Source organism: Nonomuraea sp. NPDC050663, assembly GCF_044456985.1.
Taxonomy (GTDB): domain Bacteria; phylum Actinomycetota; class Actinomycetes; order Streptosporangiales; family Streptosporangiaceae; genus Nonomuraea.
Map to the genome: position 1 here is coordinate 111,232 of NZ_JBITGL010000022.1, position 45,811 is coordinate 157,042.

At 70.8% G+C, this 45,811-nt stretch carries 43 protein-coding genes, 3 pseudogenes and 3 riboswitches (1 of these 49 cut by a window edge); of the genes and pseudogenes, 19 read left to right on the forward strand and 27 right to left on the reverse strand.

Annotated elements, in window-relative coordinates:
• A pseudogene (locus tag ACIBH1_RS42930) lies at positions 1-713 on the forward strand (IS3 family transposase); it begins 480 nt to the left of the window's first position.
• 809 nt (positions 714-1,522) lie between these two features.
• Here the strand turns inward: ACIBH1_RS42930 and ACIBH1_RS42935 are convergent.
• The 4 genes from ACIBH1_RS42935 to ACIBH1_RS42950 all read right to left on the reverse strand — a co-directional run bounded on the left by ACIBH1_RS42935 (position 1,523) and on the right by ACIBH1_RS42950 (position 3,035).
• A complete protein-coding gene (locus ACIBH1_RS42935) occupies positions 1,523-1,825 on the reverse strand; it encodes a Scr1 family TA system antitoxin-like transcriptional regulator (RefSeq protein WP_397319857.1) in 303 nt (100 codons plus the stop codon).
• Between the two features lie 172 nt (positions 1,826-1,997).
• Positions 1,998-2,180, reverse strand: a complete 183-nt coding sequence (locus ACIBH1_RS42940) for a hypothetical protein (RefSeq protein WP_397319858.1) — start codon at positions 2,178-2,180, stop codon at positions 1,998-2,000.
• A gap of 63 nt (positions 2,181-2,243) precedes the next feature.
• Complete coding sequence (locus ACIBH1_RS42945; protein ID WP_397319859.1) at positions 2,244-2,807, reverse strand: hypothetical protein; 564 nt, start codon at positions 2,805-2,807, stop codon at positions 2,244-2,246.
• A 93-nt stretch (positions 2,808-2,900) separates the two neighbouring features.
• The gene (locus ACIBH1_RS42950; protein WP_397319860.1) at positions 2,901-3,035 is read right to left on the reverse strand and encodes a hypothetical protein; all 135 of its coding nucleotides are present in this window, start codon (positions 3,033-3,035) and stop codon (positions 2,901-2,903) included.
• Between the two features lie 415 nt (positions 3,036-3,450).
• Positions 3,451-3,580, forward strand: a riboswitch (cobalamin riboswitch).
• A 33-nt stretch (positions 3,581-3,613) separates the two neighbouring features.
• Between ACIBH1_RS42950 and ACIBH1_RS42955 the strand changes: the two genes are divergently transcribed.
• Genes ACIBH1_RS42955 through ACIBH1_RS42980 form a run of 6 tightly spaced genes read left to right on the forward strand, consistent with a single transcriptional unit; the run spans position 3,614 to position 9,145 of the window.
• Positions 3,614-3,802 (forward strand): CbtB-domain containing protein, encoded by a 189-nt coding sequence (locus ACIBH1_RS42955; protein WP_397319861.1) that lies wholly within the window; start codon positions 3,614-3,616, stop codon positions 3,800-3,802.
• A gap of 8 nt (positions 3,803-3,810) precedes the next feature.
• Positions 3,811-4,548, forward strand: a complete 738-nt coding sequence (locus ACIBH1_RS42960; protein ID WP_397319862.1) for a CbtA family protein — start codon at positions 3,811-3,813, stop codon at positions 4,546-4,548.
• A gap of 5 nt (positions 4,549-4,553) precedes the next feature.
• Complete coding sequence (locus tag ACIBH1_RS42965; RefSeq protein ID WP_397319863.1) at positions 4,554-5,141, forward strand: histidine phosphatase family protein; 588 nt, start codon at positions 4,554-4,556, stop codon at positions 5,139-5,141.
• Positions 5,138-7,234 (forward strand): putative cobaltochelatase, encoded by a 2,097-nt coding sequence (locus tag ACIBH1_RS42970; RefSeq protein WP_397319864.1) that lies wholly within the window; start codon positions 5,138-5,140, stop codon positions 7,232-7,234. Before ACIBH1_RS42965 ends, ACIBH1_RS42970 begins: the two co-directional genes overlap by 4 nt.
• 1 nt (position 7,235) lies before the next feature.
• Positions 7,236-7,838 carry a cob(I)yrinic acid a,c-diamide adenosyltransferase gene (gene cobO, locus ACIBH1_RS42975; RefSeq protein WP_397319865.1) on the forward strand — a complete coding sequence of 201 codons (603 nt, stop codon included), beginning with the start codon at positions 7,236-7,238 and terminating at the stop codon, positions 7,836-7,838.
• Positions 7,839-7,846: 8 nt separating this feature from the next.
• Entirely contained in the window at positions 7,847-9,145 is a 1,299-nt protein-coding gene (locus tag ACIBH1_RS42980; protein WP_397319899.1) for a cobyrinate a,c-diamide synthase, read from the forward strand.
• Here the strand turns inward: ACIBH1_RS42980 and ACIBH1_RS42985 are convergent.
• Together ACIBH1_RS42985 and ACIBH1_RS42990 are read right to left on the reverse strand one after the other, a co-directional pair.
• On the reverse strand, positions 9,117-9,737 hold the full coding sequence (locus ACIBH1_RS42985; RefSeq protein ID WP_397319866.1) for a precorrin-8X methylmutase: 621 nt from the start codon (positions 9,735-9,737) through the stop codon (positions 9,117-9,119). The two genes, ACIBH1_RS42980 and ACIBH1_RS42985, sit on opposite strands and share 29 nt — an antisense overlap.
• Entirely contained in the window at positions 9,734-10,708 is a 975-nt protein-coding gene (locus ACIBH1_RS42990; RefSeq protein ID WP_397319867.1) for a precorrin-3B synthase, read from the reverse strand. The genes ACIBH1_RS42985 and ACIBH1_RS42990 overlap by 4 nt, the downstream gene beginning before the upstream one ends.
• Before the next feature lie 58 nt (positions 10,709-10,766).
• Positions 10,767-10,884, forward strand: a riboswitch (cobalamin riboswitch).
• Between the two features lie 54 nt (positions 10,885-10,938).
• Between ACIBH1_RS42990 and cobN the strand changes: the two genes are divergently transcribed.
• Both cobN and cobJ read left to right on the forward strand, forming a co-directional pair.
• Positions 10,939-14,475 carry a cobaltochelatase subunit CobN gene (cobN, locus tag ACIBH1_RS42995; protein WP_397319868.1) on the forward strand — a complete coding sequence of 1,179 codons (3,537 nt, stop codon included), beginning with the start codon at positions 10,939-10,941 and terminating at the stop codon, positions 14,473-14,475.
• Entirely contained in the window at positions 14,472-15,944 is a 1,473-nt protein-coding gene (cobJ, locus tag ACIBH1_RS43000; RefSeq protein WP_397319869.1) for a precorrin-3B C(17)-methyltransferase, read from the forward strand. The genes cobN and cobJ overlap by 4 nt, the downstream gene beginning before the upstream one ends.
• Here the strand turns inward: cobJ and ACIBH1_RS43005 are convergent.
• From ACIBH1_RS43005 to cbiE, 3 genes are read right to left on the reverse strand one after another with little or no spacing between them, the layout of a single operon-like run.
• Positions 15,922-16,644 (reverse strand): cobalt-precorrin-6A reductase, encoded by a 723-nt coding sequence (locus ACIBH1_RS43005; RefSeq protein ID WP_397319870.1) that lies wholly within the window; start codon positions 16,642-16,644, stop codon positions 15,922-15,924. The two genes, cobJ and ACIBH1_RS43005, sit on opposite strands and share 23 nt — an antisense overlap.
• The gene (cobM, locus tag ACIBH1_RS43010) at positions 16,632-17,384 is read right to left on the reverse strand and encodes a precorrin-4 C(11)-methyltransferase (RefSeq protein WP_397319871.1); all 753 of its coding nucleotides are present in this window, start codon (positions 17,382-17,384) and stop codon (positions 16,632-16,634) included. Before cobM ends, ACIBH1_RS43005 begins: the two co-directional genes overlap by 13 nt.
• A complete protein-coding gene (cbiE, locus tag ACIBH1_RS43015) occupies positions 17,381-18,556 on the reverse strand; it encodes a precorrin-6y C5,15-methyltransferase (decarboxylating) subunit CbiE (RefSeq protein ID WP_397319872.1) in 1,176 nt (391 codons plus the stop codon). The genes cobM and cbiE overlap by 4 nt, the downstream gene beginning before the upstream one ends.
• A 19-nt stretch (positions 18,557-18,575) precedes the next feature.
• Between cbiE and cobF the strand changes: the two genes are divergently transcribed.
• Positions 18,576-19,310, forward strand: coding sequence for a precorrin-6A synthase (deacetylating) (gene cobF, locus ACIBH1_RS43020; RefSeq protein ID WP_397319873.1), 735 nt, complete (start codon positions 18,576-18,578; stop codon positions 19,308-19,310).
• Positions 19,311-19,316: 6 nt separating this feature from the next.
• Here cobF and ACIBH1_RS43025 read toward each other — a convergent pair whose 3' ends face one another.
• From ACIBH1_RS43025 to ACIBH1_RS43045, 5 genes are read right to left on the reverse strand one after another with little or no spacing between them, the layout of a single operon-like run.
• A complete protein-coding gene (locus ACIBH1_RS43025; RefSeq protein ID WP_397319874.1) occupies positions 19,317-21,056 on the reverse strand; it encodes an ABC transporter ATP-binding protein in 1,740 nt (579 codons plus the stop codon).
• Positions 21,053-22,759, reverse strand: a complete 1,707-nt coding sequence (locus ACIBH1_RS43030) for an ABC transporter ATP-binding protein/permease (RefSeq protein ID WP_397319875.1) — start codon at positions 22,757-22,759, stop codon at positions 21,053-21,055. Before ACIBH1_RS43030 ends, ACIBH1_RS43025 begins: the two co-directional genes overlap by 4 nt.
• Positions 22,756-23,508 carry an ABC transporter ATP-binding protein gene (locus ACIBH1_RS43035; RefSeq protein ID WP_397319876.1) on the reverse strand — a complete coding sequence of 251 codons (753 nt, stop codon included), beginning with the start codon at positions 23,506-23,508 and terminating at the stop codon, positions 22,756-22,758. Before ACIBH1_RS43035 ends, ACIBH1_RS43030 begins: the two co-directional genes overlap by 4 nt.
• Positions 23,505-24,488: a FecCD family ABC transporter permease gene (locus ACIBH1_RS43040; protein ID WP_397319877.1), complete on the reverse strand. Its 984-nt coding sequence runs from the start codon at positions 24,486-24,488 to the stop codon at positions 23,505-23,507. The genes ACIBH1_RS43035 and ACIBH1_RS43040 overlap by 4 nt, the downstream gene beginning before the upstream one ends.
• Positions 24,488-25,489 (reverse strand): ABC transporter substrate-binding protein, encoded by a 1,002-nt coding sequence (locus ACIBH1_RS43045; RefSeq protein WP_397319878.1) that lies wholly within the window; start codon positions 25,487-25,489, stop codon positions 24,488-24,490. Before ACIBH1_RS43045 ends, ACIBH1_RS43040 begins: the two co-directional genes overlap by 1 nt.
• A 151-nt stretch (positions 25,490-25,640) precedes the next feature.
• On the opposite strand from ACIBH1_RS43045, the gene ACIBH1_RS43050 reads away from it, so the two are divergent.
• Positions 25,641-26,243 (forward strand): superoxide dismutase, encoded by a 603-nt coding sequence (locus ACIBH1_RS43050; protein WP_397319879.1) that lies wholly within the window; start codon positions 25,641-25,643, stop codon positions 26,241-26,243.
• A gap of 105 nt (positions 26,244-26,348) precedes the next feature.
• Entirely contained in the window at positions 26,349-26,588 is a 240-nt protein-coding gene (locus ACIBH1_RS43055; RefSeq protein WP_397319880.1) for a hypothetical protein, read from the forward strand.
• Here the strand turns inward: ACIBH1_RS43055 and ACIBH1_RS43060 are convergent.
• The 8 genes from ACIBH1_RS43060 to ACIBH1_RS43095 form a co-directional block, all read right to left on the reverse strand.
• Positions 26,552-27,865, reverse strand: a complete 1,314-nt coding sequence (locus ACIBH1_RS43060; protein ID WP_397319881.1) for an MATE family efflux transporter — start codon at positions 27,863-27,865, stop codon at positions 26,552-26,554. The two genes, ACIBH1_RS43055 and ACIBH1_RS43060, sit on opposite strands and share 37 nt — an antisense overlap.
• Positions 27,866-27,870: 5 nt before the next feature.
• Positions 27,871-28,893: an LLM class flavin-dependent oxidoreductase gene (locus tag ACIBH1_RS43065; protein WP_397319882.1), complete on the reverse strand. Its 1,023-nt coding sequence runs from the start codon at positions 28,891-28,893 to the stop codon at positions 27,871-27,873.
• Between the two features lie 10 nt (positions 28,894-28,903).
• Positions 28,904-30,073 (reverse strand): YcaO-like family protein, encoded by a 1,170-nt coding sequence (locus ACIBH1_RS43070; protein WP_397319883.1) that lies wholly within the window; start codon positions 30,071-30,073, stop codon positions 28,904-28,906.
• A 231-nt stretch (positions 30,074-30,304) separates the two neighbouring features.
• Complete coding sequence (locus tag ACIBH1_RS43075) at positions 30,305-30,967, reverse strand: (2Fe-2S)-binding protein (protein WP_397319884.1); 663 nt, start codon at positions 30,965-30,967, stop codon at positions 30,305-30,307.
• A 72-nt stretch (positions 30,968-31,039) separates the two neighbouring features.
• Positions 31,040-31,822 (reverse strand): ABC transporter ATP-binding protein, encoded by a 783-nt coding sequence (locus ACIBH1_RS43080; protein WP_397319885.1) that lies wholly within the window; start codon positions 31,820-31,822, stop codon positions 31,040-31,042.
• On the reverse strand, positions 31,819-32,847 hold the full coding sequence (locus ACIBH1_RS43085) for a FecCD family ABC transporter permease (protein ID WP_397319886.1): 1,029 nt from the start codon (positions 32,845-32,847) through the stop codon (positions 31,819-31,821). The genes ACIBH1_RS43080 and ACIBH1_RS43085 overlap by 4 nt, the downstream gene beginning before the upstream one ends.
• Positions 32,844-33,839 carry an ABC transporter substrate-binding protein gene (locus ACIBH1_RS43090; RefSeq protein WP_397319887.1) on the reverse strand — a complete coding sequence of 332 codons (996 nt, stop codon included), beginning with the start codon at positions 33,837-33,839 and terminating at the stop codon, positions 32,844-32,846. The genes ACIBH1_RS43085 and ACIBH1_RS43090 overlap by 4 nt, the downstream gene beginning before the upstream one ends.
• A 130-nt stretch (positions 33,840-33,969) precedes the next feature.
• Positions 33,970-34,169: riboswitch (cobalamin riboswitch) on the reverse strand.
• Between the two features lie 29 nt (positions 34,170-34,198).
• Complete coding sequence (locus ACIBH1_RS43095) at positions 34,199-34,951, reverse strand: helix-turn-helix domain-containing protein (RefSeq protein WP_397319888.1); 753 nt, start codon at positions 34,949-34,951, stop codon at positions 34,199-34,201.
• A gap of 149 nt (positions 34,952-35,100) precedes the next feature.
• On the opposite strand from ACIBH1_RS43095, the gene ACIBH1_RS43100 reads away from it, so the two are divergent.
• The 7 genes from ACIBH1_RS43100 to ACIBH1_RS43130 are packed head-to-tail and all read left to right on the forward strand — an operon-like array spanning position 35,101 to position 43,519.
• The gene (locus tag ACIBH1_RS43100; protein WP_397319889.1) at positions 35,101-36,210 is read left to right on the forward strand and encodes an ABC transporter substrate-binding protein; all 1,110 of its coding nucleotides are present in this window, start codon (positions 35,101-35,103) and stop codon (positions 36,208-36,210) included.
• A gap of 20 nt (positions 36,211-36,230) precedes the next feature.
• Entirely contained in the window at positions 36,231-37,256 is a 1,026-nt protein-coding gene (locus ACIBH1_RS43105) for a FecCD family ABC transporter permease (RefSeq protein ID WP_397319890.1), read from the forward strand.
• Entirely contained in the window at positions 37,253-38,326 is a 1,074-nt protein-coding gene (locus ACIBH1_RS43110) for a FecCD family ABC transporter permease (RefSeq protein ID WP_397319891.1), read from the forward strand. The genes ACIBH1_RS43105 and ACIBH1_RS43110 overlap by 4 nt, the downstream gene beginning before the upstream one ends.
• An 8-nt stretch (positions 38,327-38,334) precedes the next feature.
• On the forward strand, positions 38,335-39,192 hold the full coding sequence (locus ACIBH1_RS43115) for an ABC transporter ATP-binding protein (RefSeq protein WP_397319892.1): 858 nt from the start codon (positions 38,335-38,337) through the stop codon (positions 39,190-39,192).
• Complete coding sequence (locus tag ACIBH1_RS43120) at positions 39,189-40,070, forward strand: siderophore-interacting protein (RefSeq protein WP_397319893.1); 882 nt, start codon at positions 39,189-39,191, stop codon at positions 40,068-40,070. The genes ACIBH1_RS43115 and ACIBH1_RS43120 overlap by 4 nt, the downstream gene beginning before the upstream one ends.
• Positions 40,060-41,778 (forward strand): ABC transporter transmembrane domain-containing protein, encoded by a 1,719-nt coding sequence (locus ACIBH1_RS43125; protein ID WP_397319894.1) that lies wholly within the window; start codon positions 40,060-40,062, stop codon positions 41,776-41,778. Before ACIBH1_RS43120 ends, ACIBH1_RS43125 begins: the two co-directional genes overlap by 11 nt.
• Positions 41,771-43,519, forward strand: a complete 1,749-nt coding sequence (locus tag ACIBH1_RS43130; RefSeq protein ID WP_397319895.1) for an ABC transporter ATP-binding protein — start codon at positions 41,771-41,773, stop codon at positions 43,517-43,519. Before ACIBH1_RS43125 ends, ACIBH1_RS43130 begins: the two co-directional genes overlap by 8 nt.
• Before the next feature lie 48 nt (positions 43,520-43,567).
• Here the strand turns inward: ACIBH1_RS43130 and ACIBH1_RS43135 are convergent, their stop codons facing one another.
• From ACIBH1_RS43135 to ACIBH1_RS43155, 5 genes and pseudogenes are all read right to left on the reverse strand, one after another.
• Entirely contained in the window at positions 43,568-43,888 is a 321-nt protein-coding gene (locus ACIBH1_RS43135) for a (2Fe-2S) ferredoxin domain-containing protein (RefSeq protein WP_397319896.1), read from the reverse strand.
• 47 nt (positions 43,889-43,935) lie between these two features.
• Complete coding sequence (locus ACIBH1_RS43140; protein ID WP_397319897.1) at positions 43,936-44,214, reverse strand: hypothetical protein; 279 nt, start codon at positions 44,212-44,214, stop codon at positions 43,936-43,938.
• 34 nt (positions 44,215-44,248) lie between these two features.
• A pseudogene (locus ACIBH1_RS43145) lies at positions 44,249-44,503 on the reverse strand (ribonucleoside-diphosphate reductase); the annotation flags it as partial.
• Positions 44,504-44,625: 122 nt separating this feature from the next.
• Positions 44,626-45,064: pseudogene (locus tag ACIBH1_RS43150) on the reverse strand (ribonucleotide-diphosphate reductase subunit beta); the annotation flags it as partial.
• A 101-nt stretch (positions 45,065-45,165) separates the two neighbouring features.
• Positions 45,166-45,811, reverse strand: a 646-nt coding sequence (locus tag ACIBH1_RS43155) for a DUF1775 domain-containing protein (protein WP_397319898.1), incomplete at its 5' end; no start/stop codon positions are given.

Sequence of the window (45,811 nt, forward strand, 5' to 3'; positions counted from 1 at the left end):
TCTGGCGGCAGCTGCTCCGCGAGGGCCACCAGGTCGCCCGATGCACGGTCGAGCGGCGGATGCGTGCCCTGGGCCTGCAAGGAGTCCGCCGCGGCAAGAAGATCCGCACCACCACGGCCGATCCCGGCCATCAGAGGGCAGGCGATTTGGTCAGGCGTGACTTCACCGCGCCCCGGCCGGACACGGTCTGGGTCGCTGACTTCACCTACGTGGCCGCCTGGTGCGGGATCGTCTACGTCGCCTTCGTCGTCGATGTCTACTCCAGGGCGATCGTCGGCTGGGCGGCCGCGCTGTCCAAGCGCGCCGGCCTGGTGCTGGACGCCCTGGACATGGCGTTGTGGAGGCGTGACCGGGCCGGACGCCCCGCCGGGCCCGGCCTGGTTCATCACTCGGACGCCGGCAGCCAATACACCTGTTTCCGCTTCACCGCCCACCTGATGACCGCGGGCATCGACGCCTCCATCGGCACGGTCGGGGACGCGCTGGACCATGCGCTGATGGAATCGCAGATCGGCCTGTTCAAGACCGAGCTGATCAAACCCTGCGAGCCCTGGCGCAGCCTGGCCGAAGTGGAACTGGCCACCGCCGAATGGGTCGAGTGGTTCAACACGACCTGCCTGCGCTCCTCGATCGGCGATATCCCACCGGTGGAGTACGAAGCCTTCTACTACGCTCAACACCAGCCCAACGAGACCGTTGGAATCAACCCCTGAGCTCTCCATCAAAGCCGGGGCGCTTCATCCCCCTCGCCACGGAGGCCGTTGACGCCTGCTTGTTCACAACCATCTGCCGTTCGACGTGACCGGCGACCGTTGACGGTTGCCGCCTGGGCCAGTTGTCATCCGCGCTCCAGGTCACTATCCGTAACCAGCCTCCGCGCCGGCGAGCAATCGGTGCAGACAAATGAACTCAACCCGCACCCTTGCGGATCACTGGCGCGAGGTGGCTCGCGCGCCCCGCCGTGTGGCCGCTCTCCAGTTGTTCGGCGGCGCGTGCGGGGAGATCTCCAGAGTAAGGGGTTCGGTGACGGAATGGGGGCTCTGAGCAGCAGGCCCTTTATGGCTGTCTAGTTCGGGAGAATGCCTGTCGCATCAGCAGTCAGTCGATGCCGGTGGCGGCGATCAGAAGTGGTGTGAATGCAGTGTTGCGTGCCCAATCCCAGGGCGCTTGGGCCGCAGCAGAGGCTGTGGCCCGCTGCGTTCGCGTGGGCGGGATCTCTGGTATTCATCGTGCCATCACTCAGAGGCCTGGGGCGAAGGGCGAGGGCTCGGCCCAATAGGCAGAGCCTCCACCCTCTGGAGTGCTATTTCCAGCCCGATACGAGCGTCAGCTAGCTATTTCTCAAGCTGAGGCGTACTCTCCCGTATTGCGTCGGGAGGTGCCGTCTGCGTTATGTCCTCAAACTCAACGAATTCTATTGTGAGTTCGCCTGGTTTGAGGACTATCTTCCTGACCATGCGTCCTCGCATAGTTTTCAATGCGAACCCTAGGAGGATGATGAGTGCCAGGAGCGGCACTCCTCCTACGGTGAGGGCGTGCCACCAATCGACCACCATGCGCGTTTCCTGTCAAGAGAAGGCCATGCGCTGTGAGCGCCGCTTGCGATCTTCTGCTGGATCAGCTTGCGAGAGTCGTCCTCCGACAGAGCGGTGGCTCTGAGGTGCTCGAAGGCGAATTCGTAGTCGGCGACCAGCTCGAGATCCTCGACGATGCGGGCTCCGTAGAGCGACTCCAAGTACACAGCATCGTCGAGATCCTGGAACTTCACATGGACGAAGACGCCCGTGTTGATCGGATGCCTGCCGTCCAAGGGGAGGACTCGCACGCTCACATGCTGGAGCAGAGACTGCTCAAGCAGGCGCTACTGGCGGTCCATCCGGGCTTCGACCTGTGAGCGGATGCCGCTCTGGGTGATGCGGGCGACACCACGGGCGGCCACGATGACCTCACGGGCGCAAGTCCTCGGGTTGCAGAAGCCCCGGCATGAGCTGGGGTTCTCAGCCTCGATGCTCGATGGCTTCCGCCTCCAGCCCCAGCAGCGTTATGTACTCCTGAGGCAGGGCGTCTTCGTCATCTTCCCACCACCCGCGCTGGTCGGCGTCGTGGAGCAGACCGATAAGTTCGTCGAGCTTGTCTGCGTCGAGCTCGAAGAGCGCGGCCAGCGCCTCGATGTCGCCCACGCCCGGCATGGTCTTGGACGATTCGAGGCGGCTCATCTTGCGGGTTCCGGTGCCTGCCGCCCATCATGGGCAGAGCCCGGTTCGCTGCAAGGATGAGCTGATCAGCTCCCATGCCCGAGACAGTGGCTCCTCGGACAACACGTCTGCGGGCAGCAGCGGCCCGCCGATCTCCGGTTCCAAGACGAGCCGGATGAGGTCATGAAGCCGACCCGGGTCCGGATCGCCGACGATGCCGGCAGCCGCGGATCGGCGTCGAGGATGCGTTGATGATCGGCCGGAGGAGTGAACGCGGGGCAGTCGCCTCAGCTGGCGAGGTGCGATGGAGCCGAGCGTGAGGCTGAGATGCTCCTGCCCCCACCAGTGCCGGTCGAGCCGGATGCCGGATCTGCTCTCAGCAGCGGCGAAGGCTGACGACTGCCACGTCATCAGCCGCCGATCCCCGCGCGCGACCGGCAGCTGATCCAGCCACGCGTATTCCGTCTCCGGCGTCATCGTCGCCGGGGCCATGGGGTCGAACAAGGCGATCAGTGATCTGCCTGCGGCGTAGCCCATCATGGTCTGCGCGTTGATCGTCCAGTACAGCGCGAGTGCTTGGCCGGTGGCGGAGAGTTGGACCAGCCGAATCATCGCCCTGCTGCAAACCGGCTCGACCACGACGAGCCAGCCGTCATGGTGGCCGACCAGGGCACCGGCGTTCGATTCCGGATGTTCGACGTCACTTCAGCGGGCGGAAAGGACCCACTCGGGGTTGGCCACTAAGGCCGAGCAGAGCTCGTCCATGTCCATCCCGCTCACCCAGGTGACCGCTCCCTGATGGGGTATGAAATCGTCGGCGTAGGGATCCACCTGGTTCATCCTGCTCTCCCAGGGGCGGAGGTGATCACGACATTCCGCCGATGTGAGCCGCTTCGTCGGCTCACGGTTCCGAGAACGCAACACGCCGACAATCACGCCGGACCGACCGAGTACGCCTGGTTGCCGATATGCCGCGATCCACCCTGGCGGCCCGGCCATGGATCCGTCGATATGCCGATCTAGCCCAGCATGGGGGTAAGTCCCTGGATCGGGGGGAGGTGCACCACCGTGCCTGATGCGCCGCTCGCGTCGACCGTTCGGCCCGGATCGGGGTCTGGCGGGGGCTGGTGCGAGCGGATGGAGTGAGCAAGCGGCCCGGCGCCGTGTCCCTCCGCGACGGCTCGGGCGCGCCCACGAGGAGCACACTCCCGAGGATCGGCGCTCTCTTCTATGAGGCGGTAGTTGACGCTAAAGGGTTGGAAGGATACATTCCGGTAGATTTCACAGCAGTTCAGGGGAAATCCGGTGAGATGCCGGTGCGGACGCGCCACTGTATCCAGGACTCAGATCCTGGGAGCCAGGTCGCCTGAACGGCCGTGACCTCATTGCACGGGACGCGATATCCCTGAGGAGGCACGATGAGCGGACTGTCCGCTCCCACCACTATTCCCTTGCCACGCCTGCGTGTCTGGCTGCTGGCCGTACCCGTACTGCTGCTGATCGCCTACCTGGTCCTGATGGACAACGGGGCGGTCTCGCAGACCGGTGCCCTCCTCCACGAACTCATGCACGACGGGCGTCATCTGCTCGGCGTGCCGTGCCACTAGGAGCGGGCGTGATTCGGACCCTTGTGGTCAGGGGGCTGCTGCTTGGCCTCCTGGCCGGACTCGTCGCGGGCGGATTCGCCTTCTTCGTCGGTGAGCCGCGGATCGACAGTGCGATCGCGCTGGAGGAGGCGGCCGCCGCGGCGGCGCCTGCGGAACCCGAGCCTGCCGGGCACAGCCATGACGTGGAGATCAGCCGTCCGGTGCAGAAGGCCGGGTTGTTCCTGGCCACCGGACTGTACGGCCTGGCAGTGGGTGGAGTGTGCGCCCTGGTGATCGCGGGATTGCGCGGTCGTGTCGGGCCGAGGAACGAGGGCGGGCTGGCGCTGGCCGTCGCCGGGACGGCGTTCGTGGCCGTCATTCTTGTTCCCTTCCTGAAATATCCGGCCAACCCACCTGCCGTCGGTGACCCGGAGACGATCAACAGCCGCACGGTCCTGTATGTGGTGATGCTTCTGGTCGGCCTGGCCGCGACCGCCGTCGCGGTCGCCGTCTCGCGCAGGATCGCCGCCGGATCCTGGCAGCGCTGGATCGGCGCGGTGGCCGCCTTCCTGGTGCCGGTGATCGCCGCGTGGGTGCTGCTGCCGACGATCAACGAGGTACCCGACGGCTTCCCCGCCACGTTGTTGTGGGAGTTCCGGGTGGCCTCGCTGGGCACGCAGCTGGTGTTCTGGGCGGCGTTCGGCGTGCTGTTCGGGTGGGTCTCCGAGCGGGCATCCCGGCGTGCTGACGCCCTGGTCGCCGCCTGAGCGGCATGTTGCTCGTCCGGCATGCCGCGACTCCTGGCATGCGCGCTGCGTGCTTTCCCGCCGACGAGGACGCGGACCGGGCCTCGCTGGCCACGGCCGCGTCCCTGTCGGCGCGTATCGGGAAGGCGTCGTCCTTGTCGACGCGTATCAGGGAGGCGGGGTTCGCCTGGGTGTCGCCCGCCCCGGCCGCCGCGCAGACCGCGATGGCGCTGGGGTGGGAGGCTCGCCCGGTCGCGGCTCTGGCCGAGGCCGACCATGGGCGCTGGCGCGGCCTGCCGTACACGCAGGTCGCCGAAGACGAGCCTGAGGCGCTGGCCGCGTGGCTCGCCGATCCGGAGGCCGCGCCCCACGGTGGTGAAAGCCTGGCGGCGCTCGCCACGCGCGTCGCGGGGTGGATGGAGTCCGTGCGCGACGAGCCCGAGATCGTGGCGGTCTGCGACGCCGGTGCGATCAGAGCCGCCCTCGGTCACGCGCTCGGGCTCGGCCCGGCGCGGGCCGCCCTGTTCGATCTCGCGCCGCTGTCCACCACGCGGCTCGCGCCCGGTCGTGGCGGATGGCGCGTCGCCCATGTCAACCGGAAGGCCACGTCTTGACGATCACCTACCCGTTCAGCGCCGTCGTCGGACTCGACGACCTCAAGCTCGCGCTGCTGCTCAACGCAGTGTCGCCGCGCGTGGGAGGGGTGCTGGTGCGCGGCGAGAAGGGCACCGCCAAGTCCACGATCGTCCGCGCCCTGGCCGGCCAGCTGCCTGCTGTGCGGGTCGTGGCGGGCTGCCGCTTCGCCTGCGACCCGGCGGCGCCGGATCCCGGGTGCCCCGACGGCCCGCACGAGCCGGGCGAGCAGCGGTCTGTACGGCCGGCGGCGCTGGTCGAGCTGCCGGTGGGCGCCTCGGAGGACCGGCTGGCCGGTTCCCTGGACGTCGAGCGTGCGCTCACCGAGGGGGTGAAAGCCTTCGAGCCTGGCCTGCTGGCCGCCGCGCACCGGGGCGTGCTCTACGTCGACGAGGTCAACCTGCTCCACGACCATCTCGTCGACCTGCTGCTCGACGCGGCTGCCCTGGGCACCTGCTACGTCGAGCGGGAGTCGGTCTCGGTACGGCACGCGGCCCGTTTCCTGCTGGTCGGCACCATGAATCCGGAGGAGGGGGAGCTGCGGCCACAGCTTCTGGACCGTTTCGGCCTGACCGTCGAGGTGCGGGCCTCGCGCGACCCCGGGGAACGGGCGGAGGTGATCCGCCGCAGGCTGGCCTTCGACGCCGATCCCGACGCCTTCGCCGCCCGCTGGACCGGCGCCGAGTCGAAGCTGGCCGAGCGCATCGCCCTGGCTCGGGCGAGGCTGGCGGACGTGCGGTTGCCCGATGCGCGGCTGCGCCAGATCTCGACGGTCTGCGCGGCGTTCGAGGTCGATGGGCTGCGGGCGGACCTGGTGACCGCCCATGCCGCCATCGCGCACGCGGCCTGGCACGGGCGCGATCGGGTGACGACCGAGGACGTGCGGGCGACCGCCCGCCTGGCCCTGCCGCACCGCCGGCGGCGCGACCCCTTCGACGCGCCGGGGCTGGATGAGGAGCTGCTGGACCGGCTGCTGGCGGAGACCTCGGGAGACGACGACCCGCCGGACGGAGGCCCGGACGGCGGCACAGACGGAGGCACAGACAGCGGCCCGGACAGCGGCACAGACGGCCCGCCGGGACCCGACGGGCCTGACCACGACACACCGCCCGACCAGGACCGGAACGGGCCGCAGAACCGGGACGGGTCACAGGACCAGGAGAGGGCCTCGGGCGAGCACCGGCCCGGCCCGGACGGCGCCGATGGCACACAAGCCGATGGCACCCAAAAGGCCACAGACCCGGCCTCCGGAACAGCCGAACCCGGGCCTGAGTCCGGCACCGCGCAGGTGGCCGCGGTGGCGGCGCCGTACCGGGTGCCGCTGCTCGAGGTGCCCGGTGTAGGCGAGGGTGCGGCGGGGCGGCGTTCCCGCTCGCGGACGCCGCGCGGCCGGGCCACCGGCTCCCGCCACCCGGACGGCCGGGTTCGTGACCTGCACCTGGTCGCCACACTGCTGGCCGCCGCCCCCCACCAGCGGCAGCGCGGCAGGACCGGAGACGGGCTGCGGCTGCGGCAGGAGGACCTGCGCGAGACCGTCCGCGAAGGGCGGGAGGGCAACCTCGTGCTCTTCGTCGTCGACGCGAGCGGCTCGATGGCGGCCCGCAAACGCATGACGGCGGTCAAGACAGCCGTGCTGAGCCTGCTGCTCGACGCCTACCAGCGCCGGGACAAGGTCGGCCTGGTCACCTTCCGCGGCCACGCCGCGACCGTGGCGCTGCCGCCGACCTCCTCGGTCGAGGCGGGAGCGGCACGGCTGCGTTCGTTGCCGACCGGTGGGCGCACCCCGCTGGCAGCCGGACTGGTCACCGCCGCCGAGGTGCTGCGCGTGGAGCGGCTGCGCGACCCGGCCAGGCGTCCGCTGGTGGTGCTGGTGACCGACGGCCGGGTCACGGCGGGCGGTGACGTCGACCGGGCCGCCGGGTTGCTGCGCGGCACCGCCTGCGTGGTGGTCGACTGCGAGAGCGGCCCGGTACGGCTCGGCCTGGCCGTACGGCTGGCCGCGAGGCTGGGGGCTCCGCTGATGCCGCTCGAGGACCTGGGCTCTGCCGTACGCGACTATCGGAAGGCGGGCTGAGATGCCGCAGGGCAAGCCGGAGCAGGTCCCCGACGACGGGCTGACCACCAGGCAGCGCCGTACGAGACCGTTGTTGATGGTGCACACCGGCCCGGGCAAGGGCAAGTCGACGGCCGCCTTCGGGATGGCCCTGCGCGCCTGGAACCAGGGCTGGCCGATCGGCGTGTTCCAGTTCGTCAAGTCGGCCAAGTGGCGCATCGGCGAGGAACGGGCGCTGAAGGTGCTGGGCGAGAGCGGCGAGGGCGGGCCGGTGACCTGGCACAAGATGGGCGAGGGCTGGTCATGGATCCAGCGCCCCGGCAGCGAGGAGGACCACGCGCGTGACGCCCGCGAGGGCTGGGAGCAGATCAAGCGCGACCTGGCCGCCGAGACCTACCGCTTCTACGTGCTGGACGAGTTCACCTACCCGCTGAAGTGGGGCTGGCTGGATCTCGACGACGTCCTGAAGGCGCTCACGGGCAGGCCCGGCAGCCAGCACGTGGTGATCACCGGCAGGGACGCGCCGGCGCTGCTCGTCGAGGCCGCCGACCTGGTGACCGAGATGGGCAAGGTGCGCCACCCCATGGACGCCGGGCAAAAGGGCCAGAAGGGCATCGAGTGGTAGTTCCGCGCCTGGTCATCGCCGCTCCCGCCTCCGGCAGCGGCAAGACGACGGTGGCGACGGGGCTGATGGCGGCCCTGCGGCAACGCGGGCTGAGGGTGTCGCCCCACAAGGTGGGCCCCGACTACATCGACCCCGGCTACCACGCGCTGGCCAGCGGCCTGCCGGGCCGCAACCTGGACCCGTGGCTGGTGGGCGAGGAGCGGGTCGCGCCGCTGTTCCTGCACGGCGCGCGCGGATGTGATCTCGCGGTGGTCGAGGGCGTGATGGGCCTGTTCGACGGCAGGGGCGAGAGCGACTTCGCCTCCACCGCCCACGTCGCCCGGCTGCTCGACGCGCCGATCGTGCTCGTCGTCGACGCCGCGCGGCAGAGCCGGTCGGTGGCGGCTGTCGTGCACGGCTTCGCGACCTTCGACCCGCGGGTCCGGGTGGGCGGGGTGATCCTCAACCGGGTCGGCTCCGACCGGCACGAGGAGCTGTGCAGGGCCGCGCTCGGCGAGGTGCCGGTGCTCGGCGTCATCCGCCGCGACGACGCGGTGGCGACCCCGTCCAGGCACCTCGGGCTGATCCCGGCCGCCGAGCGGGAGTCGGAGGCGCTGGCGGCCGTGGGGCGGCTGGGCGAGCTGGTGGCTCGCTCGTGCGATCTGGAAGCCCTGGTACGGCTGGCCGCGACGGCTTCCCCGCTGCCGGACGGACCCTGGAGCCCGGCGGCTGAGCTGCACGGCGGACCGGATACAGCGCGGACGGTCGTCGCCGTGGCGGGGGGAGCGGCGTTCACCTTCGGCTACATCGAACACGTCGAGCTGTTGCGCGCGGCGGGCGCCGAGGTCGCGGTATTCGACCCGCTGCGCGACGAACGGCTCCCCGAGGGCACGAGCGCCATCGTGATCGGCGGGGGCTTCCCCGAGGTCTACGCCGACCGGCTGGCCGCCAACGAGCCGTTGCGTAAGCAGGTGGCGGCCTTCGACGGCCCCATCGCGGCCGAGTGCGCCGGGCTGCTCTACCTGTGCCAGGAACTGGACGGGCTGCCCATGTGCGGCAGAGTGCCGGGTGCGGCGCGGATGACCGATCGGCTGACGCTCGGCTACCGGGAGGCGGTCTCCGGCACGTCGCTGCTCACCAGGGCGGGCGAGCGGTACCGGGGCCACGAGTTCCACCGGACGGTCGTCGAACCGCCTGGCGCGCTCTTCAGCGAAGGAGGCGGACACGGCGACGCCCTGGTGACCGCCTCCTACCTGCACCTGCACTGGGCGGGCACACCGGAGCTGGCCGGGCGGCTGCTCACTCCGCCTCGCTCGCGATGGCGTTGATCGCCGCCACCGCCATCGCGCTGCCTCCCCGGCGTCCCCGCACGATGAGGTACTCCAGATCGCTCGCCGCCAGAGCCTGTTTCGACTCGGCCGCGCCGATGAACCCCACCGGCAGGCCCAGCACCGCCGCCGGGCGCCCCGCTCCCTCGGCGACCAGCTCCAGCAGCCGGAAGAGGGCGGTGGGCGCGTTGCCGATGGCGACGACGGAGCCTTCGAGCCGGTCGCGCCACAACTCCAGGGCTGCGGCGCTCCGGGTGGTGCCCAGCCGCTCGGCCAGCGCCGGGACCGCCTGGTCGGACAGGGTACAGAGGATCTCGTTGCCGGCGGGCAGTCTCCGGCGGGTCACGCCTGAGGCGACCATCATGGCGTCGCACCACACCGGCGCGCCGGCCCGCAGAGCCTTCCTCGCCTCGGTCACCACCGAGGAGGACCAGGCCAGGTCCCGGGTCAGGTCGGTCATGCCGCACGCGTGGATCATCCGGACCGCGACCTGCGCGACCTCGGGCGGCATCCCTCTCAGATCGGCCTCGGCGCGGATGGTGGCGAACGACTGCCGGTAGATCTCGGCGCCGTCGCGGATGTAGTCGGTCACTTCTGCCTTTCCTCGTATCCGCCGGGGGTGGCGAGCATCACGGTGACCGGTCCCGGCGGCAGCCCGCACAGCCGGTCGCAGCCGGCGAAGTGCACCGGCCGCGCTCCCGTCCAGCGGGCGGCGTCGGCCTGCACGTCGGCCAGGGACTTGGCGCAGCCGGGGCTGCCGGTGCACGCGGTCACGCCTGCCCACGGGGAATCGGGGTCGGTGACGAAGCCGTCGGGCACGCGGGCCATGACGACCGTGCGCCATGGCGTGAGCCGTACCTCGGCGGCGGCCTCGGCCAGGGCGAGCAACTGCGCGGGAGACAGGCGCCCGAGGGGGATGAGCGCCTGCTGCGGGCCCGGCTCCGTGGAGGGCGGGACACCCTTCCACGGGTTGCCGAGCCGGGCCCCGAGAGCGTCGGCGACCCGTTCGGGGCCCAGTTCCGAGATGCGCCATTCGGCGGTGCGCAGCCTCAGGAACGCTCCTGCGGCCTCCAGCATCGCCCCGGTGGTGACCGGCAGGTCGCTCTCGCGTCCGGCCAGGAGCAGCCTGTCATCCACGAGGGTCACGTCGGCCGGCAGGCCCGTCTCCCCGAGGGCGAACAGGAAGCGTCCCGGCAGGCCGGCGAGCTCGGGACGGCCGCACAGGGCCCGGTCGAGCTCGACGATCAGCGAGCGGTCCACGAGGGGGGAGGCGACGATGTTGCGCACTCGCTCGTGCGTCGGCGAAGGCAGCAGCCCGGCGGCGGCGATGCGCTCGGCGAAGGCGCCGGGATCGCTCAGTCCGCGTACTTGCAGGTTGGCGCGGGAGGTCAGTTCGATGACGCCCGAGCCGAGCTCCTCGGCGCACGCAGCCAGCACGCGCAGCTGGTGGGCGGACAGCAGGCCGCCGGGGATGCGGACGCGCGCCAGCGGTCCGTCGGCGGCCTGGTGCACCTGGAGCGCTCCCGGACAGGCGTCTGGACGTGTTCGTCCGGCTATGGACACGTTCAGGATGGTAACGCCCATTCGCACTGCCGTACGCTTGCCCCGAGGCGAAGGCTCGGAGGAAGCCGGTGTGAATCCGGCGCGGTCCCGCCACTGTCACCGGGGAGCGAGCCCCCACCACAGGCCACCGAGAGGGAAGGCCGGGGGTGAGCGCCGATCCGGGAGCCAGGAGACTCCGGCCGTCGTGACACCCGCGACCGGGGCGAGGACCCCGAGGGAGGACGTTTCGCGTGCCCACAGTCCTGCTGCTGTCCACATCCGACACCGACCTGCTCAGCGCGAGGGCCAGCGGTGCCGACTACCGGCTCGGCAACCCCGTGCGACTGACCGATCTCCCCCTGGACGGCGTGGACCTGGTCGTCGTCCGCCTGCTCGGCGGCCGACGCGCCTGGGAGGAGGGCCTCGACACGCTCCTGGCCGGCCCCTGCCCGGTCGTGGTGCTCGGTGGGGAGCAAGCGCCGGACGCCGAGCTGATGGAGCTGTCCACGGTGCCCGGCGGCGTGGTCGCCGAGGCGCACGCCTACCTCGCGCAGGGCGGCCCGCGCAACCTGGCCGAGCTGCACTCCTTCCTGTCCGACACCATCCTGCTGACCGGTCACGGCTTCGCGCCGCCCGAGGCAGCGCCCGCCTGGGGCCTGCTGGAACGCGATTCCACGGGCGACGGCCCGGTGATCGGCGTCCTGTACTACCGGGCCCACCACATGGCCGGCAACACCGGCTTCGTCGAGGCCCTGTGCCAGGCGGTCGAGCAGGCCGGAGGCAGGGCGCTGCCCGTGTTCTGCTCCTCTCTCCGTACGGCGGAGCCCGAGCTGCTCGCCACCCTGCGCCAGGCCGACGCCCTGGTCGTCACCGTGCTCGCGGCAGGCGGCTCCCGTCCGGCCACGGCGGGAGCGGGTGGCGACGACGAGGCGTGGGATGTCGGCGCCCTCGCCCAGCTCGACGTGCCGATCCTGCAGGGCCTCTGCCTGACCACGAGCAAGCAGGCGTGGGAGGAGAACGACGACGGCCTCTCGCCCCTGGACGCCGCCTCCCAGGTCGCCATCCCCGAGTTCGACGGGCGCATCATCACCGTGCCGTTCTCCTTCAAGGAGGTCGACCCGGAAGGGCTGACCGTCTACGTCGCCGACCCCGAGCGGGCGGCTCGCGTGGCTGGCATCGCCGTACGGCACGGCCTGCTCCGTCACACCCCGCCTGCTTCCAGGAAGCTGGTGATCATGCTGTCGGCGTACCCGACCAAGCACTCCCGGGTCGGCAACGCGGTCGGCCTGGACACCCCGGCCAGCACGGTCATGCTGCTCAAGCGGCTCGCGGAGGCGGGCTACGACCTCGGCGACGGCTTCCCGGGCGTGGCCGAGCAGGACGGCGACGCGCTCATCCACGCGCTCATCGCCGCCGGCGGGCAGGACCAGGACTGGCTGACCGAGGAGCACCTGGCGGGCAACCCGGTGCGCATCCCCGCTGCCGACTACACCGCCTGGTACCAGACGCTTCCCGCCGACCTGCGCGAGGCGATGGAGCGCCACTGGGGCCCGCCGCCGGGCGAGCTGTTCGTGCACGAGGGTGACATCGTCATGGCCGCGCTGCGCGCCGGGAACCTCGTGGTCATGGTGCAGCCGCCGCGCGGCTTCGGGGAGAACCCGATCGCCATCTACCACGACCCCGACCTGCCGCCCAGCCACCACTACCTGGCCGCCTACCGGTGGTTGTCGGCGGAGTTCGGCGCGCACGCGATGGTGCACGTGGGCAAGCACGGCAACCTGGAGTGGCTGCCGGGCAAGTCGGCGGGCATGTCGGCCTCCTGCGGCACCGACGCGGCGATCGGGGATCTGCCGCTGGTCTATCCGTTCCTGGTCAACGACCCCGGCGAGGGCACCCAGGCCAAGCGCCGGGCGCACGCCGTGCTGGTCGACCACCTGGTGCCGCCGATGGCTCGGGCGGAGACCTACGGCGACATCTCCCGGCTGGAGCAGTTGCTCGACGAGCACGCCACGATCGCCGCGATGGACCCGGCCAAGCTGCCCGCCATCCGCGCCCAGATCTGGACCTTGATCCAGGCCGCCAAGCTCGACCACGACCTCGGGATGGAGGACCGGCCGCACGACACCGAGTTCGACGACTTCATCCTGCACGTGGACGGCTGGTTGTGCGAGGTCAAGGACGCCCAGATCCGCGACGGCCTGCACGTGCTCGGCCAGGCCCCCGAGGGTCAGGTACGGGTCGACCTGGTGCTGGCGATGTTGCGGGCGCGGCAGATGTGGGCGGGTAAGGAGACGCTGCCCGGCCTGCGTGAGGCGCTCGGCCTGGCCGAAGACGGCTCGGCGAGCCTGTCGGCGGTGGACCGCGCGGAGTCGACCGCCCGTGCCCTGGTGGAGGGCATGGAGTCGCGGGGCTGGGAGCCGTCGGCCGTGCCCAGGGTGGTGGGTGAGGTGCTGGACACCCCGGACGAGCTGGTCGGCAGGATCATGACCTTCGCCGCCACCGAGGTGGTGCCCAGGCTGCGCCGTACGACCGACGAGATCGACCACGTCCTGCACGCCCTCGACGGCGGCTACGTGCCCGCCGGTCCGAGCGGCAGCCCGTTGCGCGGTCTGATCAACGTGCTGCCGACCGGCCGCAACTTCTACTCGGTCGATCCGCGTGCCGTGCCCAGCCGGCTCGCCTGGGAGACCGGCCAGGCCATGGCCGACTCGCTGCTGCAGCGCTACCGCGACGACCACGGCGAGTGGCCGCGCTCGGTGGGCCTGTCGGTCTGGGGAACCAGCGCCATGCGTACGGCGGGCGACGACGTCGCCGAGGTCCTCGCGCTGTTGGGCATCCGCCCGGAGTGGGATGAGATGTCCAGGCGGGTGACCTCGCTGCAGCCCATCCCCATGGAAGAGCTCGGTCGCCCACGCATCGACGTGACCGTCCGCATCAGCGGCTTCTTCCGCGACGCCTTCCCGCACGTGGTCGCCATGCTCGACGACGCGGTACGGCTGGCAGCCGCGCAACAGGAACCCGACGCCGACAACTACGTGCGCGCCCACGTCCAGGCGGACGGCAACGTCAAGAGAATCTTCGGCTCGGCCCCGGGAGCCTACGGCGCGGGCCTGTTGCCGTTGATCGACAGCCGCAACTGGCGCGACGACGCCGACCTGGCCGAGGTCTACGCGGTGTGGGGCGGCTTCGCCTACGGCCGCGACCTGGACGGCGTGCCGGCCAGGCAGGAGATGGAGAGCGCCTACCGCAGGATCGCCGTGGCCGCCAAGAACGTCGACACCCGCGAGCACGACATCGCCGACTCCGACGACTACTTCCAGTACCACGGCGGCATGATCGCCACCGTGCGCGCCCTCACCGGCAAGGCCCCCGCGGCCTACGTCGGCGACAGCACCCGGCCCGACGCGGTGCGCACCCGCACCCTGTCGGAGGAGACCTCGAGGATCTTCCGCGCTCGCGTGGTCAACCCGCAGTGGCTGGCCGCGATGCGCAGGCACGGCTACAAGGGAGCCTTCGAGCTGGCCGCGACCGTCGACTACCTGTTCGGCTACGACGCCACCACCGGGGTCATGGCCGACTGGATGTACGACAAGCTCACCCAGGCCTACGTGCTCGACGCCGAGAACCGGGCGTTCATGGAGAAGTCCAACCCGTGGGCGCTGCACGGCATCGCGGAACGCCTGCTGGAGGCGGCCGAGCGTGGCATGTGGGAGCACCCCGACGAGGAGACCCTGCGCGACCTGCAGGAGGTCTACCTCAAGACAGAAGGCGAGTTGGAGGACCGGTGAAGCTGTACGGTGTGGGCCTCGGCCCCGGTGACCCGGAGCTGGTGACCGTCAAGGCCGCCCGGCTGATCGGCGAGGCTGACGTGATCGCCTATCACGCTGCCCGGCACGGGCGCAGCATCGCCCGTTCGATCGCTCTGCCGTACATGCGGGAAGGCCAGATCGAGGAGTTGCTGCAGTACCCGTTGACGGTCGAGACGACCGACCATCCGGGCGGCTACCAGGGAGCGCTCGACGACTTCTACGTTGAGTGCGCGGCGCGACTGGCCGCTCACCTGGACGCCGGGCGCACGGTGGTGGTGCTCGCGGAAGGCGATCCGCTCTTCTACGGCTCCTACATGCACATGCACAAGCGGCTGGCCCACCGCTATCCGACCGAGGTGGTGCCGGGCGTGACCTCGGTGAGTGCGGCGGCGGCAGTCCTGGGACGGCCGCTCGTCGAGCGCGACGAGGTGCTGACCGTGCTGCCGGGCACGCTGCCCGCCGAGGAGCTCACGAAGCGGCTGCGGGCGACCGACTCGGCGGCCGTGCTCAAGCTCGGGCGGACCTTCGAGAAGGTGCGCGAGGCCTTCGCCGAGGCCGGGCGGCTCGACGACGCCTGGTACGTCGAGCGTGCCACCATGGGCGCCGAGCGGGTCGCTCCGCTGAAGGACGTCGACGCCGACGGCGTGCCGTACTTCTCGCTGGCGTTGCTGACGAGCCCGTCGTCGGTACGGCTAGCGCCGGAAATTCCGGGAATGTCGGTTAAAGGGGAGGTGTCGGTCGTCGGGCTCGGGCCTGGTGGCAGGCCATGGCTCACCCCCGAGGCGCAGGACGCTCTGGCGGTGGCGACCGACATCGTCGGATACGGGCCCTATGTCGACCGGGTGCCCCCGAATCCGCGCCAGGAACGCCACCGCACCGACAACCGGGTCGAGGCAGAACGCGCCCGGCACGCCCTGGAGCTGGCCCGCTCGGGGAAACGGGTGGCCGTGGTCTCCTCCGGAGATCCGGGGGTGTTCGCGATGGCGACGGCGGTCCTGGAGGCCGCACAGGACTACCCGGATGTCCCGGTCCGGGTGGTTCCCGGGCTGACCGCCGCCCAGGCGGTCGCCTCGCGGGTGGGCGCGCCGCTGGGCCACGACTACTGCGTGATCTCCCTGTCCGACCTGCTCAAACCGTGGGAGGTGGTCGCCGCCCGGCTGCAGGCCGCGGCCAGGGCGGACCTGGTGCTGGCGCTCTACAACCCGGCCTCGAAGAGCCGCACCTGGCAGGTCGCCGCCACGCGTGACCTGCTCCTGGAGCACCGAGCGCCCGCCACGCCCGTGGTGATCGGACGGGACGTCGGCGGAGCGGGGGAGACGGTCAGGGTGACGACGCTGGCCGAGCTCGATCCCGACCAGGTGGACATGCGCTGCCTGCTGATCATCGGCTCTTCCACGACCCGGGTGACCCCGCAGGGCACGGTCTTCACCCCACGCCGATATCCCTGAGCGCGTCGGCGACCGTCTCCACGCAGGTCAGGCCGCGTGGCAGCGGCGGGCGCTCGACCACGATCAGCTTGAGCCGCCGCTGACGGGCGGCGGTGAGCTTGGCCTTGGTCAGCTCGCCGCCGCTGTCCTTGGTGACCAGGACGCCCAGCCGGTGCTGGTCGATGAGCGCGAGCTCCCCGTCGAGGTCGTACGGCCCGCGCCCCAGGACGACGTGGACGTTGCCAGGAACGGGCCCCTCGGGCGCGTCGACCGACCTGGCCAGGAACCAGACGCCCGGCAGCCCCGCGAAGACGGGCAGGCTCCGGCGGCCGGTGGTCAGGAACACCCGGTCTCCGGGCGCCAGCTCTGCCGCCGCCGCCTCCAGGGACGGCACCCGCACCTCGCCGGGTCCCTCCGGCCAGCCTGGACGGCGCAGCACCACCAGCCGCACCCCCGTCGCCCGTGCGGCCTCGGCCGCCGACGCGGTCATCCGCGCCGCGAACGGATGAGTCGCGTCGACCAGCACGTCGGGCCGCTCCCGTTCGAGCCAGGCGGCAAGGCCCGCCGGGCCGCCGAAGCCGCCCTCGCGCACCTCGCCGATCGGCAGGCGGGGATTGTTCACCCTCCCGGCCAGGGAAGACGTCACCCGGACGCCTCGCCCGACCAGCTCGGCCGCCAGCGCCCTGGCCTCGGCGGTGCCGCCCAGGATCAGGACCCGCACGCGCGGTCCCGGGCGGTGCTGTACAGGTGGCTGTCGGGGAACTCCGAGGCGGTCAGCACCCGTCCGACCACGATCACCGCGGTCCGCTTGATGCCGCTCTCGTGGACCTGATCGGCGATGCCTTCCAGGGTGCCGCGCAGGATCCGTTCATCGGCGCGGCTGGCGTAGGCCACCACGGCGACCGGGCAGTCGGGCCCGTAGAGCGGCAGCAGCTCCGCCACCACCGCGTCGATGCGCTGCACGGCCAGGTGCAGGACCATCGTCGCCCGGCCCGCGCCGAGCGTCGCCAGGTCCTCGCCCGGCGGCATCGGGGTCGCGCGGGCGGAGGTCCTGGTCAGGATGACGCTCTGCCCGACGCCCGGCACCGTGAGCTCCCTGCCCAGCGAGGCCGCCGCCGCGGCGAACGCCGGAACCCCCGGCACGATCTCGTACGGCACGCCCAGCGTCTCCAGCCTGCGCGCCTGCTCGGCGACGGCGCTGAAGATCGACGGGTCGCCGGAGTGCAGCCGGGCGACGTCCAGTCCCTGGGCGTGCGCCTCGGACAGCTCCGCCACGATCTGATCGAGCGTCAGATCGGCCGTGTCCACCCGGCGTGCCTCGGCAGGACAGGCGTCGAGCAGTTCGCGCGGCACGAGCGAGCCCGCGTACAGGCACACGGGGGCCCGCTGGAGCAGCCGCAGCCCGCGCACGGTGATCAGGTCGGCGGCGCCGGGGCCGGCTCCGATGAAATACACCGTCATGAGTCCTCCTTGCCAACCGTCCACACCGTCACGGGCATCGCCGGGCGCCACCCGGTGAAGGAGCCCAGAGGGCTCGCCCGCTGCACGTCGAGCCGCACCAGGTCGCCGCCCAGCCTGCCGTACCACTGCGCCATCAGCGCCTCCGACTCCAGGGTGACCGCGTTGGCGACCAGCCGCCCGCCGGGCCGCAGCGCCGACCAGCAGGCCTCGACCAGCCCGGGGACGGTCACGCCACCGCCGATGAAGATCGCGTCGGGCTCGGGCAGCCCCTGGAGCGCCTCGGGCGCCCTGCCGATCACGACCTCCAGTGCGGGGACGCCCAAAGTCTCGGCGTTGCGGCCGATCCGTTCTGCCCGGTCGGCGCGGCTCTCGATCGCCACGGCGCGGCAGGAGGGGTGGGCGCGCATCCACTCGACGGCGATGCTGCCCGCGCCCGCGCCGACGTCCCAGAGCATCTGGCCGGGCAGGGGGGCCAGCCTCGACAGGCTCACCGCGCGCACCTCGCGCTTGGTCAGCTGGCCGTCGTGCTCGAACGCCTCGTCGGGCAGACCGGGCACGCGCGGGAGCGAGGGCATGGAGGCCGGGCACTCGACCGCGACGATGCGCAGACCGGAGTCCGGTCGCGGATCCGGCGCGCCCAGGTCGGTCAGCACCGTGAGGCGGCTGCCGGGATCGACCAGCTTCCTGACGGCCTCCTCGGAGGAGCCCAGCACCAGCACCCGCCGCCCCGGCGCCAGCACGGCGCGCAAGGCCGCCAGCGGGCGCCCCACCGCGCTCACCACCTCGACCTGCTCCACCGGCCAGCCCAGCCGTGCGCATGCCAGCGACACCGACGACGGATGCGGCAGCACGCGGACCCGTTCGGCTCCCAGCAGCCGCACGAGCGTCGAGCCGATGCCGTAGAAGAGGGGGTCGCCGCTGGCCAGCACGCAGACCGCCCGTCCGGCGAGCGAGTCGAGCAGCGCCGCGAGATTCGGCAGCAGCGGCGACGGCAGCACCACGCGCTCGGCCGCGCCGGGAGGGATCAGATCCAGCTGCCTGGGGCTGCCGACCAGCACCTGCGCCTGATCGATCGCCGCTCGCGAGCCCGGCAGCAGCCCGTCCCAGCCGTCGGCTCCGATGCCCACGACGGTGATGTCGGCGAAAGCCTCACCGTGGCTGAAAAGGGTCACGGCATATCCTGGCACACTCATGAGCGTGAAGCGGCTAACCGTCATCGGGATCGGCGCGGGCGACCCCGATCATCTGACCCTCCAGGGTGCCAAGGCCATCGCGGCCACCGACGTCTTCTTCATCCTCGACAAGGGAGAGGAGAAGAGTGACCTCGTCCGGCTCCGCCACCGGCTCATCGAGGACCACGCCCGCGAGCCGTACCGGATCGTCGAGGCGCGCGACCCCGAGCGTGACCGCACCACCCCCGCCTACACCGAGGCGGTCGAGGACTGGCGCGAGCGCCGGGCCGCGCTCTACCTGCGGCTGATCGACGAGGCCCTCGCCGAGGGGCAGACCGGCTCCTTCCTCGTCTGGGGCGACCCCGGCGTCTACGACAGCACCCTGGCGATCCTGGAGCGCCTGCCCGGCTTCGAGATCGAGGTCGTTCCCGGCATCAGCGCCGTGGCCGCCCTGACCGCCCGCCACCGCGTCAGCCTCACCAGCGTGGCCAGCCCGCTGCACCTCACGACCGGCCGCCGCCTCTCCGAGCAGGGCCCCACGGCCGACGACATGGTCATCATGCTGGACGCGCGATGCGCCTTCGACGGGCTCGACGACTTCGACATCTACTGGGGCGCCTATCTGGGCACGCCGGACGAGATCCTGATCGCCGGACCGGTTGCGGAGGTCGGAGAGCGCATCAAACGCGAGCGTGCGCAGGCCAGGGAGCGCAAGGGCTGGATCATGGACACCTACCTCCTGCGGCGCCGCTGACCGCGATCAGGCGCGCCCGGAGCCGGTGAGCTGGGCGGCCATGAGGGTGCTGTAGGCGCCGGGTGTCTCGATGAGCTCCCGGTGGGTGCCGATCTCGGCGACTCGTCCGCCGTCCAGGACCACGACGCGGTCGGCGGTGAGAATGGTCGACAGGCGGTGGGCGATGACCAGCGTGGTGCGGTTGCGGCGCACACTGGTCATCGCCGCGGCGACCTCCTGCTCGCTTTCGGAGTCGAGGTTGGAGACGGCCTCGTCCATCACCAGGATCGGGGCGTCCTTCAGGATCGCGCGGGCGATCGCGATGCGCTGGCGCTGGCCGCCGGACAGGCGGGCGCCGAGTTCGCCGGGCAGGGTGTCGTATCCGTCGGGGAGGCCGGTGATGAACTCGTCGGCCAGTGCGGCGCGGGCGGCGGCGACGACCTCCTCGCGGGTGGCTTCTGGCCTGCCCAGGCGGATGTTCTCGATCAGCGGGATGTTGAAGAGGTAGACGTCCTGGGGGACCAGGGTGATGAGGCGGCGCAGGTCGTCCTGGGGGTAGTCGCGGATGTCGTGGCCGCCGATGGTGATCGAGCCGGCGTTCACGTCCCACAGGCGCATGAGGAGGCTGGCGCAGGTGGACTTGCCCGCGCCGGAGTGGCCGACCAGGGCGACGGTCTCGCCGGGGGCGATGTCGAAGGTGGCGTCGGTGACGGCGTCGGGGAGGGCTGTGCCGTACCGGAAAGTGACGCCGGTGAAGGCGACGTGTGGCGAGATGGGGCCGGGCGGGGGCTGGTCGACGAGGTCCTTGACCGGGGCGGGGGTGTTGAGGATGGTCATGATGCGGTCGCCCGCGGCGATGACGAGGTTGAGGTCGCGGGCGACGTCGGTGACGGCGACGACGGGCGCGAAGGTGGTCCCCGCGAGCACGACCGCTACGGGGAAGAACACGGCTTCCAGGGTGCCGCCGGTGACGAGGAGGGCGGCGGTGAGCAGGACGGCCAGCAGGCCGAAGGTGGTCAGGGCATTGGTGGCGGAGTGTTCCAGGCCGGAGCGGCGGCCATGGGCGAGCTTGGCTTCCAGGAGCCGGTCGTCCTGTACGGCGAGGCGGTCGAGCTGCCGGGTGCCCGCGCCGGAGGTGATGAGCTCGCGCAGGCCCTGGAGGGTGTCGACGGCCTCGGCGTTCAGCTCGCCGACGCGGGCGCGCAGTTCGGCGCCCTGGGTCTCCGCGCGGCGGCGCAGCCAGGCCGGGACGAGGGCGAGCAGGATCAGGGCGGGTGCCAGGGCGACGGCCAGGGTGGGGTGGAAGACGCCGAGGGCGGTCAACGCGGCGACGGGGACGGTGGCGGCGCTGACCAGAGGGCTCAGGGTGTGGGCGAACCACAGTTCGAGCTGCTCGACGTCGGAGATGGCGGCGGAGCCGAGGTCGCCGGAGCGGCGTTCGAGGAGGTAGCCGGGGGCCAGGCGGTCGAAGGCGCTGTAGACGCGTCCGCGAACGTCGGCGAGCACTTTGAAGGCGGCGACGTGGGCGAGGTAGGACTCCAGCCACGGGGTGACGGCGAGCAGCGGCAGGAGAACACCCAGGGCGATGAGGCCGCCGCGCAGGTCGTCGGGCGAGGCGCCGGTGATAGCGCGGCTGACCACCCAGGCGCCGACGCCGGCGGAGGCGAGGACCACGAGGTGGTGGGCGATGCCGCTGAGGATCGCGGTGATCACCAGCCAGCGGTGGGGGCCGAGCAGGCGGGCCAGAGGCATCAAGCGGCGGATCATCGGGAGGCTCCTTCCTGGGCGGCGACCAGGCGGGCGTAGGCGCCGCGCCGGTTGAGCAGGCTGGTGTGGTCGCCCTCTTCGACGATCCGGCCGTCGGCCATGACGATGACGCGGTCGGCGTCGCGGACCGTGGACAGCCGGTGGGCGATCATGATGGTGGTCCGGCCGCCGGTCAGCGCGTCGAGGGCTTGCTGGATGCCGGACTCGTTGGCGGCGTCCACGCTGGAGGTGGCCTCGTCGAGCACGAGGATCGGGGCGTCCTTGAGCAGGGCGCGGGCGATGGCGATGCGTTGCCGTTCACCGCCGGACAGCTTGAGACCGCGCTCGCCGACGATCGTGTCCAGGCCCTGAGGGAGGTCGTGGACGAAACCGGCGCGCGCCGCCTGGATGGCCGCCTCGATCTCGTCGTCGGTGGCTGACTGTCTGGCCAGGGTGAGGTTGTGCCGGACGGTGCCGTGGAAGAGGTAGGTGTCCTGGGAGACCACGGCGATCATCGAGCGCAGCTCCTCCAGCGGCAGGTCACGAACATCGGTGCCGCCGATCGTGATCCGGCCCTCGACGGTGTCGAAGAAGCGCAGCAGCAGGGCTGACACGGTCGTCTTGCCGGCGCCGGAGCGGCCGACCAGGGCGACGCGCTCGCCTGGGGCGATGTCCAGGGTGAAGCTGTCCAGGGCGGGCTTGGCACGCTCGCCGTAGGTGAAGGTGATCCCGTCGAAGGAGACGCCCTTGCCCGACGCCTTGCCGGACCCCTGCGCCTGGACCGGGGCATCGAGCACCTCGAAGATCGCGGTCAGGGACGGGACGGCGTTGTAGCTGGCGTGGTAGGCCGACTCCAGATCCTTCAACGGGCGGAAGCACTCCGCGGTGAGCATGAGGATCAGCAGCAGCTCGGTCACGGTCAGTTCGCCGGCGGCCAGCCGCATCGCTCCCACGCCGAGCGCCACGGCGGTGCCCAGCCCGACGGCGAAGGCGACCCCGCCCACGTAGAGGATCACGATGGCCATCAGCCGCACCGAGTCGCGGCAGAACGCCTCGGCCAGCTTGGCGAGCTCGGCACCCCGGCGCCCGCTGGCGTTGAACGCCTTCAGCGTGGCCATGCCCTGCAGCGCGTCCAGGTTCTCCGCGTACAGGCCCTTGTAGCCCTTGAACCAGGCAGCGTTGCGCTGCCTGAGCACCCGGTTCGACAGCAATGGGATCACCGGCATCAGCACCGAGCAGACCAGCACGACCACGCCGATGATCGGGTCCAGCACGAACAGGTAGGCGGTCACCCCGACGGCTCCGACCAGCGCCGCGCACATCTGCGGCAGGAACCTGCCGACGTAGGCGTCCACGGTCTCGACTCCGTCGACCAGCGAGGTCTGCGTCGCGCCGGTCCGTCCTCGCTGCGCCCACGACGGCCCGAGCAGGAGCAGCTTGGCGGTCAGCTGCCGCCGCAGTTCCTTCTTGATTCCCGCCGACGCGCGCAGGGCGACACTCTCCCGTACGGCCAGCGCCAGGCTGCGCACGAGCTGCAGCACGACGATCCCGGCGATGAGCCAGACGATCGAGGAGACCGGCTCCCCGGCGAAGATGCGGGCGAGCGACTGGGCGACCAGGATGCCCTGGCCGACGTAGGTCGCGGTGATGGCCAGCAGCAGCCCGACCAGCCCGGCCAGGCGCAGGCGGACTTCCGGCGACAGTGCCAGCAGTCGCGTGATCACTGTTCCTCCTTGAGCTCGAAGACGAGCTGGGTGCGCTGTACGGCACGCACGCCGTACACCTGGGAGATACGTTCGGGGGTCAGCACCTCGTCCGGGGTGCCGCCGGCGACGATGCGTCCGCCGTCCATGAGGTAGAGGCGGTCGCAGGAGGTGGCGGCCTGGTTGAGGTCGTGCAGCGCGGCCAGGGTGCTGACGCCGAGGCCGCGTACCAGGCGGAGGATCTCCAGCTGGTGGCGGATGTCGAGGTGGTTGGTGGGCTCGTCGAGCAGGAGCAGGCGGCTCTGCTGGGCCAGCGCGCGGGCGATGAGGACGCGTTGCTTCTCGCCGCCGGACAGGGTGGCGAAGTGGCGCTTGGTCAGGTGTCCTGCGCCGACGCGTTCGAGGGACTGGGCGCAGATGAGCTCGTCGGCCGTGGTGGTGCGGTCGAGGGGGCGTTTGTGCGGGGTGCGGCCCATGGCGACCATCTCGGCCACGGTGAAGTCGAGCTCGCTCGGGGTCTCCTGGGCGACGACCGCGGTGCGCCTGGCGGATTCGCGGGCGGTGAGCCGTACGAGGTCCACGCCCTCGACGGTGATGAGGCCGGCGGCCGGGCGCAGGGCGCGGTAGGCGCTGCGGAGCAGGGTCGACTTGCCGCAGCCGTTGGGGCCGAGCAGACCGACGAACTCGCCCTCGTTCACGGTCAGATCCGCGCTGTGGACGATCTCCCGGCTGTCGATCGTGAGGGAGACGCCGTTCAAGAACAGGGTCATCCGCGCCTCCGCAACAGCCACAGGAAGAACGGGACGCCGAAGACGGCGGTGACGATGCTCAGGGCCAGCTCCTGCGGCGCCGCGATGGTGCGGGCCGCGACATCGACGAGCTGGAGGAAGACCGCGCCGAGCAGGGCCGAGACGGGCAGGACGCGGCGGTGGTCGGCGCCGACGAGCATGCGCGCGGTGTGCGGGATGATCAGGCCGACGAACGCGATGGCACCGCTGGTCGCGACCAGCACCCCGACCAGCAGCGAGGTCAGGATGAACAGCCGGGCGCGCAGGAAGGTCACGTTGACGCCGAGCGAGACGGCGCTCTCCTCGCCGGAACTGAGCGCGTTGAGCGGGCGGTGCTGGACGAGCAGGTAGGCGAGTCCGGCCAGGAGGACCACGGTCGGGATCGGCAGCACCTCCCAGCGGGCGCCGCCGAGGCTGCCCATGAGCCAGAAGAGCACCTGCTGCGCGGCCCGGCCGCTCTGGGCCTGCTGCAGGACGTAGCTGTAGACGGCTTGGAAGAGGTAGGCGAGGGCGACTCCGGCGAGCACGAGACGGGCCGGGGTGATGCGGCCCGAGCGCTGGGCCAGGACGTAGATGAGGACCAGGGCGAGCAGCGCGCCGAGGAAGGCGGCCATCGACAGCGACAGGCCGCCGAGCACCGACGAGCCGAAGATGAAGACGATCACCGCGCCCATCGACGCGCCCGAGGAGACGCCGAGCAGGAACGGGTCGGCGAGCGGGTTGCGGACCAGGGCCTGAAGCACCGCGCCGACCACCGCCAGGCCGGCTCCGACGAGCAGAGCCAGCAAGGCGCGGGGGAGACGGAACTCCCAGATGATCTGGGTCTGGGCGGGCGTTCCCGAGCCGGTGATGATGCCCCACACCTGGGCAGGGCTGAGGTGGACCGCGCCGACGGTCATCGCGAACAGCGTCGCGCCGACGGCGGCCAGCGTCAGCGTGGAGAGAACCGTCCAGAGCCTCATTACTCGAAGGCCTCGGGGTGCAGGAACTCGGCGATCTCGACGACTGCCAGGATGTTGCGGTACCCGGGGTGCTGGGCGGCGGCGGGCAAGGCCAGGTAGCGCTGGTCCTGGGCGGCGGGGCTGTTGCGGGCGATGGCGAAGGCTTCGGCCGCCTTGTCCGGTGCGGTGGGCATGTCCTTGCCCATCAACGTGGAGTACTCGGTGACCAGCAGTGCCTGCGGCTCGGTGGCGGCGATCTTCTCGGCGTTCACCTCGGTGTAGTCCGCCTTCACGTCGCCCAGGACGTTCTCGCCACCCGCGAGGGTGATCATCTGGTTGGTCAGCCCGGCTCCGCCGTACGCGTTGACCGGCCCCTTGCCGCCGTCGGTGGCCAGCACCTTGACCTTGGGCAGGCTCGCGACCTTCTTGGTCGCGTCGTCCAGCGTGCCGCGCAGCTCGGTGATCAGTTTCTCGGCTCGGTCGGGGATGCCGAAGATCGCGCCGAGGTTGCGGAGGTCGGTGAACGTCTGGTCGATCGTGAAGTCGAGCTGCTTCTCCGGGCTGCACCAGCCGCCCAGCAGGTAGACCGGGGTTCCGGCGGCCTGGAGCTCCTCGGCGGTGGCGAACCCGCCCGCGGCGTCGAAACTGGCCGAGGAGTTGTCGAGCACGAAGTCGGCGCCTTGGGAGAGCATGACCTCCTTCTGCGGAAGCATGATCGTCGGCGAGATCTCCTGGATCTTGTCGTAGTGCTCCTTCTGGCCGGGCAGGAACTCGCTCTCGGAGAAGTTGGTGCGGGCGGCGATGCGGTCCTGAAGGCCGAGGGCGAGCAGGGTTTCCAGGGCGGGTTGGTAGCCGGTGACGACCTTGGCCGGGGGCTGGGTGAAGGTATAGGACCGGCCGCAGTTCTCGATGGTGACGGGGAAACCGGGCGCGGCTGCCTGAGGGGTGGTGGCCGTCACGGTCGGCTGGGCACCGCAGCCTGCCCGGGCGACGGCGGACAGCAGCAGGGCGAACCGCCTCATGGATACCCACTCCTTGCGAAGAACTTCTACTTGCAAATGATTCGCAAATTAGGCCCGTCTGGATGAGGGGGTCAAGGCCACTAGGTCACTTGTTGCGGTATTAGTGTTGTTGCGCATAGTTTGCAATAACCGCGCGTGAGGGGATAGACCGATGGCTCAGTACTCGCTTCCCGATATGCCGTACGACTACGCAGCCCTGGAGCCCGCCATCACCGGCGAGATCCTGGAGCTGCACCACGCCAAGCACCACGCCGCCTACGTCAAGGGCGCCAACGACACTCTTGAGCAGCTCGCCGACGCCCGTGACAAGGAGCAGTTCGGCGGCCTGGTCGGACTGGAGAAGACCTTCGCCTTCCACCTGTCAGGCCACGTCCTGCACACCCAGTTCTGGCAGAACCTGTCCCCGGACGGCGGCGACCGCCCCGACGGTGAGCTGGGCGACGCCATCGTCGAGCACTTCGGTTCGTTCGAGGCGTTCCAGAAGCAGCTGACCGCCGCGACCGTCGGCGTGCAGGGCTCCGGCTGGGGTGTGCTGGCTTGGGAGCCGCTGGGCCGTCGCCTGATCGTCGAGCAGGTCTACGACCACCACGGCAACGTGGGCATGAACACCACGCCGCTGCTGGTGTTCGATGCCTGGGAGCACGCCTACTACCTGCAGTACCGCAATGTGCGCCCGGACTACGTCACCAAGCTGTGGGACCTGATCAACTGGACCGACGTCATCAGCCGCTACGACGCGGCCAAGGGCGCCTGACCCCATGTCTTCGGCGCCCGCCCGCCGGCAACGGGCGCCGAAATCCTCCTCGTCCCAGCCCGGGACATCGCCACCTTCCTCCCGGCGATCGCCGACGTGGGCGGGATGTGCTTCACCGGCTCGCCGTGGCGCGAGCCGTACCCGAAGGCCAGGAGCGTCGCCGCGCGGGTGCTCGCCGACAGCGAGCGGCCCGGGTTCGTGCTCGCGCTCGCCGTCGCCGGGGACGAGGTGTACGGCTTCGCCTACGGTCACCGGTGCTCGGCGCTCGCTGGCTGTCCACCCATCCGGCCGCCAAGGCCGCGATCGGCCTATGCCGGCGGCGAGGCTGGGGAGCCGTCGCCGTGAGGGGCCCGGCCCAGGTGATCATGCGGAAGGCGTGACGCGCGGGTCCACAGCAGTACGGCCAGCACGATCGTGAAGCCGGTCCAGGCCAGGTAGATCCCGGGAAGCCCGAGCTGCAGGTGCAGCCCGAGCAGCCAGCTCAGGGGGATGAGCATCAGGTAGTCGCCGGCGAGGTTGGCGGCCATCACCGACCGGGTGTCGCCGTGGGCGCGCAGGAAGCTGCCGTGGGCCATCGCCCACACCATCGGCGCGAGGCTGAGCAGTGCCAGCGGCACGGTCTGCCACGCCAGCGTGATGACCTCGGGGGAGTCGGTGAAGGCCCGCAGCAGGGCCGTCCCTCCGGCCAGGACCAGCACGGCCGGGACAGCGTAGACGATCAGCAACAGCCGGATCCCGGTGCCCCGCCATCGCTCCGCGGCGGCGCGGTCGCCGGCGCCCGCCTCGTGCCCGGCCAGGATGGCGACCGAGGAGGCGGCTGAGGCCATCACGGTGAAGACGACGAGCAGCAGGTTGTCGACGATCCGGTAGGCGGCCAGCTCCGGCGTGCCCAGCCGGGCAGCGAAACCGGCGATCAGCGCCTCGTTCAGGTAGCCGACGCCCATCGCGCTCATCTCGGGCCAGCCGAGTGTCCACAGCCGCCGGGCCACGGGCCGCCGGTCGCCGGGAACGTGCGGAAGGCGGGCGCGGGTGTAGGCGAGCAGGACCGCCGTGCCCACGACCGTCGCGGCCAGGGTCGCCAGCGCGGCGCCGGTCACGCCGAGGCCCGCTGTGAAGATCAGCAACAGTCCCAGGGGGAGATTCACCACGTTGACGACGAGCGCGTTGTACATCGCGGCACGTGTCGCGCCGACGCCCGAGCAGGCAGCCAGCAGCGTGAAGGTAGCGGCGGCGAACGGCACCGCGAACGCCAGCACCCGCAGATAGTCGCCGCCGATCCCGACCAGCTCGGCAGGGGAGCCCAGCAGCGTGAGCACCGGTTCCGCGCCGCCGTACAGCACGGCCCCGATGACCAGCCCGGCCAGCGCGGAGGTGGCGACCCCCACGCGGACCGCCTGGACGACGCCGCCCTCGTCGCCCGCACCGTGGGCCTGGGAGACCCTGATCTGTACGGCTGTCGCCCACCCCCGCACGATGACCAGGGCGATCAGGTAGACGGGCGCGGCCAGGGCGAAGGCGCCCAGCGCCGCTGTCGAGTGCCGGGCGAGCATGATCGTGTCGACGACGTTGACGATGATCTGGGTGAGCCCGGCCACGAGCAGCGGCACGGTCAGCGCCCACATCCGCCTCACAGGACGGCCCGAGCGGCTTCCAGCAGGCCGGTGTCACGGTCGAGGAGGATCACGGTGTCGATCCTGGAGGTGCGCCACACCGCCAGCCGTTCGATCATCGCCTCGATCGGACCGAGCAGCGCCACCTCGTCCAGCAGCCGGTCGGGCACCGCTTTGGTGGCCGCTGCCTTGTCGCCGTCGGCCAGGTGCTTGCGGATGTCGTGGGCAGGACCTTCGTAGCCCATCTGGGTGACCACGTCGGCGTAGGTATTACGCACACCGGGAGCGGCGGCTCCGATGAGGTGGGCGTACAGGGGCCGTAACCGCTCCCGTCCCTCCTCGACCGTGGGCGCGTGAGCGACGTACAGGATGGGGCAGATCCGCACGTCCTCCGCCCGCCTGCCGGCTCGGGCGATGCCCTCGTCGAGCGGGGCCAGAATGGCGCTCTCGTGCTCGGGCGCGTACATGCCCGACAGCCAGCCGTCGGCGATTTCGCCGGTCAGCGCCAGGTTGCGGGCCCCGATGGCGGCCAGGTAGATCGGGATGTCCGGGCGCAGCGGGGTCATCTCCGAGCGGATCGCACGGGCCCGGCCGGTCGAGCCGGGTCCGGTGTAGGGCAGCGTGTACAGCTCGCCGTCGTAGCTCACCCGGTCCTCGTGGGCGATGGCGCGGCGCACGATCTCGACATACTCCCGCGTACGGCGCAGCGGACGCTCGTACGGCAGGCCGTGCCAGCCCTCCACGATCCACGGCACCGACAGGCCGAGGCCGAGCTGGAACCGGCCCTTGGACAGCACGTCGAGCGTCATCGCGGTCATCGCCGTGGCGGCCGGGGTGCGGGCGGGGATCTGCATGATCGCGGTGCCGAGCTCGATGCGCTCGGTCACCGCGGCCAGGTAGCCGAGCACGCTGACCGCGTCGGGGCCGTACTCCTCGACGCTCCACACCGAGTCGACGCCGATGCTCTCGGCGCGCTGGATGACCGGGAGCACCTCTTCCATGGATTCGCCGCCGTATCCCATGGCCAGTCCGAGCCGCATACGTTCTCCTTTACGCGAAGGGCAGGGGTTGCCGCGCGAGGTCGGGGGAGGCGGGCAGCCGGGCGCCGCCGAGGAAGGGGAAGGCCGCCGGCGCGTCGCAGTACAGGCCGGGCACCAGGACCCGGGCGACGTGCAGCCCGGTGTCCGGCATGGTCAGGTCGACCGCGTAGGCCCTGAAGCCCTGCTCGGTGAGCGAGCGCGGCGTCTCGGAGAGCTCGGGTCCCGACGGGAGCCGGAGCCGGTCGAGGCCGCCGTCCTGGAGACGCTCGTCGAGGTAGACCTGGACGTGCAGGCGGACGTCGTTGACGTCGCGCCAGCCGCGCGGCAGGTCGTCGAGGTAGCGCCGGTCCGCTCTGCGGCGCAGGTACGGCCGCTGCCCCACATCGCGGCGCAGCAGGACGCGGCCGGTCTCGTAGGTGCCGATCGCCTCGGTGAACGCCTTGGCGGCGGCCTCTTCCTCGGTGGCGCGGCAGGCGCTGCCGAACCCGACGACCCTGCGCGCCCGGTCCTCCACGAACGCCCCTGCCACGATCGCGTCGAACGGTGTCGGTATCCGCAGCAGCGACACGGTCAGCCCGGCGTCGGCGGCCTCACCGAGCGCCGTGGCTAGTGGTCCCTTCACGGGCTTCGGCAGCGGGGAGGCGGGCGAGCCGCCGTGCCACCAGACCGTGACCGCGTCGCGCTCCAGCACCTCGCGCAGAGCCGCCTGCCTGGCCCCTTCGAGGGTCGGCCCGGCGGCCGTACCGGCGAGCACGGGATAGTTGGTGGGAGGCTCGGATCGGCGCGGTCCGGCGAAGTAGTTCACGTACACAAGCGAAGCGGGCACCAGCACCTTCTCGCCGGAGGTCAGGTCCTCGGCGGGCGCCCAGGTGATCTCCAGGTCGGGCGTCATCGGGACGAAGGGGAATCCGCGCGCCCGGTACTGCGCCGGGGAGTAAAGGGCGAAGGATCCCGGGTGCACGGCAGGCTCGGTGAGCTCGCGGTAGGCGGCGCGGCGCAGATCGGCGGGCACCTGGTTGGCGCAGTGCCGTTCGACGGCCTCGCCGATGGCGGCCAGTCGCGCCGCCTCGTCGTCCCCGAGCGCCGCTCCGCCGGTGATCTCAGATCCGGTGGCGGTGTAGGAGATCAGGCTGGCTATCACGGGGTCGGCCGGGGTGTCGCGGCGGACCTGTGCGATCACGCGTGCTCCTCTCCGAGGGAGGCCGGGGCCCCTGCGCACGGGGCCCCGGCCGTGAGCCGACCTACTCGTCGTCGTCCTCACGCCACTCGAACGGCGCGTCCACCGCCGGGGTGTGGGACTTGAGGCAGTTCTGCGGCTCGTCGGGCTCTGCGAATCCGTGGTGTGCCATGTGCTCCTCCTTCTGCGAGTGATTTGCACCTGCAAACAACACGCAGAGCATAGGCACAGAATTCATTTCTCCGCCAGTGAGCAGTCGTCGCATTTGATTCCGTCCGGTACCCGGTAATAGAGGCAGCAGGTGGTGCGCCGAAATGCGAGGCCAGCGGAAATGACGGCGCCTTTGCCGGACAGCCCGCCGTATGACAGCAGTGTGGTGATCAGATCGGTGGCGGGCTCGGTCAGGTCGGGGCGGGCTGTGACCACCGAACGACCGGCCTCGACCAGAGCCGAGGCGGCGTTGCCGTACAGCAGGCCGCGGGCGACCTTCACGCGCAGCCCGGCCGCCATCGGTTCCAGGTGGCCACGAACCACCAGGTCATAGAGTTGTTCCGGGGACTCGTAGCGCCACCCGGAGGGGGACGGGACGCGCAGCCGTCCGCTGTCGTCGGCACGGTCGAGCCGGGTCAGGTCCGGAACCACGCCATGGGCGAGGGCCGCGCCCAGGACCGGTGACCAGAGCCGCGCGGCGTGGCCGAGCTGGGCGATCGACGCGCCGATCCGCAGTTCACGCGTGCCGTACTTGGCCGCTGTGGCCTCGACGAGATCGGTGAATCCCGCTGCGTAATCGATTTTTACGTCGTGCCATCCGGTGTCGTCCCCGCCCAGCTGCAGAGAAAAGAAGGAGCCGAATTCGGCGACTGATTCGAGGGCGGTCTGGATCGACTTCGGCTCCATGGGAACTCCATTCCTTGAAGGCGTGCTGAATAGGCCGGACGGCGAGCCCGGCCTTTCTTCTGGGTGGCGGGTTCAGCTCGTGAGGCGGCTCCCTCCGGTCCGCAGGGTCACCTGTGGCACCCCGGACTCCGGGTGGAGCGCCACCTCGGCGTCGACCCGGTAGACCTCGGCGAGCAGCTGCGGGGTCAGCACCTCGGCAGGAGTCCCGACGGCCACGATCCGCCCGCCGTCCATGACGCAGATGCGGTCGCAGAAGGCGGCGGCCATGTTGAGGTCGTGCAGGGCGATGACGGCGGTGATGCCCAGCCCGCCTACCAGGGACAGAGCGTCGAGCTGGTGGCGCAGGTCGAGGTGGTTGGTCGGCTCGTCGAGCACCATCGCGGCCGGCTGCTGGGCGAGCGCCCGCGCGATGAGTACGCGCTGTTTCTCGCCTCCGGACAGCCGGTCGAAGGGCGCGTAGGCCAGGTCGGCGACGTCGAGCCGGGACAGAGCGTCGGCGATGATCGTCCGGTCGTCGGCGTTGTCGCCGTCGAAGGCCCGCTTGTGCGGGGTGCGGCCCATGGCGACGACGTCGTAGACGGTGAGCTCGAAGTCGCCGCCGCTCTCCTGCAGCACGGCGGCCAGCCTGCGAGCCAGCCATCCGGCGGGCATCCTCCACACGTCCTCACCGTCGAGCAGCACCCGGCCGGAGGTGGGCCGCCGGGCGCGGTAGAGGGTGCGCAGCAGGGTGGACTTGCCCGCGCCGTTCGGCCCGGCCACGCCCACCACCTCGCCGTCACCGACCTCCAGCGACACCTCCTGGACCAGGTCCCGGCCGCCGATCCGCACCGACACGTTCTCCACGGTCAGCTTCACTTCGAGCGCCTCCGCATCAGCCACAGGAAGAACGGCCCGCCGACCAGCGCCGTGATGATCCCCACCGGGATCTCCTCCGGCGCGATCAGCGTGCGCGACACGAGGTCCGCCGTGATCAGGAAGGCCGCGCCGAGCAGCGCGGTGGCTGGCAGGGCGCGGCGGTGGTCGGCGCCGATGATCAGCCGCACGACGTGCGGCATGATCAGCCCGACGAACCCGATGGCGCCGCTGACCGCCACGATCGTGCCGATCATCATGGCGACCAGCACGAACAACGCCGCCCTGAATCGGTGCACGTCCAGCCCGAGGGATGAGGCCGCCTCCTCGCCGGCCAGCAGCAGGTTCAGCGGCCTCGACACCCCGAGCAGCACGACCGTGCCCGCCAAAACGGCCGCCGCCGGGATCCACACCATCGTCCAGGTCGTCCCGGCCAGGCCGCCGAGCATCCAGCGCAGGGCCGACTGGGTCTTGTGCGGGTCGTTGGAGGTGACCACCAGGAAGCTGGCCACCGCCGACAGCACCTCGGCCATCGCCACCCCGGCCAGCACCAGCCGCACCGTCGTCATCCGCCCGCCGGAGCGGGCCAGGAAGTAGACGGCCACCAGCGCGGCCAGCGCCCCGATGAACGCCGCGATCGGCAGCGAGAGCGCGCCGAAGGTGGTCAGGCTGAACACCACCACGGTGACCGCGCCGACGCTCGCTCCGGAGGAGACGCCCAGCAGCATCGGGTCGGCCAGGGGGTTGCGCACCAGCGCCTGCAGTGCCATGCCGCACACCGACAACCCCGCCCCGATCACCGCCGCCAGCAGCACCCGCGGGAGCCGTACATCCATGACGATGGTCTCGCGCACGGCGGCCCAGCTCGGTTCGGCCAGCGCCGGATGGATGCGATGGAGCAGGATCCCCCACACCTGGCCCGCCGGGAGGGTGACCGACCCGGCCGCGATCGCCGCCGTGGCCGCCACACCGAGCAGCGCGACCAGCACGACGATCACGACCGGGTACGGCAGGCCGGGTCGGCTCACTGGAACTTCTCGGCATGCACCTGCTTGGCCAGTGCCTCGACGGCGGCCGGAGCGCGCACTCCGAGCACCACCGACGACAGCGGCAGCACCGCGAAGCGCTTGTTCTTGATCGCGGGAACGTCCTTGAGAGCCGGGCTGGCCAGCAGGAACTTCTGCTTGTCGGCCACCGGCTGGCTGCCGTAGTCGTAGATGACGATCCAGTCGGGCGCCCGCTCGGCCACCTGCTCGAAGGAGACGTCGCCCCAGACCTTGTCGAGGTCGCCGAAGATGTTCTGCGCGCCGGCCAGCTTCATGATCTCGTTGCCGACGCCCCTGCCTCCGGCGGTGAAGGCGGTCTTGTCGCCGCTGTCGTAGACGAACAGCTTGACCGGCTGGGTGTCGCCCAGTTTGGCCTTCACCCCGTCGAGCGTCGCGTGGAGCTTGGTGAGGAGCGGCTCGGCACGGTCGGAGACGCCGAAGATCTTGGCGACGTTGCGGATCTCTGTGTCCATCAGGTCCATCGAGACCGCGCCCTCGGCGCACTCCTCGACGTTGAGGTAGGTGGTGATCCCGGCCTTCTGCAGGGCGTCGCGGCTGCGGCCCTCCTTCTCGTCGAAGGTGCTCTTGAAGCCGCCGTAGACGAAGTCGGGCTCCTCGGCCAGGAGCGCCTCGTAGGAGGGGTACTCCTTGGAGACGACCTTGAGCGAGTCGTAGGCGGCCTGGTAGTCCGGCAGCACCTTGTCGTCGAGATAGGCGGTGCCGATCATCGACTTCTCCAGGCCGAGCGCCAGCATCACCTCGGTGGCGTGCTGGTTCATCGAGATCGCCCGCTTGGGCGGCTGCTCGAAGGTGGTCTTCACGCCGCAGTTGTCGAGCGTGAGGGGAAAGCCCGCCGGAGCGGCGGCGGCCGGGGCGGCCGTGGGCGCTTGCTCAGCCGGAGCGCCGCCGCAGGCGGCCAGCACGCCGGAAACCAGGAGGGCGAGCAGGAAGGACGTCGGACGTCTGCCCGTCATGAAGGGTTCCTCTCGGGGAATCTGCACGACGGGGCGGATCGGAAAGAGGGAACGCCGAAGGTTCTCGCGGCGCGGCCGACGGCACGGCAGACACGAGAGCCCGCTCCTCTCCGGGGAAATCCGCCCCAGTTCATCGAGGAGGCGACCGCGTGAGTCTCCTGGCTCTCGGGTCGCTGCTCGTCCCCGCCTTCCCACCCCTGGGGGGCAGTGGCGTGGTGGGGATCCGCTCGCCGATCACAGTGGCGGGACCGCGCCGGATTCACACCGGCTTCCTCAGTCCGCGCTCGCCTTTGCCGACATCATCACACAACTCTGGCCCTGCACCTGAACGCGGGCCTCGCACACCTGTTTCGGGCCGGTCACCGCTGAGTTCGGTAGCGATCGAGGTACTCGGTGGGTGAGATGCCGAAGTGGCTCTTGAACACGCGCCGGAAGGCATTCGCGTTCGTGTAGCCGACCCGGTGCGCGACCGCGTCGGGGGCCGCGTTCGAGCGCAGCAGGATGGCGGCGGCCTCCATCCGGTTGCGGATCCGCCACTGCCGCAGCGTCATGCCGGTCTCGGCCTGGAACGTGCGTTCAACGGTGCGCACCGAGGTGTGGACCGACTCGGCTAGCTTGTCCACGCCACGGATGTCGCCGGGGTTGAAGCGCAGCGTCTCGGCGATGGTCCGGGCGGGTTCGCTGGCCGGCATCGGCAGCACGGCGGACAGGACCGGGCTCTCCTCGATCAGTGCGAGGATCTGCCGGGCCAGGTTCGGCGTCGGTTTGATGATCGTGTTCCATGACACCGTATACGCCAGCATGAGCGTCTGCAGGTCGCGGTCGACGGTCACCATGGTGGACTCGGTCAGCGTGGTGGCGGTGTCGGCGGCATCGAAGAACAGCGGCATGGTCACCGAGTTGGCCTGCACGGTGAACTCGTGCGGGACACCGACCGGCACCCACAGCGCGTGCCCGGCCGTCAGCGTGCGCGCCCTGCCTCCGACGATGAGGTCGGCATCGCCGCAGACCTGCCACAGCAGGACGTGCAACTCGTCCTCGTACTGCTCGGGGATGGTGACCGCGGGCATCCAGATGCGCCAAGGGGCGTCGCCGTAAGTGCGCTGGGACATGTCGCCGCCCTCAGTCCGGATATGTCGCATTCTGCGTGACGTCTGTCGGAATCGGTGCACCGCAAGAAGTTAGGTTCGCCTAACCTTACCCGGGCGGATGCCGCTTATGTGAACTCCAGACGGCACAGCCGGATGACCGAGAGGCCCCCATGATCAGCTACACGCTCCGTCGCACCACGCGATGGCGCCTGACCTCCTCCATCGCGCTGGCGGCGACCCTCACGCTCACCGGTTGTGCCTCGACCGGCGGGGGTACGGCGAAGCCCGCCGAGCCGGCCATCAGCCCGACGGCGACCAGCCAGCCGGTGGGACTGCTCCCGGCAGCCGAGGGAACCACGACCTACCCGGTGACTCTGACGACCTGGGCGGGAGAGACCACCCTCCAGCAGCGCCCCGAGCGGATCGCCGTCGTCGGCCTGAATCCCAACACGGACGCCCTCCAGGCGCTCGGCGTGACCCCGGTCTACACCCTCACCGACGAGCCTGCCGCCCCCTGGCGGGACCAGGCATGGCTGCGGAAGGTCGAGAAGGTCGACACCGCCACCCGGAGGGATCCGATCAACTTCGAGGGCATAGCGGCGGCGAAGCCCGATCTGATCGTCGCCGTCGGAGCCCTTGAGGGTAAGCCCGACTTCGAGAAGCTGACCGCCATCGCCCCGGTGCTCGACACCAGGGAGGAGAGCGAGATCTCCTGGCAGGACCTGCAGCGTCTGGTCGGCCAGACCCTGGACCTCGGTGCTGCTGCCGACAAGCTGGTCACGGCCGCCGAGCAGACGATCACCGAGGTCGCCGGAGCTCACCCGGAGTTCGCCGGCAAGACCATCACCATCGCCAACGACTACGGTCCCCAGTACGGCCTGTCTTACTACACCATCGCCGGCACCTTCACCGAAGACGTCATGTCCAAGCTGGGTTTCACCCCGAATCCCCACGCGAAGAAGTTCGTCGACGAGGACGTCGTCTCCGACGAGAACCTCGGCCTGCTGGACGCCGACATCCTGGTGGTCACCTATGTCAGCGACGAGGTCCGCAAGGCGCGTGAGGCCAAGCCCCTCTTCAAGGCCGTCAAGGCGGTGACCGAGAGCCGGTACGTCCCCCTGACCCTGGTGAAGGACGACTCGACCAAGCTCGTGAACTCCGCCGGGCAGCAGGTGGACAACGCGACCTGGGTGCTGCGGGCGGGCGCCAGCGCGACCAGCCTGCCCTGGGCCGTCAAGGCGGTGGCCGACCAGTGGCTGGCCGGCGCCAAGCTCTCCTGACCAGATCGCCACAGATGTCCTTGACTGCCACTGCCCCGTACACGACCTCGTTGTACGGCCGGCGCACGGCGGGGCTGCTGGTCATCCTGACCGCCCTCGGGATCACCGCGCTGTTCAGCGTGTCGTTCGGCGCCAACCCGCTGTCGCCCGTGAGGGCGTGGGAGGTGTTGTGGCTCCGGGACGGCACAGAGGCGTCCCACATCGTGTGGACCGTCCGGCTTCCCCGTACCCTGCTCGGGATGCTCGTCGGTGCGGCGTTCGGGGTGGCGGGCGCGCTCATCCAGGCGTTGTCCCGTAACCCGCTGGCCGACCCCGAGATCCTGGGCGTCAACGCCGGGGCCGGATTCGCCATCACCCTCGGCGTCGGGTTCTTCGGCCTTACCAGCGTCAGCGGCTACATCTGGTTCGCCCTGCTCGGCGCGGGGGTGGCGACGGTCCTGGTCTACCTGATCGGCTCCGGCGGGCGCTCGTCTGTCTCGCCGGAGATGCTCGTGCTGGCCGGGGTGGCGTTGAGCGCGGTGCTGCACGGCGTCGCCACCTTCCTGAGACTGATCGACGAGGAGACCTTCCGGGCGCTGCGCAACTGGGAGCTCGGCTCGATCGCGCGCACCGGCCTGGACGAGACACTCGTCGTCCTGCCGTTTCTCCTGGCCGGCCTGCTGGTCGCGATCATGATCGCTGGGTCGCTGAACTCCATCGCGCTCGGCGACGACCTGGCGGCCTCGCTCGGCACCAAGGTCGGCCGCACCCGGGTTCTGGGCATCGTGGCGGTCACCCTGCTGGCCGGGGGTGGGACGGCCCTGACCGGCGGAATCGGCTTCGTCGGGCTGATGGTGCCGCACATCGTCCGCTGGTTCACCGGACCGGACCAGCGATGGATCATCCTGTACTCCGCCCTGGCCGCGCCGGCCCTGATGCTGGCGGCCGACGTCACCGGACGGGTGATCGCTCGCCCGGGGGAGATCGAGGTGGGCATCGTGACCGCGGTGATCGGGGCTCCGGTGCTGATCGCGCTGGTGCGGCGGCGGCTGGCGAGCGGCCTGTGAGCAGGGAGAGTGTCACCTTCGGATACCGGTCCAGGACCGTGCGGCACCGGTTGTTCTCCGGCAGAGTGGGCGTCCGGCTGCTGACGGTCTCGGTCGTGCTTTTCCTGACCGCCGGGGGACTGACCACCGTCGCTCTCACCCACGGCGACTACCCGCTGACCATCCAGCAGGTGTTCGCCACGCTCATCGGCGGCGAGCACGGCTTCGAGCGGACCATCGTCGTCGAGTGGCGGCTGCCGGTCGCGATCGCCACCGTCGTCTTCGGGATGTTGCTCGGCATCGGCGGTGCGATCTTCCAATCGCTGACCCGCAACCCGCTGGGCGCCCCCGACGTGATCGGGTTCGACTCCGGCGCGTACACCGCGGTCGTGGTCGCCATCCTCGTGGCCGAGACGAGAAGCCACTGGTCCATCGCGGGCGCGGCGATCGCCGGGGGAATGGCGACCGCGTTCGTGGTCTACGTCCTGTCCTACCGGAGCGGCATCCGGGGCTTCCGCCTGATCATCGTCGGCCTCGGTGTCTCGGCCATGCTCGGCTCGCTGAACGCCTACCTCATCTCCCGCGCCGAGCTCGAGGACGCGATGTCCGTGGGGTACTGGAGTGCGGGCTCCATCGCCCGCATCACCTGGACTCCGCTGATCCCGTCCCTGCTGCTCGCGGCCGTGATCGTGGTCTCGGCGACGCTGCTCGCCCCCGCGATGCGCAGGCTGGAGCTCGGCGACGACGCCGCGGTCACGCTGGGTACCCGCCCGGGTCCCGCCCGGCTGGGGCTGATCGTGACCGGAGTCGCGACGGTCGCGGTGGTCACCGCCGCCGCCGGGCCGATCACCTTCATCTCCCTGACGGCGCCGCAGCTCGCCCGGCGGCTGACCCGCTCACCGGGGGTGAGCCTGCTCGCCGCGGCCGCGATGGGCGCCACCCTGATGGCCGGGGCCCACCTGCTCTCCCTGCTCATCGCCCAGGCGTACCGGCCGGTGCCGGTCGGGCTGATCACGATCTGCCTGGGCGGCGGCTACCTGATCTGGCTGCTGATAGGTGAAGCCCGCCGACGATACGGGGTCACCCTATGAAGGACGACATGACCGACACATCCAGTACGGCCGGCCATCCCCGTGTCGTCATCGATGACGCCACGATCGGCTACGACGGGCGCACTATCTCGGAGCGGCTGTCGGTGGTGATCCCGGACGGTTCGTTCACCGCGATCATCGGTCCCAACGGCTGCGGCAAGTCCACTCTGCTGCGCGCGCTCGCCCGGGTCCTCACCCCCAGCAGCGGGACGGTGCTGCTCGACGGCAAGGCGATCGGCGCCTACAAGTCCAAAGAGGTCGCCCGCCGGGTCGGGCTGCTGCCCCAGACCTCGCTCGCCCCGGACGGCATCCGGGTGGCCGACCTCGTGGCCCGGGGCCGCGCGCCGTACCAGAACCTGATCCACCAGTGGCGCTCCTCCGACGAGGACGCCGTGGTGGCGGCGCTGGCGGCCACCCGCCTGACCGAGCTGTCGGGGCGGCTGGTGGACGAGCTGTCGGGCGGACAGCGGCAGCGGGTGTGGGTGGCGATGTTGCTGGCCCAGAACACCCCGATCATGCTGCTCGACGAGCCCACCACATTCCTGGACATCGCCCATCAGTACGAGCTGATGGAGCTGCTGCGCACCTTCCACGACCAGGGCAAGACCATCGTCTGCGTGCTGCACGACCTCAACCAGGCCGCCCGCTACGCCGACCACCTGATCGTCATGCGCGACGGGCGGATCGTCACCACCGGGGCCCCGTACGACATCGTCACCGACGAGCTCGTCGAAGCCGTGTTCGGCCTGCGGGCCCTCGTGGCGCCCGACCCGGTCACCGGCACCCCCAGCGTCACGCCCCTCGATCCCCGCAAGGCGGCGCTCCACCCGGTGGAGCCGCACGACCCACAGGAGAACACCCGATGAATCGCGACGACCTCCCGAGGTTCAGCGGCCCGAACCGGACCGGAGAGCTTCAGTTCAACTACATGGATCGGCTCGTCCGCCGGGATCTGCGGGTGGCACGCGCCGAGGACATCACGCCGCGCTACCGGCGCATCGTGCTCGTGGGCGACGATCTCGCCGATGGGTTCCCGATCGCGAACTTCGCCCCCGACCACGTCCGGGTGTTCTTCCCCAACCCCAGGACCGGCGAGCTGGTGTCTCCGCGCGAGCAGCCCGACGGACGCTGGATCAACGAAGGAGGCGCCGGCAAGGCGATCCACCGCGACTACACCGTGCGCGCCTGGGACCCCGAGACGCGTGAGCTGTCGCTCGACTTCATCCTGCACGGCCACGGCCTGGCCAGCCGGTGGGCGAGCAGGGCGACACCCGGTGACCGGCTGGTGGTGAACGGCCCGAGCTCGAACTGGCTGCTTCCGGAGAACTACCCGCGCTATCTCGCCCTGGGCGACGAGAGCGCCCTGCCCGCCATCGCGCGCATCATCGAGGACGCGCCGGCCGGAGCCCACGTCACCGCCCTGATCGAGATCCCGGACGCCGCGGAACAGCAGAAGCTGACCGGGGCGGCCCAGCTCGACCTGCGCTGGATCCACCGCGACTCCGCCCCGGTCGCCGAGGGACACCTCAGCGCCCTGGAGACCGCGCTGCACGCCTGGCAACCTCCGGAGGTCCCGCGCACCCTGTTCGCGTTCGCGGCGGGGGAGACCCAGTCGGTCAAGCCGATCCGGCGGTACCTGCGCAACGGGATGGGCCTGACCAAGGACCAGGTCGTCGTCGACGGCTACTGGAAACGCGGCGTGGGCGGCTTCGACCACCACGACGCTGACATCGATGACGACTGAACCCCTCAAGGATCGCAAGTGGGGCAGGTTCGAGGCGCCCGCCGTCCCCCGTGACGAACCGCGGCTGCGCATCGACCCGACCTGGACGCCGGCCCGGCTGACCCGGGAGATCATCGCCTCGGTCTGGACGTACGTCCTGGCGGGGGTCTGCCTGCGAACGCTGTACAACGTCACGAGCGTGCTGCTGCCCGTCGCCGTCGGCCGGCTGATCGACTCCGTCGTCGGCCCGGCGGCCGGCGGTGCGAGCGCTCAGGACATCGCCTGGCCGCTGGCCACCTGGTCGGGCGCGCTCATCGGCCTCTACGCGCTCATGAACCTCGGCTTCCGCTTCGGCGGGCGCCTGGGCTGGTACGGCGTGCAGCGCGCTCAGTTCGAGCTGTCCCAGCACACGCTGAAACGGGTGCTCGACGAGAGGAATCCGGGTCCGCCGGGTCGCCTGCTGTCGCTCACGACGTCCGACACCTTCCAGGCCTGTCAGTCGGTATACGTCGTGGTCTACCCGCCCGGCGAGCTGATCGGGCTGCTGGTCGCCGCGGGAGTGCTTTTCTGGGTGCATCCGGCTCTCGGCCTCGGGGTCGTCCTGGTCCTGCCGTTCGTGCTGGGACTGATGCACCTGGCAGCCCACCCGCTTCGACGGCGCAGCAAGAGCGAGCAGGCCGGCCTCGCCGACGCCGCCGCCGAGGCAGCCGACCTGGTCGCCGGCTTCCGGGTCATCCAGGGACTGCACGCCCAGCGGACCGCCGCTGGCCGGTACCGGAAGGTCAGCCGGGACGCGCTGCGGGCGAGCCTGGCGGCCAGGTCGACGGAGGCGGCGTTCGACGGCGCCAGCGCCGCGATCGGCAATCTGTTCGCCGCCGGGGTCACCGTGGCGGCCGCTCTGCTGGCCTTCTCCGGGCAGATCTCCGTGGGTGAGGTGGTCATGGTGGCCTCGATCGCGATCACTCTGATCGGTCCGCTCGACGTTCTGATCTCCGTGCAGGGCTCGATCTGGGCCATGTCGCAGGCCTCCGCGGAACGTGTGCTCGACCTGCTCGCCACTCCCCGGAAACCGGCCGCCCCCGCACCCGCCGCGCCCGGCTGCACCGAGGTGCCGATCCTCGAGTTCCGGGGCCTCGCCCTGACCGAGGACATGATGCTGGACGGGCAGGTCGAACCGGGCGAATTCGTCGTCGTCGACCTGCCTCATGCTGCCCGTGGAGCGCTCGGAGACCTGCTGACGTCGCGGTCCTGGCCGGCCGATGGCGACATCACCTTCGCCGGCCTGTCACCTGCTCACTGGCACGATCGAGCACTCATCGCTCCGCACACCCCGGCGCTCCTGCCGGGGAGCGTGCTGGACAACGTCCGCGCCACCGGGGACGAGCCGGTGCCGTGCGGCGCGGCGCTGGCGGCGCTGGAGGTGGCCGCGCTGGCCGCGGTGGAGTTGCCCGACGGGTACGACACGATCGTGGGGTATGGCGGATGGCAACTGTCCGGCGGGCAGCGCCAGCGCATCGCCTTGGCCCGCGCCGTCGCGGCCGATCCCGAGCTGCTGGTGCTCGACGAACCCACCACCTCGGTGGACACGATCACCGAGCACGCCATCGCCACTGCTTTACGGGCCTGCCGAGCCGGTCGGACCACCATGGTGCTGACCTCGGCGCCGACGTTCGGGGCGGTCGCGGACCGGGTCATCACCGTCAAACGGAAGGAACAGGGTGATGTCTGAGGCGGAGACCGCAGATCCTCGCCGGATGCTGCCGGTCGCCTCAGGCCGTACCGTTGCGGTCTGCCTGTGGCGGATGCTCGCCGGTCGCCGCGTGGCGCTCTGCGGGATCGTGGCGCTCTTCCTGATCGAGGCGGGACTCGCGCTCGTCTTCCCGCTGGTGATCGGCACCCTGGTCGACACGGTGATCGCCGCGCGCGGATCCGGGGTGCCGGTGACCTTCTGGTGGAACGTCGCGTTGCTCGCCGCGACCGCGGCGGCGGCAGGTCTGGTGACCTGGGTGGCCATGCGCGCTCTCGCCCGGCTGGCCGAGACCGTCGTCGCCGAGCTGCGGGAAGGCTACGTCGAAGCAGCGCTGGATCTGCCGCGAGCCACGATCGAGTCCGCCGGCACCGGCGACGTGGTCACCCGTGCGTCCGACGACATCGCGCAGATCTCCGGCACTCTGCCCGACGTGCTGCCGCGCCTGAGCGTCTCGATCCTGACCATGACCCTGGTCGCCACCGCGCTCGCCGTGCTCGACCCCTGGTTCCTGGCGGGCTTCGCGCTCACCGTCCCGCTCTACGCTCTCACCGTACGGTGGTACCTGCGCGTGGCCCCCGGCGTTTACGTTGCCGAGCGCGCCGCGGAGTCCGCCCGAGGCCACGACGTCCTTGGAACCCTGACCCAGCTGCCGACGGTGACGGCACATCGGCTCGAACACCGCCAGCTGGCCCGGATCAAGGCGGCGGCCTGGCTGACCGTCAGGTGGGCGATGCGCACCCGGATCGTCCAGAACCGGCTGTTCGGCCGGCTCAACGTCGCCGAAGCCCTCGGGCTGCTGGCCGTCCTGGGGATCGGTGTGCGGCTCGCCCTCAGTGGCGCGACGACGACCGGTGAGGTCACAGCCGCGGCCCTGCTGTACCTGCGCACCGCCCTACCCATCGCGGAGCTGCTGTTCCTGATGGACGAACTCCAGTCGGCCCTCGCCTCGCTCGGGCGCATCATAGGTGTCACCACGACGCGTGCGGATGCTGCGGAGAGCGAGATTCCGACGGAGGCCGGCCCGATCGTCGAGCTGGCCGGCGTGAACTTCGCCTACCGGCCCGGCCGGCCCGTGCTCTCCACGATCTATACCCGTATCGACCGCCGGACCGTGCTCGCCGTGGTCGGGCCCACCGGGTCCGGCAAGTCCACCCTGGCCGCCCTGATCGCCGGCGTGCACCTGCCCACGTCTGGCGACGTCCTCCGCCGAGTCGATCCACGGCGCATCGTCACCGTCACCCAGGAGACGCACGTGTTCGCCGGCACCGTGCGCGACAACCTCACCCTCGCCGCCCCCGACGCCACCGACGACCAGGTGGTCCTGGCACTGAAACAGGTCGATGCCGACCACATCGTCGGCTTGCTGCCAGACGGCCTCGACACCCAGGTAGGTGACGGCGGCCATGCCCTCACGGCCGCGCAGGCACAGCACCTCGCCCTGGCACGGCTGGCGCTCGCCGACCCGCTGCTGGTCATCCTGGACGAGGCGACCGCGGAGGCCGACACAGCCGACACGGCCTTGCTCGACCGCGCCGCGGCCACGGTGACTGGGGGCCGGTCCGCTCTCGTCATCGCCCACCGGCTCTCCCAGGCCCGCGCCGCCGACCGGATCATCGTTCTGGAGGGCGGGCACCTGGTGGAGACCGGCACCCATGATGACCTGGTGGCCGCAGGCGGACGATACGCCGGCCTCTGGGCCGCTTGGGACGCCGGGAGGTGACCCCGCCGCCGGTTCGCCGGCCTGGGGCATGACCGAAGTTGACCGGCCCTACTCCAGATGATCTGTGGAGGAGGCTCCGAGGCCTGAAGGGAGACGGTGCGGGGGAGTGAAGCGGTGGGATTCGAGGATCGCCGGCATCGGAGCCAACCCGGGCCCGCCCGCCCGGACCCCATCGGCGATGTCGGCGGTGGCCTGCTCATCGTTGACCAGGGCCAGCCATATCGGCCGGCCACCAGCGGCCCGGCCTTCCGGGGTCGGCTGGACGACGAGGACGTTGGCCTGGTCGCACACGTCGAGACAGTCGGTCACGCGGATGTCGGCGACCTGCGCCAGCTTTCGGATCTGCTCGTCGTGATCGAGCCTGGGCACCTTCCACGTGCTCCCGCAGCAGCAGTCACGACACACGGTGATCCTTTTCACGACGCCCTTTCCGGACAGAGGGGTTCGTCGATCAGGGCGGCCACGGCGCATCTCACACAATCGTGATCGCAAGGTGTGTGGCCGGCCTTCACCAGTTCGCTGATCCGGTCGAGCCGAGCCTGAGCCTGGTCGAGCTGGGTCCGCAGTCCGCGCAGCCGGTTCCCTTGGGCACCCATCTGGCGGCGCGCGCCCAGCAGGTGGTAGTCGTCCTGGCTCATCGCCACCATCTCGACGTCGCCGAGGCGGAAGGCGTGCACGTTGGGAGCGTTGTTCATCCTCACTCCTCGTCCCAGCCGCTCTTCGACCAGGTCAGAAGTCGGCGTCGAAGCTGACCGATCCGGTCACGCCGACCTGGTGGGCCGAGACGCGGCGTTCGAAGAAGTTCGACAGCTCCTGCACGTCCTGCAGCTCCATGAACGCGAACGGATTCTTCGACCCGTAGATCGGCTCGATGCCGGGCTGGGCCAGCCGCCGGTCGGCGACGTGCTCCAGGTAGGAGCGCATGTCCGCGATCGACATGCCGGGTACGCCCTGGCCGAGCAGGTCTTCGGCGAACCGCGCCTCGCAGTCGAAAGCTCCTCGTCGAACAGGTCGGGCTCCTCCTTACGCGCCACGTCGACCACGTCGAACGCGAAGGCGCCGTAGAAGAACAATCCCTCGATGCAGGCGGCGAAGCAGATCAGGTTGAGCAGGAAGGCCTTGCGGTCCTGCTTGCTGTTCAGCTCCTTCAGCTCGCCGAGCGAGTCGATCCAGCGGAAGCAGAACTCGGCCTTGCGCCGGATGGAGGGGATGTTCTCCACCGCCGCGAACGCCTCGAACCGCTCCTGCTCGTCGGGCACGTAGGTGTCGAGCAGGTTCAGGTAGAACTGCACGTGCACGGCTTCCTCGAACAGCTGCCTGCACGAGGTTGTTGGCGACGATGGTGTCGCCGGTGGCGAAGAAGGCCACCAGGCGGCTGATCAGGTGCCGCTCAGCCGCCGACAGCTTGGACAGGTCGCGGAGGCCGGTGTGCAGGTCGACCTCCTCCACCGTCCAGGTGCTCTTGATCGCGTCACGGTAGCGCTCGAAGAAGGCCGGGTAGCGCATCGGCCGCAGGGTCAGGCTCATGCCCGGGTCGAGCAACATCACTGGCACGCCTCACAGGACTCGGCGTTCTCCAGGGAGCAGGCTTCCGCGGCGGAGACCGGCACGGTCGCCTGCATGATCCGCGTGGCGGGAGTCCGGCGCTACCGCGCTACCTTGCGGCGCGCGAGGTGGGCGGCCAAGGCGGCCAGAGCGGTGAAGGCGCCCAGAGCCACAGCCACCTGGATGTCGTCGGCGCCATCCGCGCCCACGGCGGGCGGCGGGGCCGGGCTGAGAGCCGGGTCCAGCACGGCGGCGGTGCCGATCAGCCGGGGCGCGGGCTCCTTGGCCGCGTCGTCGGCGCCGATCCACTCGTACGCCTTGCCGCCGGTGCACCGCTGCGTGGTCGGGAAGAGCAGCGGCGCGCCGACCTTGCCCGACAGCCGCGCCCGCACGGTGAAGGACGCCCTGGCACCGTCGGCCACCCCCGGCCCGCTCCACCCGACCGTGGTCCCCTTCACCGCGCCGCGCCAGCCGCCCGGCTGCCCGGCCGACAGCACCGAGGACCCGGCCGGCATCCGCACGACGAGCGCCTCGGTCGGAGCGCCGTCGCACCCGTGGTCGAAGGAGAAGGTGAGCGTGACCGACCCGTCTCCGTTGGGCTGCGCGGACTCCAGCAACACGTGGGCCAGAGCTGGAGCAGCCGACAGCAGCACTAGGAGCTGTTCGGGGTTCGGATCTTGGTAGGGGTGGCTCAGCCTGGTAGAACGTCGGATGTGGCGCGCTTCGATATGACGGATGCTGAGTGGG

What these genes read in the sequence shown, in the direction of transcription:
- ACIBH1_RS43140 (WP_397319897.1), bottom strand. Translation starts at nt 44,214, where the DNA reads ATGAACAACGCTCCCAACGTGCACGCCTTCCGCCTCGGCGACGTCGAG.
- ACIBH1_RS42950 (WP_397319860.1), bottom strand. Translation starts at nt 3,035, where the DNA reads ATGAACCAGGTGGATCCCTACGCCGACGATTTCATACCCCATCAGGGA.
- ACIBH1_RS43095 (WP_397319888.1), bottom strand. Translation starts at nt 34,951, where the DNA reads ATGTCCCAGCGCACTTACGGCGACGCCCCTTGGCGCATCTGGATGCCC.
- ACIBH1_RS43050 (WP_397319879.1), top strand. Translation starts at nt 25,641, where the DNA reads ATGGCTCAGTACTCGCTTCCCGATATGCCGTACGACTACGCAGCCCTG.
- ACIBH1_RS43055 (WP_397319880.1), top strand. Translation starts at nt 26,349, where the DNA reads ATGTGCTTCACCGGCTCGCCGTGGCGCGAGCCGTACCCGAAGGCCAGG.
- ACIBH1_RS43025 (WP_397319874.1), bottom strand. Translation starts at nt 21,056, where the DNA reads ATGATCCGCCGCTTGATGCCTCTGGCCCGCCTGCTCGGCCCCCACCGC.
- ACIBH1_RS43045 (WP_397319878.1), bottom strand. Translation starts at nt 25,489, where the DNA reads ATGAGGCGGTTCGCCCTGCTGCTGTCCGCCGTCGCCCGGGCAGGCTGC.
- cobF (WP_397319873.1), top strand. Translation starts at nt 18,576, where the DNA reads ATGAGCGTGAAGCGGCTAACCGTCATCGGGATCGGCGCGGGCGACCCC.
- ACIBH1_RS43060 (WP_397319881.1), bottom strand. Translation starts at nt 27,865, where the DNA reads ATGTGGGCGCTGACCGTGCCGCTGCTCGTGGCCGGGCTCACCCAGATC.
- ACIBH1_RS43075 (WP_397319884.1), bottom strand. Translation starts at nt 30,967, where the DNA reads ATGGAGCCGAAGTCGATCCAGACCGCCCTCGAATCAGTCGCCGAATTC.
- ACIBH1_RS43130 (WP_397319895.1), top strand. Translation starts at nt 41,771, where the DNA reads ATGTCTGAGGCGGAGACCGCAGATCCTCGCCGGATGCTGCCGGTCGCC.
- ACIBH1_RS43035 (WP_397319876.1), bottom strand. Translation starts at nt 23,508, where the DNA reads ATGACCCTGTTCTTGAACGGCGTCTCCCTCACGATCGACAGCCGGGAG.
- ACIBH1_RS43115 (WP_397319892.1), top strand. Translation starts at nt 38,335, where the DNA reads ATGACCGACACATCCAGTACGGCCGGCCATCCCCGTGTCGTCATCGAT.
- ACIBH1_RS43090 (WP_397319887.1), bottom strand. Translation starts at nt 33,839, where the DNA reads ATGACGGGCAGACGTCCGACGTCCTTCCTGCTCGCCCTCCTGGTTTCC.
- ACIBH1_RS42965 (WP_397319863.1), top strand. Translation starts at nt 4,554, where the DNA reads ATGTTGCTCGTCCGGCATGCCGCGACTCCTGGCATGCGCGCTGCGTGC.
- ACIBH1_RS43100 (WP_397319889.1), top strand. Translation starts at nt 35,101, where the DNA reads ATGATCAGCTACACGCTCCGTCGCACCACGCGATGGCGCCTGACCTCC.
- ACIBH1_RS42955 (WP_397319861.1), top strand. Translation starts at nt 3,614, where the DNA reads ATGAGCGGACTGTCCGCTCCCACCACTATTCCCTTGCCACGCCTGCGT.
- cobO (WP_397319865.1), top strand. Translation starts at nt 7,236, where the DNA reads ATGCCGCAGGGCAAGCCGGAGCAGGTCCCCGACGACGGGCTGACCACC.
- ACIBH1_RS42945 (WP_397319859.1), bottom strand. Translation starts at nt 2,807, where the DNA reads ATGATTCGGCTGGTCCAACTCTCCGCCACCGGCCAAGCACTCGCGCTG.
- ACIBH1_RS43040 (WP_397319877.1), bottom strand. Translation starts at nt 24,488, where the DNA reads ATGAGGCTCTGGACGGTTCTCTCCACGCTGACGCTGGCCGCCGTCGGC.
- cobM (WP_397319871.1), bottom strand. Translation starts at nt 17,384, where the DNA reads ATGACGGTGTATTTCATCGGAGCCGGCCCCGGCGCCGCCGACCTGATC.
- ACIBH1_RS43125 (WP_397319894.1), top strand. Translation starts at nt 40,060, where the DNA reads ATGACGACTGAACCCCTCAAGGATCGCAAGTGGGGCAGGTTCGAGGCG.
- ACIBH1_RS43065 (WP_397319882.1), bottom strand. Translation starts at nt 28,893, where the DNA reads ATGCGGCTCGGACTGGCCATGGGATACGGCGGCGAATCCATGGAAGAG.
- ACIBH1_RS43120 (WP_397319893.1), top strand. Translation starts at nt 39,189, where the DNA reads ATGAATCGCGACGACCTCCCGAGGTTCAGCGGCCCGAACCGGACCGGA.